We start from the raw sequence: 55,351 nt of genomic DNA, 5'->3' as shown, positions 1-55,351 counted from the left end.
AAGTGCTCAGAACGCACACCTCCCTGGAGGAGCTTGGGAGAAGTGTCATAGAGAGGCTCGAGGAGAAGCATCCCCACAAACGGGCCGAGATCTGGATAAAAACCCATCTCATACTCCCCCGGACAACCCCTGCCAGCGGAAGAACCACCTACGAGCCCTACGACGTTGAAGTTGGGGTTATAAAAAGCGAAAACGGTTCCCTTGAGAAGGTTCTCAGGGTGAGGGTAATAGGCAACACGGCCTGTCCCCACGCAATGGCCAACAACAACGGAAAGACCCACATCCAGAGGGCCGTCGGAGAGCTCGAGATTAGAGCACCGTTTGATGAGGACATAACCCTGGAGGACATGGTGGATACCGTTGAGAGCTCCTTCAGCAGTCCAACTTACACACTCCTCAAGACTCCGGATGAGAACGCAGTGGTTCGGAAGATGTTTGAAAACCCGAAGTTCGTCGAGGACGTTGCGAGGGAGATATTCTCCAGGGCCAAGGAGCGCTTTAGAGGGAAAATCCACGTGAGGGTCATCAGCAACGAGAGCATCCACAAGCACGACGTCATCGCAGAGACCTGGAGCTAGCTGAATTTCTTCTTATGGTTTTGGCGTGTGACTTGGTTACTCCAACGCATCTCCAGCGCTACTTAGCGATGTAACATTCCCGGCGATGGATATTCTGTCCATCAACCGGCTCTCCGATTCTTTTTCGAGCTTTTATTATCCAATCCGAAGTAAGACTTAAATATGGCAAGTTTCAAATCCCAACTTGCTCAAGTGGTGGTACTAATCAGCCCGGATAGGAGGCAGAGGTTAAAACCTGCCGAGAGAATTTTTTATACCAGGCAACCATTTTTAAATTTTTGGGTCATATCCGCCGTGAGGGAAGATTAAAGGGCACTTCAAGGGCATCAACGTGGAGCTATCCGGTCTTTTGGACTTCTTCTCCCCTGGCCAGGAGGGAATAACGACAACTAAATCCGCGAGCACGGTGTTTACGACACGGATAAGTTTATTAACCTTTCAGAGCCCTGGAAGATGTATGAAGCTCGTCCACGATCCGATTCACGGCTACATAGAGCTCGATGAATTCGCAATAAAACTCGTGGACACTCCGGAGTTTCAGAGGCTAAGGAGGATAACCCAGCTCGGCTTTGCCTTCCTCGCTTATCCCTCAGCCCGACACACCCGCTTCGAGCACTCGCTTGGGACCTTCCACCTGGCCGGGGAGATAAGGCGCCATAACCCGGAGATCGAAGAGGAAGCCGTCTACGCGGCCCTGCTTCACGACATCGGCCACTACCCCTTCTCGCACACCCTCGAAGGCCTGTTTCCGAGACACGAGGAAAACACTGTCTGGCTGATAAAGCACGGAGAGATTAGGGAAGCCATCGAGGAGAACTACTCGGTCTCAAAACTCATCAAGTTCCTCAAGCATCCCGTCGTCAGCGGCGACATCGACTCGGACAGGATGGACTACCTCGTAAGGGACGCATACTACACGGGAGCGGCATACGGCGTCATTGACCTCGAGAGGCTCGTTAGGAACCTGATCTTTAGGGAGGGCATGCTCGTCGTTGGAGAGAAGGGGATCATGGCGGCTCAGAACCTCCTGCTGGCGAGGGCGATGATGTACCCGACGGTTTACTTCCACCACACAGCAAAGATAGCCGAGGCCATGCTCCGAAAGGCCGTGGAGCTCGAGGGCATAAGCCTTGAGGAGATACGCCTCATGGACGAGGTAGACCTCACTTCGAGGCTGAGGAACAGCGAAAGGCCCGAGGTTAGGGAACTCGTCAGAGCTATAGACAACAGAAAGCTTTACAAGAGGGTTTTCTGCTCAAACAGTGAGCTTTCTCCTGAAACGGTGGAACATATCAGGCGGGCTCTGGAAGACGAGTTCGCCCATCTTGCCCTCGTTGATTACCCACCAAAGCCAAAATACGAGGAGAGGAACGCCTTTGTGCTGGTGGGCGGGGAGCTGAACAGGCTCAGCGAGGTTTCGCCCCTCGTTAAGTCGCTGGTTGAGCTCAAAAACGTGTACTGGAGATGGTGTGTTTACGCGAGGAAGGACGTTAAGGAGAACGTTGAACACGCGCTGAAAAAGCTTTTGTAGGTTTTCTCTGAGGTCCCAACCCCGCCCATCGCTTTTTCATTTTTCTTGCCAAATGTATGCCTTGTCCAGAGCCTTTAAGTGGTGTTGCCCTTCTCAACCGCCCCGAGGTTTCACCGGGAAAAGCTTTATAACCGCACCTTTTAAGTTAAGCCGACAGGCTCATCAGGGGATGGTGGTGTAAATGGGAAAAAGGGAAGAGATGATTGCGAAGATCAAGGAGTTGATGATGCAACCCGAAAAGATCAGGAACATGGGTATCGCCGCTCACATTGACCACGGTAAGACGACGCTGAGCGACAACCTGCTCGCTGGAGCTGGCATGATCAGCGAAGAACTCGCCGGAAAGCAGCTCGTGCTTGATTTCGACGAGCAGGAGCAGGCGAGGGGTATTACCATCAACGCGGCCAACGTCTCGATGGTTCACAATTACGAGGGCAACGACTACCTCATCAACCTGATCGACACCCCTGGCCACGTAGACTTCGGTGGTGACGTTACGAGGGCCATGCGTGCAATAGACGGTGCGATTATCGTTGTTGATGCAGTTGAAGGAGTGATGCCTCAGACAGAGACGGTTCTCAGGCAGGCGTTGAGGGAGTACGTGAAGCCCGTCCTCTTCATCAACAAGGTTGACCGTCTCATTAAGGAGCTCAAGCTCAACCCGCAGCAGATGCAGGAGCGCTTTGTCAAGATAATTACCGACGTCAACAGGCTCATCAAGAAGTATGCTCCAGAAGAGTTCAAGAACGAGTGGCTCGTCAACGTTAACGACGGTAGTGTAGCCTTTGGTTCAGCCTACTACAACTGGGCCCTCAGCGTCCCCTACATGAAGAAGACCGGCGTTTCCTTCAAAGAAGTCATCGACCTCACCAACGCAGGTGACATTAAGACCCTCAAAAAGAAGGCCCCGCTCCACGTGGTTGTTCTCGACATGGTCGTCAGGCACCTCCCGAACCCGCTCCAGGCCCAGAAGTACAGGATTCCGCACCTCTGGAAGGGAAACATAAACAGTGACGTTGGCCAGGCCATGCTCAGGTGCGATCCAAAGGGCCCGATGAGCATGGTGGTTACCAAGATCATCCTCGACAAGCACGCTGGAGAAGTTGCAACCGGCAGAGTATGGAGCGGTACCGTGAAGACCGGCCAGGAGGTTTACCTCATCAACAGCAAGAGGAAGGCCAGAATCCAGCAGGTCGGTATCTACATGGGCCCGGAGAGGATCAACATGGAAGCCATTCCCGCTGGAAACATTGTCGCAGTAACAGGTCTCCGCGATGCCGTAGCTGGCGAGACCGTCTCGACCGAGCAGATCGAGCCCTTTGAGGCCCTCCGCTACGTCAGCGAGCCCGTTGTTACCGTTGCCATCGAGGCCAAAAACGTTAAGGACCTTCCAAGGCTGGTTGAAGCCCTCAGACAGCTCGCCAAGGAGGATCCAACGCTCCACGTCAAGATCGACGAGGAGACCGGCCAGCACCTCCTCAGCGGTATGGGCGAGCTCCACCTCGAGGTCAAGCTCTACCGCGTTAAGAACGAGTGGAAGCTCGACGTAGAAGTCTCCCCGCCGATAGTCGTCTACCGCGAGAGCGTCACCAAGCAGAGCCCGATCGTCGAAGGAAAGTCCCCGAACAAGCACAACAGGTTCTACATCACCGTCGAGCCAATGCCGGATGAGATCTACCAGGCAATCAAGGAGGGTATCATCCCAGAGGGAAGGCCGAAGGACCCGAAGGAGGTCGCCAAGAAGCTGGCCGAGCTCGGCATGGACTACGAAATGGCCAAAGGCATTGTTGACGTTTACAACGGCAACATGTTCTTCGACAACACCAAGGGTATCCAGTACCTCAACGAGGTCATGGATCTGCTTGTTGACGGTTTCCACATGGCCATGGACGAGGGGCCGCTCGCCAAGGAGCCCGTCATGAAGGTCATCGTCCGCCTGCACGATGCCAAGATCCACGAGGACAACGTCCACCGCGGCCCGGCTCAGATCTACCCGGCTATAAGGGGCGCCATCCACTGCGCCATGATGAAGGCCGGACCTGTCCTCTACGAGCCGTACCAGAAAGTCATCATCAACATACCCTACGAGTACATGGGCGCCGTCAGCAGGGAGCTCAACCAGAGGCGCGGCCAGCTCATCGACATGAAGCAGGAAGGGGAGGTCATGATCATCATCGGCGAGGCCCCTGTTGCGGAGATGTTCGGGTTCGCCGGTGCCCTCAGGGGTGCCACAAGCGGTAAGGCCCTCTGGAGCACGGAGCACGCCGGCTTCAAGCGCGTTCCCGGCGAGCTCGCGGTAAACATAATCAGGCAGATACGCCAGAGGAAGGGCCTCGACCCGAACCCACCGGCTGAGAAGGACGTCTGCCCGCAGCAGTGATTTCCTTCTCTTTTCTTCAAAATTTAAACAACAGGAAAACTCCAGCGGATTTGTCTTTGTCACGTCTTCGGTTTTAGCCACGCCCCCAGTCCGGCCTGCTTCGTCTTCTGATACCTCAAATCCTCTTTGCGGTAACCAAAGGCCCTCAGAATCCTCTCCACCGCTGGAAGAACCTGGTTCTCGATGTAGTATTCCGCATCATAGCGGTGTTTTGCAGGGTCGAACTCGTCGAAGGGTATCGCCCTGTCCCCAACCCTTCCCGGGCCTTTGAGCACTATGTAGCTTATGACCGTTCCAGGCCGGATTTTTATCCCCCTCGCGGCGAGACGTTTTGCAACGGCCACGTGCGGCCCCGTGGCCCTGTAGTCCCTCAGGTTGCGGGTTATCTGTTCGTAGATGACGAGCTTTTCCGGTGGAACCTCGTACCTACTCAGCTTTTCCGTCACTTCCTTGACAATCCTTACTGCCTCTTCGACGTCACCGTGCTTGAGTATCGCCTCAAGAACCCTGGCCTGCGTCTCCTTCGCAATCTCGCTCCAGTCGCGCCTTACTATTTCCAGCCCGCGCGTCGTTATCTTGTCCTCCTCGTCTATAACCGCGTACTTCTTCTTCGTCACGAAGAAGCCGCGCCTGTAGAAGCCCTCGTACTCCAGCTCGAGCAGGCCGGGCAGTCTGGGGTTGATGTAGTTCAGGAATTCTTTAGTCTTCTTTTTGACCGTTTCGGCGTCCGCTCCGGGAATCGTGGCAAAGAAACCGTCGGTGTTGTGAACGAGTATTCCGTTGGCAAAGAACCTGTGGGTCCCTTCAACTTCAATGTCATAGACGTAACCGTCATAGGTTATCTCTTCGAGCCTTGACGGAGTTTTGAGCGCGACTTCCTGCAACCCGGGGGATGCGAGGGTTATTAGCTTTATGTCGGGATCTTTGGGGATATCGGCGGGTCTTATCTCCGAGTATTTTCCGTCCAGATAACCTATTAGCGAGTGATCCTCCGTAACGTTCAGGTACCAGCTGTTGGTCACCCAGACGCGGTAAATTCTCTTGTCCGTTTTATGTCTCATGACGTACGGAACTTTCTTCCAAACGAGTCTGCCCCTGTCGTCGAGTGTCAGTGCTTCAACACCGCTGAGAACGCAGTATTCTTTCTCACCAACCCGGTAATCAACTTGCTCAAAGAGTCTCTCGATTGGAACGAACTCGATCCTGCCGTTCCTTCTGATGATTACCTCGGTGTCCCCGGTGACACTATCCGCGTAAAGCACTTTAAAGCCAAATTTCTCCTCTATTTCCCTCATTGTCGTTTCAATATACTGCCTGCCCCAGGCGGTAACGCTCTCGGCGCACTCCCTGCAGTACCAGCGGGCATTTGCGTAGCCGTAGTAGCCGTAATAACTGTTGTGGGCGTACAGCATTCCAAATCCTGCCAGGAAGTTCTCGTTCTCTTCAACGCTCAGGTCGTAGACGTAGCCCTCGTAATCATCAACTGCAACTTCCTCAACTCCCTCAAGCACTATATCTCCCTCAAGGAGCCAGACGACCTTCTTGACCTTTTCCGCATCAGGCTCGCCCTTTTCAACCTTCTCCCGGAGCTTTTCTGGGCTCATGTTCCTCTGGAACCGTTTTCCAAAGACCTCTTCCAGTATTTCCTTTGAAGTTACGTAGGGGTTCTTTTTCTTGCCGTTGTCTAAAAACGGAAGCTCTTCATTGACGAGAACCCTGTAAACCCCGCCCTCGAACCGTATCCTGAGGGCGGAAACTCCAAGGGAGTTGAGTAAGATGACCAGACCGTTTACCAGTTCCTCGCTCTTAGTGGAAAGTCTAACCCCTTTGCCCGGGTGAAGGTCGCCGTCCCCTATAAAGCAGCCCTCGAGGAAGGCCCAGCGCACGCTCTCGGGGGAGGTGAATATAACCTCAGGAACCCGTTTGTTCTCGGCCAGAGTACCGCAAAGGCTCTCAAAGAGCACGTAGGCCATTTTCCTCGGGATCTCAACGTAATTCTTCCCGCGTATCACCTTTCCGAAGAACTTCGAGGCGAGCGTTTCCATGTCGTCAAGGACGTTTTGGTCGTTGTTGTAAAGCTTAACTGAATAGTTCCACCCGTTTTTCTGGTTTCTCTGCTTTCCTGCATAGCCCCCGCTGACGTAATAGCCGAGGAGCTTTGCAAAGTCCTCGTTGACTTCAATGGAAGTCTCCATCCTGAAGCCTTTGAGGGTCCCAACTTTCCATTCCTTAAGCTCCTTCTCTGGCATGAGTCGTATTATATCCCTCAGGTCATTGAAGTGCACAAGGTATTCCCTCTTGTTGCCGTTGTACTTCACTTTCCCGGTTAGGGTCTCGTAAAGCCTTCTGTAGTCCCTCAGGGCTTCCTCGTTAACTATTTCATAGCCGATTTTCCCGAGCCTGACGTAGCCGAGCGTTTGGAGGTGTTCAAGGTATCTCCGGGCCGTTATGGGCCTTTTCTCTTCCCCAAAAATCCAGCGAAGGGTTTTCAGCATGCCTTTAAAGAAGTTCTTACGTCCTTTAACCGGGATCGTCAGGACGATGTCAGCGGTTTCCTCCTCAGGAAGGCCGAGGAGAATCTCCACGAGGTTTATCCTCTCCTGCCTTTCTGGGAGGTTAATTCTTCCTGGAACCGCTATGAAATCGCCAGGTTTTATTTCCTCCCCCTTAGTCTCAACGAGTTCTCCGTCTCTGAAAGTGAAGAGACTGTGTCCCGCGGTGACTTTGATCTTCCTCCCCGAGGACAGCTTTATCTCGTACACTTTTCCACTATAGCGGTGCCGCAGGAGGGCCTTGACGGGCATGGTCTCGGATCTCTTGGTTTTCCTGTTGAAGGAAATCGCACCTATTCCAGAAACTTCAAGGACTTCCGTTTCATCCCTTTTCATGGGTTTCAGTTCTTTCATCGCACTATCCACAAAGTCGCCGATTCTGACCAATTTCAGCCTTCCATTAATGAGTAGCGGGATCCACTCATCCGGCAGAATACTGTTGGCCAGAATCTTGATGGCGCGTTGCCTGTAGTCGAGGAGCTTCCTCTCTATCGGGTCCACCGTGGCCTTCATTTTCTTCTTTACCTTCTGCCTCTCCTCCAAAAGGTCCCCGAGGAGGCTCGGGATAAAGCCCGGGAAGTCCTTGCAGAAGCGGTGTCCCACCTGAGGTGCCACGTCGTACTCCCTACAGCCCTCCCTGTTGAGGGTATCAGGGGAGACGTTGTGGGTGATGATTATCGAGGGGTAGAGGGATTTGTAATCGAGGTAGACTATGTTCTCCCACAGCCCCTTTTCGGGCTCTTTGACATATCCACCCGCGTAGCTCTCCGCTCTCCTTGCTAACTCCCTCTCGTCCGGCTTGTTTGGTGCGAGCTCGTTCCTCTCGTAGGCCTTCCTCAGGAGAAACCACTCAACTAAGTTTCCTGTGCTCGAGCGCGATACATCCCAGAGGCTCTGGCCCACGAGGCGCGAGAGCTGGGCCTCCATTGGGAAGAACTCTTTTCCGAGTTCGTAAGTTGCCTTTGCGTCCTCCATGGAATAGCGGGCCACCCTTTCCAAGCCTTCCCCGCTCTCCCAGGCCTGAGCTATCTCTTCCGCATAGACCTTCTCCTTTGGTTGCCCGAAAATCGCCTCGTAGACTGTCTCGAGGGTGTAGGTGGGGAGGTTAATAGTCCTCCTTATAACTGGGTAGAGGTCGAAGTGTATTCTCCCCTTCACCTCAACTGCAAAGCGGTCGCCCATGCGCTGGATTTTCGGCTCGCTCCCGTCCCTTCCGAGGATGAACTTGACACCGAGCGTTTCTGAGCGCTTCTTGAGGTAAGCAAAGTCGAAGTTGTCGCCGTTGTAGGTTATGAGCACATCGGGATCCTTCTCCTGGATTACCTTGAGAAAGCGCTTTATCATCTCTTTCTCAGTAGAAACGCTCTCCACGTAGGGGAGGTCGATATTCTTCCAGGTGATAACGCGCGCCCCCTCTTCATCGGCGTAGCTTATCATCAGGATAGGCCCCTCGCCAAACTCCTCCCCCTCATGGTAGAGCGTCTCGATGTCGAAGGCGAGCATCCTGAGCTCCTCGTTCCCCTCCATAGGGATTAAGCCCTTGTCTATGAGGTAGCGCTTCGCGAAGGGTATGTCGTACTCGTAGATGTCAACAACCGCTGGATGCTCCCTGATTTTGTCCCTGATCGCGGGAACGTCCTGGGGGTGGGTGAAGTAGAGCTTCCAGACCTCCACCGGCCTGCCGAGGAACTTCTTCTTCACCCTCTCCGCCCGGGTAACTCTAACGGTGGTGCCGTGCCTCTCGGCGGTGATCTTCTTGATGTCCTCAATGGCGGAATCGTCCTTCAGGAGGGCGTAGATGTAGGGCTCAAAGTCCCTGTCGTAGTTTATCTTAAACTCGCCCTTCTCCTTCTTGAAGACCCTTATGACGGGCTTTCCGTCTTCGGTGATGTAGTCAGCATCGAGGATCATGAGACACACCGGGAAAGTTTAGGACTGCATCCTAATAAACCTCACGAGGATGCCAGATTCACATCAAGAAGTTGGCGAAGAGCGGGAGGATTTTGGCCGTTTCCCAAGCTCGCCCTTCAGCTTAAGGTACTCCTCCTTCGTGAGAGGGAAATCCTTGGCGGCTTGCAGAAAGGAGTTAACGAGCTTGACCTGCTGTTTGAACACCTCGTCCGGGTTCTCCTTCAGCTTTCTCACGTAGAGCTTTATAAAGGCCAGTCTCTCCTCCATGTCACGTTTAGAACGGAACTTCAACTCCGAGCCTCTTTGCGTACTCATCCAGAGCCCTCCGGTTCAGGTAGTCCTTAAACATCTCGTACAGGAAAACGGCGTCTTCTATGTCCTTATCGCTCCCGAGGTAAAGTTTGTAGGCGATTTGGAGCTCTATGGGAGAAATATAGATGACATCGTCATTCAGCCGGATGGGGATTCTCTTCCGTAGGGCCTCTTCGTGAAAACTATCCTTTGGAAACTTGATTTCCGCGTTGGGTATTATCTCACCCCTTCTGACCATCCGGATCCCCATTTCCTCTTCAAGCATTTCGTAGAGGCCTTCACAGTCTTCAGGGTTTAAAAACTCAAAGCCCGCGTTCAGGGCTTCCCTGCACATGGTCATGAATCTCCCTTTGGATACTCGCTCCATTACAAAGTCTACATCCTCAGTACCCCTCGAGCGGCCGAAGAGTATGGTTACGTAACCGCTTACTATCACGTAGTTTGCATGCCTCTCCATGAGGTTTACAACGTCAAGAACGAATCTGTCCAAGTCGCTGAGCTCCCGTGAAATTCGTATCCCCTCTTTTCCAACTTCAATTCCCATTGGCACCACTATACACCCTTCTCACGCGGATATTTATCGTTTTTGCAGCAGTTCCAGATGCATCACATTTTTAAACCTCCCATCAAAGTCCTGCCCATGGAGCTGTTTTACCGCGTGAGCTTTCAGGAAGTGGTGGCGGACGCGCTGATACTCGTCAGGGAGCACGAGATGTCTTCCAAGCACGCGCTTGAGAGGGTCTTCAGGCGGGTCACTGGAAAAGACCGCGAGAAGGCGAGGGGTCTGGCGCATGCGTACGTCTTCGAGATAGAGAAGTGGCGGGCGAAGATAGATTTTATAATCAACTCGGTTCTGAAGGGCTCGACCGTTGAAGACCTCGATCCCTACCTGGCGAACCTCCTTCGCATAGGAACCTTTGAGATACACTTCCGGAAGGTTCCACCCGCGATAGCCACCGATTCGATAATCCGCGTGGTCAAAGAAAAGTTCGATTTCTCGCGTGCCAAATTCGTCAACGCGCTGATGCACTCGATAGAAAAGTTCGATGTGGAGAAAGCCCTGGAGAGGCTCAAGGAGAAGGACAGGATAGAGTGGCTGAGCGTCCGCTTCTCCCATCCGCGCTGGTACGTGGAGTACGCAATAGAGCTTTTCGGCTACGAAGAGGCTGTGAGGCTTCTCCTCAGCAACAACAAACCCCAGCGCTACTACGTCAGGGCCAACACGCTGAAGACGGACGTTGACTCGCTGAGGGCGTATCTTGAGGAAAACGGCGTTAGAACTGCCTTAACTCCTGTTCCCGACGTTTTGAAGGTTCTTGAATACGAAACCCCGGTTACCAGGCTCGACTGGTACAAACAGGGGAAGTTCGTGATTCAGGATTTGGCAAGCGCCTACGTTGCCCACGTTTTGGCTCCAGAACCAGGGGAAAGGGTTCTCGATTTAGCTGCCGCCCCGGGTTCAAAGACGTTCCACGCGGCGGCGCTGATGGAGAACAGGGGCGAGATAGTGGCTGTGGATTATTCCTACGACAGGCTGATGAGGATGAAGGAGAAGATGAAGCTTTTGGGAATTGAAAACGTCAGACTGGTCCATGCCGACGGCCAGAGCTTCAGGGATAAAGAGGGGTTCGACAAAATAATCCTCGACGCGCCCTGCTCAAGCTCCGGAACCTACCGCCAGTTCCCCGAGGTTAAGTGGCACTTCAGCGAGGAGAAGATCGGGAGAATAATCAGCGTTCAGAGGAACATGCTGAGGAATGCCTATGAGAACCTCCGCGACGGCGGCGAGATGACATACTCCACCTGCTCAATCAGGATCGACGAAAACGAGGAGAACGTGCTCTTTGCCATCGATAGAGTTGGGCTTGAGCTTGTTCCCTACGACTTCAGCTGGGGCGACAGGGGATTCCTCGAGGTTGGGGACAAGGTCTTCCGCGCTTGGACCCACAGGCACGACTGCAACAGCTTTTTCATAGCGAAGATGGGAAGGCACTGAACTCGTGGCGTGCTATGGAGAGGAGCCGCTGTTGTCCCTGGTTCCAGTCCTTCTGCCCGTGCTGGCCCTGACCTATGCTCCACTTTCAATGATCCTGGACGGTCACTCCTTCGCGTCGATGGGGTTCGTGAGCGGAAATTAGTGTTAATTGGCCTCGTGCCCCTACTGGGCCTTTTAGTCGGTCTCGTCCTTTACTTTAGCCTTTTTACTCTGGAAGGCAAGGGAGGTGTGAAATTTGTCCGAGGGATGGAATATTGTCTGTGAAAACCTCACTGTCAGGTATGGAGCCGGGGAAAACCGGGCCACTGCACTTATGGATTTTAACGGCTCCTTTATTCCGGGAAAAATAACGGTAGTGTTCGGCCCGAGCGGTTCCGGAAAGACGACCCTGCTGAAGGCCGTTGGGACGCTCCTCCAGCCGACTGAAGGCAGGGTGAACTACAACGGAAAAGACCCCTACAAAATGCTCAGGAAAGAGCTACTGGACCTCAGGCGGGAGATCGGAATTTCCTTCCAGCACCCTCTCTTCGTCTCCCAGCTCACCCTGTGGGAGAACATCGAGCTCGTCCTGAATTCCTCGGGTAAGCTGGACGAAAGGCATAGGGAACTGGCCTATTCACTGGCTGAACAGCTCGGTATCAAGAAACTCCTGTCAAAGAAGCCATCTGAAGTAAGCGGCGGCGAACTGAAGAGGGCCTCTATAGTCATGTCCCTCTCAAAGGATCCTTCCGTTGTCATCCTGGACGAACCTACGGCTTATCTAGACGAGGAATCATCGAAAAAAATCTTAGAAGTCCTGGAGGGCCTTAGGGAGAAAGGAAAAACTATCGTCGTCTCAACTCACGACCCCGAGCTAATCCGCGTTGCGGACGTTACCTACAGGCTCAGGTACGGACGGGTTGTGGAAGCCCGGGGAGACTCTGGAATTTAAGTTCCCATCCCAGACTTTATTTTTTAAACCAGCGGCTTCCTCCTCACCGGCCCCATCGGGTATTCTTCCTCGAATATCTCCGCGGTAAAGCGGTAGACCTTTGTGTCCTCATCGAGCCAGCAGTCGGGCGGCAGGCCCGCTTTCCAGCAGGTCTGTGCTAAAAACTCCTCCTCGTCCCAGCCCCATTCAATGGGCACCTGCGGGAGCAGTAAACCCGAGTAGATGCCCTTCTCGATGAGTAACCCGTCCCTGCCGACCTTTATCTTCTCCGGCCTCTCCTCGGGCGGGCCTTCAATGGGTTCCGGCGGTGTGAGGACGCTCACCTCAACGACGATGTCGTCCAGCTCGCTCTCCCTCACCGGGGGAAAGCGCGGGTCGTCAACTGCCGCGTAGATGGCCGCTTTTATCGTAGCCTCAACCAGGGGGTAAATTGGTAAGGGAAAACCTATGCAACCACGAAGGGCCATCTGGGGCGGGACGTCTTGCCTGTTAAGCGTGACAAAGACGCCCATCTTCTCCCACAGCTCTGCTGGTGTGTCCCTGGGAGGCTTTATCGTTGTGCCGTGCCTTACGTACTCTTCCACTGCCCTCCTCGCGAGCTTTACCAAAAACTCACCCCATTCATCCTTTATCCTGTACACGCGCACCACCTGGCTGAAGTTTGTCCGGCCGGCTTATTAGGTTAACTTACCGCAAGGTTTAAAATGCGCCGAAAGTAGTTAAGTCGGGTGTCGAAATTGGTCATCGTTGAGTTCGTCGTAGTTCCTCTTGGTGAAAAGAGCCTCAGCCGCTACGTAGCGGAGATAGTAAAGCTTTTAGGCACCAGGGGGATTAAATATCAGCTGACACCCATGTCAACTATAATTGAGGTTCCAACGGTCGAGGAGGCGTTCGAGATAATAAAAGAGGCGCACGAGCTGATGTTCAAGCTGGGGGCACAGAGGGTATCAACAACTGTACGGATTGACGACAGGAGGGACAGGTCCGTCAGGATGGAGGACAAAGTTAGGTCTGTAATGGAGAAGGTTCACGGGGGATAGTGATGAAGGTTCTTGTGCTGGCCATCGATAGGGATGATGACTTCGGCAAGAAGGCCGGTGTTAAGGGTCCGGTTATTGGCAAGGGTAAATGTATAGATGCCGCCCTGAAGCTGAGCCTTGCCGATCCCGAGGATAGCGATGCCAACGTCGTTTATGCCGCCGTCAAGCTCTACGATGAGCTCAAGAAGAGCGGTGAATTTGAAGACGTCGAGGTTGCCCTGATAACCGGCCATCCGGACGTTGGTATTAAGAGTGATCTGGAGCTTGCCAGGCAGCTTGAGGAGGTTCTGGGGAAATTTCCAGCGGAAGGTCTCATACCGGTGACCGACGGGGCCGAGGATGAGCAGGTGTTCCCGATTTTGTCTTCCCGGCTGCCCATCGTGAGCTCCAGAAGGGTCGTTGTAAAGCAGAACGAGACGATCGAGACTACCTATTACGTTATCTACCGCTATCTTAAGGAGATCCTGAGCGATCCCGAGGCAGCCAGGGTTTTCTTTGGAATTCCCGGCCTGATATTCCTCCTCTACGGTGTGGGGAAGCTCCTCTCTGTCAGCTATCCCCAGAGCATGGACATAATCTCAAACGTCGTCGCTGGCGTCATTCTCCTCTTCATAGGCGGCTATGCCTTTACCAAGGGATTCAGGATTCAGGTCTTCAGGGCCCTTGTCAATGAGTTCGTCCAGGTGATATTCGGAGTTTCAGGCCTGCTCATAATCATTGCGGGCATGATAAACGCCTACGTTAACATCGACGCCTATGCCCAGCAGCTGCTCGGCGAAGTGCCTCCTCCGGGTCTAATCAAGCTAATACTCTACGTTCACTCCATAAACACCACTATCATCATTGGTATAGCCGTGATCCTCGCGGGCCGCATTGTGCAGGCATACCTGAGAAAAACCTCCCACATATGGTACAGTGTAGCGGGAATTCTTATCCTTCCGGCGTTCTGGATAATAGTAGACATTACGGGCCGCTACGCCCTATCCATAATAAACTTCCACTCCCTCGCAACTATCCTCGAGATCTCGGCGGCGGTTGTGGACGTTATCTTCAGCGTGATAGCCTCAACGTTTATCAGGAGGTATTTCATACACTGGGCGAGTGGTGGTGAGATTGAAACTGGAGCAGGCGATCAAGAGTTACGAGTTGCTCAGGAAACAACGTGAAGCCGAGCTTGAGAGGTTGAGGAGTGAATACTTCAACCAGGCGAGTGAGATAATCGAAGAGATCCTGCGCGTCCTGGGTGAGCTTGAGAAAAAAGAGCCGCCAAAGGATGTTGACCCCCACCTGCTCAGGGTGGCCCTGAGGGAGAGGGACGCCTACGTGTCAACTCTCAGGAGAATCCTCGGCGGCATTACATCCATGGAAGAGCTTGAACTGAAGTTAGGGGAGATCTCCAAACTCCACGTTGGGCACGGAAGATACCTCATAGTTCTCTTCGAGAAGGATATCTACCGCGTTAACGGCCTCTTAAAGGAGCTCGGGGAAATCTATGGGGAGTACTCCCTGAAAATCCGGGAGAAAAGGCTTCCGGATCTTGACGTTGCCAGGCTTATCTCGGAAATGGAGAAGGTCGGGAAGGAGATCTCCAGTATGGAGCAAAGACTCGGCGAGCTCTCTCTGCTGAAGAAAGAGCTTGAAAGTGGAAAATCCTCCGAATCTCCTGAACTGGATGGGTTAGTTAAGGAAAAGAACGCCCTTGAGGTGAAGCTGAGAACCCTCCAGACGGAGGCGCGCTCAAAGGCTTCAAAGCTCCAGAAACCCCTGAAGAGGATGCGCATTCCGGAGGCTGCCCCGTTCATAGAGGATACCTCCTATATCCTCCAGAGGCCGGAGGAGTTCATGGAACTGGTCAGGAAGGTTTACCCTTCCCTCGATAGGGAAGCCAAGAAAGCCGCGGACTGGTTGCTCCAGAACCTCCCAGACAAGGTTCAGGAGATGGCGGAAATAGAAAAACAGATCGCTCTCATCGGCTCCCGGCTTGAATCGGCCAGGAAATCCGTGGCTGCCAGGGAGGAATCACTCAAGGCAACCGAAGAGGAGATCAAAAAGATTGAGTATGAGCTCCGGAAACTCCGCAACCGTCTTTCCTCGATCGAGGATGAACTGGAAAGGGAACTCCGGGTTCTTGAGGAGGTTTTTGGTGAAAAGATCGAGCGGTAGGTAAGTGGGTGGTGGGCATGTTCAAGGTTGACAGGCTGCGCTTCGGAACGGCCGGGATTCCTCTCTCAACGCCAAAGCGCTCAACGATTGATGGTATAACACACGTGAGGAACCTCGGTTTGGACGCCATGGAGCTCGAGTTCGTCAGGGGAGTTAACCTAAGCCCCGAGCTCGCAAAGAAGGTGAAGTACGTTGCCAAAAAGAACGACGTCCTTCTTACCGCTCACGCTCCCTACTACATCAACCTCAGCGCGGCAGAGAAGGCAAAGGTCGAGACGAGCAAGAGCAGGATAATCCAGAGCGCCGAGCTGCTCCATGAAGCGGGCGGCTGGAGCGTTGTCTTCCACGCTGGTTACTACCTCAAGCAGCCGAAGGAGAGCGTTTACCAGAGAATCTTAGAGGCCCTCAGGGACATCGAAAAAGAGCTTATGGACAAAGGGGTCAAAGTGTGGATAAGGCCCGAGCTGACGGGAAAGCCGACACAGTTCGGCGATTTAGAGGAGATAGTCAAGCTGAGCGAGGAGCTTGAGATGGTTCTCCCGACGATAGACTTCGCCCACGCCCACGCGAGGAACAAAGGCAAGTGTAATTCAACTGAGGAATGGCACGGGATGCTGGTCATCATAGAGGACAGGCTCGGAAGGGAGGCCTTGGACAGCATGCACATTCACGTTTCTGGCATAGAATACACCGACAAGGGCGAAAAAAGGCACCTCAACCTGCAGGAGAGCGACATGAAATGGGAAGACCTGCTGGGGGTTCTCAAGGAGTTCAGGGTCAAGGGAGTAGTCATAAGCGAGAGCCCAAACATAGAAGGCGATGCACTCCTGATGAAGAAAAAATACGAGGAGATAGAGGTTCAATAGGCCTCCGCCAGGGTGAGCTTTGAATACCACCTCCGCTCCTCAACCTCGATCCTCAGGCCTTCCAGCGGCTCCAGATTCTTGACCTCGTAGCCTTTACTTTTGCCCCACTTCTTGATCTGCCTTATTACGATCCTCGTCCCCATTCTGGCCAGGGGGTAAAACGGTATCAGGAACGGGTTGTTCTTCATCACCGCCGGCAGTCCCAGGGTTACCTCCCGCATCATGTGCTTCCAGGCGTAGTAAAGGTGGAGGAACTGGCCGTAGGTAATCATGTCGTCGATTTTGTAGAACTCCTGATCCTTTAGGAGGCCCATGGGCACGAAAGCCAGGGGTGTGACCGTGAAGTGCGCCCTGTTGCCGAGCTTTTCCCCAAGTTCCTTCTCCATCGTGACTATGAGGCGGGCCGTCATTATCTCGTGTTCATCGCTATCCCCCGGGAGGCCGAGGATCGTGGTGTAAGCCGGGAACCAGTAGTTCTTGTTGAAGATATAAGTCCCATTGAGCAGAACCCAGGGCCACTCCTCGGGCGAGAAGGGCTTCATCTTGTTGTTCATGTACCTGCCTATCAGCTCGGGCGAGGCCGTCTCGAAGCCCACCTGTATGCCCACCCAGTGGTTCGGCCCGGCATCTACTATCTCAGAGATCCGCTCTATCATGCCCGGGGCCGCCAGGGCCCCTGCCACCGAGCCATGGGTCGGGTTCACGTTCTTAGTGTACTTCCTCGCGACCTCAAAGAGCTCCACAACGGCCTCTGCGTTTGGATAGAAGTTCTTCCTGTCCTCCACTTTGTAAAGGAATACGTCCTCGCTGTGTAACCAGGCGTGGTCTATTCCAGCGTTCACGTTGAGCCTTATCTCCTCTTCAATCTTCTCGATGGGTATATGCCGGGCCACCCTCAGGTTGGGCTCGCAGAAGCGGCACCCCCTGCCGCAGCCCCTCATTACCTCGACAAGCCCCTTGTAGGACGGGGCGACTATCGTCGGTATCTGCTCCACTTTCGGCCAGCTCCTTACTAGGATTGTCTCGTCGGCACTTCCGCTCTCTATGTCCCTGAAGATTTCGCCCGCTACGTGATCAACCTCACCCATCACAACGTGGTCTATTCTGAGTTTCTCCCGCTCTTCCCTTCTGAATTCGAGTTGCCATGCGCCGGGCCCGCCAACGACGAGCCTGAACTTCAGCCCCTTCGACTCCCGAATCCGGTTTATTCTCTCTACCAGCTCCCTGAACTTGACGCTCGTGTAGTTCCTCCACTGGGAACCGTTCGTGAACATCATGCTGACCGGCCCGAGGCCGAGGGGGTCCATCTCGTAAAGGGCAACTATCGTGGTTTTCTCGTCAATGAACCGCTCCACCGCCCGCGGGTGGGCGACCACTACTTCATCCCTGCTGAACCCGTCCCTCAGCAGGGCTGATTCAACCTTCCTTAGTCCGTAGGGGGCCTGGCTTAGAATGCCGTCCTCATCCGGTAGCTGGGCGTCGAAGAAGCGAAAGACCCACTTCGGCAGTTTATCGTAGGGAGCACAGCCCAGAAAATCGAGCAACGGCACGTCCCGGTACGTGCTCGTCAGGGTTTCGTCCGTCGTCAGGACGATGCGCGCCATGTTTATCACCATGTGTATGAAGAAAATCTTGCATATATATGCTTTTCGGACTTCCTAGAAGTTGCTCGATAAAACTAAAAACATCTCAGGTTAACACTAAAAACTGTAGTAAAAATAAAAAAGAATTCGAACGAATCTACGCACGCTCAATCATCCCGTGCTTCTCCAAAATTTCGAGAACCTTCTCCACGGGCAGCGCATATCTTACGTGTCCGTTGCCTTCAACTGTTTTCGCCTGCAGGAGGGCGTTGATTATCGCCTCTTCCGTTGCCTCGGCGGTAGCTCTGAAGAGCCCGCTGAGGGAGTTATCCGGTAGGAAGCTCACGAGTTCGGGCTCCTTCCCCATTGGAACCGTCTGGGCTGTAGAGAAAGCCAGAACAATGTCACCGCTTCCGTGATAGGCATAGCCTCCGGTTCTCGCTAAGCCAACGACAGCCCTCTTTGCGAGCCTCTTCAACTGCCTCGCCGTAAGGGGCGCATCCGTAGCAACTACCATGGAGATGCTACCCTTTCCGGAGGTGCCTCTCCCAGGAGAGTCCTTCAAGTGGAGACCAACCGGGACGCCGGCGAGGGTCAAGTCTTCTCTCCCCCCGAAGTTCGCCAGGATGAGGGAAGCGACCGTGTATTCTTCCCCGTCGATCTCAACGATCCTTGATGATGAGCCTATGCCTCCCTTGAACTCAAAGGCACTCATTCCGGTTCCTGCTCCAACGGAGCCTTCTTCGAAGTCGAGTTTGGCGCTCTTAACGGCCTCGAAGTAGTGCTCCTCACGGACGGCCATCTTACGAATGTCGTTGAGGTAGGAGTCGTTGCACTCCATGACAACGGGCGAGACACTCTTTAAATCCGGGTTAAGCTCGATCATGTGTTTGACCATAGCGTTTGCAACCGTGTAAACGCTCAGCGTGTTGGTTAGAGCGATGGGCGTTTCGATATAGCCGATCTCATTGACCTGAACGAAGCCTATCGGCTTGGAAAAGCCGTTCATGACGAAGGTGGAGGCAAAAAGCCTCTCCCGATAGGGGTTTTTCACGGGCGGTAAAAGGACTGTGACGCCGGTCCTAATGTTTTCGCCCTCGATGAGGGTTGTGTGGCCGACCATAACGCCCAGGTCTGCTATAGAGTTTCTCTCCCCGTGCTCATGGAGGCCGATTCTTATTCCCAGCTCTGGGGCCTTCATGGTTATCCCCGGCCTTCGTTGAAAAAGGAACCTTTTAAGGCTAGCTTTAAAAACCAGGCCGGAAAATAGGATGGGCGATGAGGATTAGCAAGCAAGCTGATGGCTCACGGATGATGACGTGAACACCCTCCGAGCCCATCAATACATTCTTCTACTGGGGAGATGGTTAAAGAGCTCTGCAACGAGGTGCTGGGGGAGTGAAAATGGGCCAGAAAGGTAAGAAAATCTTCGGAATCAGCTGGAACGTCTTCGTTCTCGGCCTGGTAAGCTTCCTCAACGACATGAGCAGCGAGATGATAAATCCTGTGATCCCGAAGTACCTGACCGATGTTCTGAGAACCGGTGAGCTCCTGGGCGGAACCCTGATGGGTGCCATAGAGAGCCTTAGCTCACTGTTCAAGGTAGCCTTTGGTTACATCAGCGACAGGTTCAGGAATAGAAAGGTCTTCATATTTGCCGGCTATGCCCTCTCGACCTTCGCAAAGGGTGCCCTGGCGTTTACAAGGTACTGGTGGGACTTCCTAAGCTTGAGGGTTCTCGACCGCGTGGGGAAGGGGATCAGAACGGCCCCCAGGGATGCCCTCATAGCGGAGTCTTCCGAGGAGGGGAAGACCGGGAAGTCCTTCGGCTTCCACAGGATGATGGACACCTTAGGAGCAGTGGCCGGTCCCCTGGCCGGCATAGGACTGCTCTACCTCATGCGCGGGATTGAAATCGAGAGGGCCTACCGCTACCTCTTCCTGGCCACTACCATTCCGGGTCTTCTCTCTCTCTTCCTCATCCTCTTCCTCCTCAAAGAGGGGGGACAGGAGGTCAGAAAAAAGATATCAGGAGTCTCGGCGCTGAAAAGCCGGAACCTGCGCCTGTTCCTCCTGGTGATAGCTGTGGGCGCCCTCGGGAGGTACAGCTACGCCTTCACCCTCTGGAAGGCCGGGGAGCTTGGCTACTCCCTCGAAGGTGAGATGGCCTTCTACGCGCTCTTCAACCTCATGTACGCCCTCTCTGCTTACCCGATTGGGGTCTACTCGGACAGGGTGGGCAAGAAGAGGCTCATCACAGTCGGCTTTCTGATTTCTGCGTTAGCATCGCTGGCTTTTGCCTACGCCCGGGGACCTGGAACCCTTGTCTTAGCGTTCCTCCTCTATGGTGTCTCCATAGCTATTGAGGACACTGCTCCAAGGGCGTACATGGCTGACCTCGCAAAGGACTTCGAGAAGGGCACTGTTATAGGGGCTTACCACACGGTCTTCGGGATCTTCGTCTTCCCGGCCTCCGTGATAGCAGGCTGGCTCTGGCAGAGCTACTCCCTGACTTACTCCTTCCTCTACGCGGCGGTGATGAACCTTCTCGCTTTTGTCATGATGTTCTGGATCAGGGACAAAAACTGACGCTTGTTCAAAAAATTCTTCCCTCTTCTCCAATTTTTTTGTCGAAAAGACTAAAAAGGCCCCCGGCTATTTCCGCGGGGTGGGGGTTTTGAAAATTCTCATACTCGGAACAGGGGGCACGATAGCGAGCGCGAAGACAGAAGACGGCTACAAAGCGGCACTCAGCGTCGAGGAGGTCCTGGATTTGGCTGGTATTGAAAGACACGACGGCTTTGAGATAGAGAGCAGGGACATCCTCAACCTGGACAGCACGCTCCTCCAGCCCGAGGACTGGGAAACGATAGGTAAGGCCGTCTTCGGGGCCTTCGGTGAGTACGACGGGATAATAATCACCCACGGGACAGACACTCTCGCTTATACTTCCTCGGCTTTGAGCTTCATGATAAGGAACCCCCCGGTTCCGGTGGTTCTTACCGGCTCCATGCTCCCGATAACTGAACAGGGAAGCGATGCGCCGGGGAACATAAAAACGGCCCTCACCTTTGCGAAGAAGGGGTTCCCGGGAGTCTACGTTGCCTTTATGGGCAAAATTATGCTTGGGACAAGGGTTTCGAAGGTTCATTCCACCGGCCCAAACGCCTTCCAGAGCATAAACTACCCCGATGTGGCCTACGTTAAGGGGGAGGAGCTTGTAATCAGGCACCGGCCGAGGCTATCCAGGGGAGAACCCGGGTTCGATCCGAAGATTGACTCCGACGTCGCCTACCTTCGCCTCACTCCGGGCCTATCTCCGGAAGTTTTTCTCGCGGTAGCGAATAAAGCCCACGGAATAATTCTGGAGGGCTACGGAGCCGGAGGAATCCCCTATAGGGGGAGGGACCTGCTCTCCGCGGTATCGGAGGTGGCCCGCGAGAAGCCGGTCGTCATGACGACCCAGGCACTCCACGGCGGCGTTGACCTGATGAAGTACGAGGTCGGAAGGCGGGCTTTAGAGGCCGGGGTTATTCCCGCTGGAGACATGACGAAGGAGGCAACGCTCGTGAAGCTCATGTGGGCCCTCGGACACACAAAGAACGTTGATGAGGTCAGGGAGATAATCCTCACGAACGTCTCGGACGAAATAGGAAAAAAATCCTGAAGATCAGGCCCCTATCTTTTTCAGCTCTTCGTCCCCGATGATGAGGGGTCTCCCGGCTTCGATCACGTAGCTCAGCTCCCAGATGACCTCCCCCTTGTTCATGCCAGCGGCGTAGCGTCTGGCTTTTTCCTCGGCCTCCTCAAGGCTTGAAGCCTCTATAATCCTCCTCACGTACCATTTCATCTCCCCGTACCTGAGCTTGAACTCGGCCATGTACATTTCCATCACCCTCTAAACCTTCGATCCTGGTCTTAAAACCGTTCTGCTCCTTTGTTAAACACAAGTGCTTAATTGGGGAAAGGTTATTAGGCAAAGAATGGAAACTCAAACGGTGATTGGGATGGGCGTCGAGGAGCACAAGGAGAATGCCCCCAAAAAGTTCAGGTTTGCAGTCGTAACCATCAGCGATACCGCCAGCAGAGGGGAAAAGGAAGACACAAGCGGAAAGTTTCTGGTTGAAGAGCTCGAGAGGGCCGGCCATGAGAGGGTGCTCTACGAAATCGTCCCGGATGAGAAAATGGAGATAATCGGGGCTATTGTAGATGCCTTTCGCGCTGGAGCTGATGTAGTGGTAACTTCAGGAGGCACGGGGATAACCAGCAGGGACATAACTATGGAGAGCGTCAGGCCGCTCTTCGATAAGGAGCTCTCCTTTGGGGAGATCTTCCGGCTGGTCAGCTACGGGGAAATAGGCACGGCGGCCGTGATGACGAGGGCAACGGCCGGGATAATAAAGAGCTCCGGGAGAGTAATGGCGGTGTTCTGTCTTCCAGGAAGCCTCGGAGCGGCCAAGACGGGGATAAAGATCATCCTCAACGAGGCCGGCCACGTTCTGAAGCACGGGAGGGAGTGAGATGGAGGAATTCAAGCGCCTCACACCGTACAGAGAGGCTCTCGGGATGATGCTTGAGGACATAAAGGAAATACCTGATGCTGAAGAAGTCCCCCTGGATGAGGCCCTGGGAAGGGTTGTTGCTGAGGATGTTGCCTCTCCGATCGACAGTCCCCCATTCGACAGGGCCGCGGTCGATGGGTACGCGGTGAGGGCGGAGGACACGTTCCAGGCCAGGGAATACAGCCCGGTGGAGCTCAGGGTTATAGATGAGGTGCCTGCCGGGGGAGAGAGCAAAGCCAGAGTTGAGCCAGGAACAGCGGTGAAGCTCCTGACCGGGGTGAAGATCCCGGAGGGTGCAAACGCGGTCTTAATGCAGGAGATGGCCGAAAGGGAGGGGGATATCATAAAGGTTCTCAGGCCCGTCGCCCCGGGCCAGAACGTGGCAATGAAAGGGGAGGATGTCCGGAAGGGCCAGGTCGTTCTGAAGAAGGGGCAGATCCTGAGGCCTCAGGACCTGGCAATCCTGAAGAGCCTTGGCTTTAAGTCGGTGAAAGTGAGGAGAAAGCCCCGCGTTGGGATAATCGTCACTGGAAGCGAGCTCATTGAGGACTTCAACGAAGAAGCCCTGAACCGCGGAAAAATCCTTGAGAGCAACTCGATAATGCTTCGGGGGCTTGTAAAGCAATATTTTGGCGAACCAGTGTTCTATGGCGTTATTCCTGACGAGGAAAAGCTCATAGGCGAGGCAATAAGGAGGGCCCGGGAGGAAAACGACCTCGTTCTCGTGACAGGGGGTTCCGCTTTCGGGGACATGGACTTCGCCCACCGCTTCGTTAAGCTACTCTTCCACGGAACGACCATAAAGCCGGGAAGGCCCATAGGCTACGGCGAGAGGGTCTTTGTAATGAGCGGCTATCCTGCGGCAGTCTTCGCCCAGTTCCACCTCTACGTAAAGCATGCCCTGGCAAAGCTTGTAGGTGCCAGAAACTACGAGGTCAGGGTGAGGGCGAGGCTTACCGAGAGAACGCCCAGCCAGCTTGGGAGGGTGGAGTTCGTTAAAGTCTGGTACGAGGATGGAAAGGCTCAACCAGTAAAGAAAAGGGGTAGCGGCATAATAAGCTCGCTCGTCGAGAGCAACGGCTACATCCTCATCCCGGAGGACAGTGAGGGCTATCTTGGAGGGGAAGAGGTCGAGGTGGTTCTTTACTGACAGGAGAACCTCTTCCCGGGCTTTTCATGTTTGGCACTTTCTCATTTTGCGCTGTGCAACCGGGGTCAGAACACGTGAAGGGCAGTTGCCTTGAAACTCGCCCATACCTCTTTTCCCTCGCAGATGCCCATTTCGACCAGGGAAGAGCGGGTGAGGTAGGCCATTAACCTGAGCTCACCGGCCCTGAGGTAGATCCTCGCTATGGGGCCCAGCTCCTCGACAAACTCAACCGTTGCCTTCAGCTCGTTCCTCGCAGAGCTCTGGATTGGCTTGAGGGAGATTATTATATCCTCCGGACGGAGACCCACGCGGATTCTCCCTCTCACCGCCGTTGGGAGCTCTATTCTAATTCCTTTGACCACTAAAACCTTCCCATCGGCAACGCCTTCGATTATGTTCTCAAAGCCGAGAAACCTGGCAACTTCCTCACTGGCGGGCTTTGAAAAGACCTCCCCTACCGAACCGACCTGGACGAGCCTTCCGTTGAGCATTACACCAACCCGGTCGCCAAGGCTTACTGCCTCTTCAAAGGAATGCGTGACCTGTATAGCCGTAAAATTCAGCTCCTTCTTCCAGCGTTTCATTTCTCTGATGAGGTTTCCCTTTGTCTGGACGTCGAGGTTGGCGAAGGGCTCGTCCAGAAGGATGAGGGGAGGCTCAACTGCCAGAGCTCTGGCTATGGCGACCCTCTGCTTTTCTCCACCGCTCAGGGTTCGGGGGTTTCTGTGGAGTAAGTGATCAATTCCCAGAACCCCGGCCAGCTCCCTCACTTTCCTTTCCCTCTCATCCCTGGGAACCCCTCTGAGCTTTAGTCCAAAGGCGATGTTATCGAAGACGCTCATGTTGGGAAAGAGTGCATAATCCTGCGGGACATAGGAGAGGCCCCTCCTCTCGGGCGGCAGTTTTGTTACGTCTTTCTCATTGAGTATAACCCTACCCGAGTCGGGTTCCAGTATACCGGCTATGACCTCCAGAAGTACCGTCTTTCCTGCCCCGCTGGGGCCGAGGAGCACGAAGTACTCCCCACGCTTAACCGAGAAAGTTATATCCCTCAGATGGAACTCCTTGTAGTCCTTTGAAATATTTTGAACTTCAAGCATCTTCTCACCCAGCAAGGACATCGAGAAACATTTTCAAACCGGATTCATCCAGAGATTCTTCTACAACTTCAGGGTTTTCTCTGATCAGTTCCTCGATGAAGTTTCTATATAATCCTGACAGAGAGTCCCCTGTGTAATTTTTAGCGATTGCCAATAGATGCACAATGTCTTTTGGCGTGAGCTTTTTTCTCAGATCTTCACTGAGCTTGTGTATTGAGCCCCCAAGCTTTGAGATGGTGCTCTCTTTCTTGGCGAGAAAGGCCACTAGAAGCTCAAGTTCTTTTTTTGTTTCAATGTTTTTATCATCAATGAGGACCTCCCCAATTCCAAATGGGACGACTTTTATCCCCTTTACCACAAGATAGCCATCTTCTACCTCTGGCTCGAACATCCCTAAAGTGCTCTTGGCCCAGTTTAGGATATCCTTCTCGGTATCAATGTCTCTAGCCACTCCAATGATTGTGGGCTGTTCATCGAATCTATTTAGGGCCTTGAAAATTACCTTAAGGGCCTTTTTGATTTTGTCTTTGCCACCTGCGTGCAATACAATTAAGAGAGTTTCTCCTTTAGTTAAGCAGATTGGTCTTGATAGATCACTATCTCTCGGAAAGGGCAGGGTTTTGCAAGCCTCTCCATTCTCTCTGAATCCATAGAAGTGCTCTACCAGAGGGAGAAAGAAATTAACGTCCGTCTTGCCTTCCAACAGCAAAATCCTCAGTTCCATATTTCATCCCCTCAAGTCTAATCCAAGGGTTTCCCGAAGTTCCTGCGACTCTTCAAAGGTTTCAATTGAAGCCTCAACTTTCCCTCCTTCCCGTTTCATGTAAATAATCCTTCCATCAATGTTTTCCTTAAGGCCCTCTTCCAAGAGAATGTCTATCAACTCGAGACTGTGGGTCGTTAGAAATACCTGAACGTTGTTCTCCTTTGCTCCCTTAAGTAGAGTTTTGGCAACAACCCTCAGGGACTTAGGATGGTGAAAAGCCTCTGCTGAATCTATGAGGAGATAACCATTTTTCAAGGAAGAAACTGTAAGTGCCATAGCTGCTAACGTCTTGAAGCCATCCCCCATGGTATAGTAAGGCACAGCCTTTTTTGCCCACTGAACATCTACATACATAACCGATGTATTGTTTTCGGGCAAGGGGCTAAGGTTTTGAAACTCAGGATAACCTTCCTTAATTAGTGAGAACGCGCTTTTGAGTCTTTTCTCTTTAAATGCCCAAGAATGCACTTTTTCGATAAATCCATGTGATGTTATGTCAAACGGAGTCAAGAATCTTAGGGGCATCTCAATGGGATAAACGTTATCACTGGTTGAAAATATTGTTAGCAACTCACCATCTTCTGGGAATTCCGCATTAATTAGAACGAGGTATGTCTTTTTTAAAGGGCCAGCCTTCACAGTTATGGGGATTACAGCAAACTTTCCTAATCCAATCCGTCTCAGAGTATCTTCATCAAGTTTGAATTCCCCATCCAGGAGATCCATTATGTTCCCATGTTTTCTAATCTCAAATGAAAAGAGCGTGTTGCCCGCAACAAAGTTAATATCTGCTACAAGCTGGTCATGGTAAAACAGAGAAGTTATAGAATTCTTCCCAAACCATCCTCTCCAGGTCAATATCTTGGTCAGTACCTCCTGTAGTAGATCATTCTCCCCGTTTACTCCCGCAATGCTGACGGCAAGGGCTTCAATCACGCTTGATTTTCCTGCATTGTTCCTACCCACAACCACATTAATCTGACCTAAGTTGGTGAGCTTTAATTTGGGTATCCCTCTAAAATTCCCAATTGTAAGGGAGGTTATCATAAGCATCACCTTTCGTCATTGGGCGTTGACCCACTTAAAGATTTTTATCCTCCACCATTCCTCCTCCCCACCAGCCAGCGAAGGATTACGAAGACCATAAGGCTCAGCCCCACCATTATCACCGCTAGTGGCCTTGAAGCTCCGAGGCCGTAGTTGTTGAAGTACTCCAGGATAAGAACCTGGGCGGTTTTTGGATAATAGGCAACCACAAGGATAGCACCAACCTCGCTTATCGCCCTCGCCCACGTCATTATAAGGCCGCTCGCTATCGAAGGGAGCGCTATTGGGAGGGTAACCGAGAAGAATGCCCTTAAGGGTGATGCCCCGAGTGTCCTGGCAACGGCCTCAAGCTTTTCATCGACTGCCAGGAAACCGTCCCTGGCGGCGTTCACAGTAAAAGGCGCCGAGACGAATAGCATGGCCGCTATTATCCCGGTGTAGCTGTCTAGAACGGCCTTTGAGAACGTGACCAGGAGCATTATCCCAACCACGGAGTGTGGTATGACGACCGGCACATCAACGAGGGCCTGGACTATGCTTTTTCCCCGAAAGTCAGCCCTGGCCAGAACGTATCCGAGGGGGACGCCGAGAAGTAGCGCTATAAGCGTCGTTGCTGTGGCCGTTAGGAGAGAGTTCTTAATCGCAGAAACTACGAGGGGATCCCGGATAGTTCTGGAGAGCATTTCCAAATCGGCGGACTGTTCAATGAAAATTAGCGCTATCGGAAGGGTTATGTAGACAACCAGGAAGCTCCCCAGCGCTGCAAACAGGTAAAAGGTGTAGCCCCTCCTCATTTTTCCACCCTGACGATGTCTCTTATCTCATCGGGAACGTTTCCGAAGGCGACGGGTTGATCAAGAAAGTCCTGGTGGTTCTCCTTGAAAACCTTCTTCCCGTTTTCCCCAAGCAGGAACTTGAGGAACTCGATGGCGAGCTCCCGATTCGGGGCGTCCTTGAGCACGGTGAGGCCATAAACGATGGGACTGGCCTCTATCGTTTCCCCGGTGGAGCCCAGGGTTATGCTGACCTGCCTGTAGTGGTCAGCCTTGCTGAAGTCCCTGAGGTTTATCTCGTCCGGCAGGGCTACGTAGCTCAGGTTGTGCTGCTCTGCAACGCTCTTGTAGATGAAGACGTAGTCTAGGCTCCCGCTTTCGACGAGGCTGGCTATATCAGTCTCCTTCGGCCGTATGACGACCTTACTGGATTTTGGCTCGATTTCCCTGGGCGCATGGATGTGGTTACCGCTGGCGTATACGTTGGTGTTCTTCTCGATTAAGGCCTCAAAGATCGGCTTTCCGTAGTAGAGGTCGGCCAGCTTTATTGCCATTAGGGAACGGTAGCCGCAGGGATCCTGGTTTGGGTCTGAAAAGCCGAAGGTGACCCCTGGCCTTTCAAGGATTTCATACCATTTTTCCGGGTAAGCCTCCATCTCGTCGGCGTACCTGCTTTTTTCGGTGAAGGCTATAACTATCTCGTTGGTGGCGAAGAGCACGTAGAAGTCCGTGTAGTTCGGGACGAGCATCTGGGGAATGAGGGTGTAGTCGGCAACGGCAACTATGTCGGCCTTCCTTCCGAGGTCTGTCACCTTCCTGACGGCCTCAACGCTCCCGCTGGCCTCGCTTTGAAAGATAACTTCAACGTTGAGGCTCTTTTTGGCATAGCCCTCGAAGTCCTTCTCCAGCTGCTGGAAAGGAATACTTAGCGAACCCGCGTGGAAAATTATCAAGGTCTCCTTGTCCCCCGCAGGGCCCGGGTTTATGCAACCGGCTGAGAGAACGGCCAGCAGAAGGACGATCGTTAGCAATAGCCCTGCCTTTCTCATTGAACCACCATAAAAAGGGAACAAAAACGGGCAATTTAAACATTTTGGGCAAACAAAAACGTTTCTCACTCTATCGGCACTCCGTCCTTGGTTCTGGGGGCGAGCCACTTCATGAGCCTCTGCGGGTCTTTTGTCCTGATTATTATGGTTATCGGGCCTAACGGGGACTCCTCGTTGAAGTTGACCACCCCGGCGTAAGCGGCCTGCTTGTTAACCCTGATTATTATTTCCTCCCCGAAGTGGCCTTCTTCGAGAAAACTCCTCGCGGTGTCGAGTATTGCCTGCCCCCTAAAGAGCTCGTAGAGCCGGCTTAGGGCTTTTCTGCTCCCCGTCTTCCCGGTCAGGATTACGTAGTCCCCCTTGTCAAAGGCCTCGAACTCCAGGTCAGGAATTAGGTTAAGCATGGCTTTCTTCACCTTTTCAATGTCCTCGGTCGGGTAAACGTAAGCCTCAACTTCAACTTCCTCGAACAGCTCCATCCCCACCACCGAACTTAGCTTGGAAAAAACCTTATAAACCCAACCGCCTCGGCAATTAGGGTGGCCTAACAGTGTTAGAGAACTTCATCGCGAACCTCTCTAACTGGATACTCAGCCTTTCAAGTGGTAACACAATGTGGGTGGCCTTCTACGCTGGCCTGTTCGTTGCCCTGATGACTTCCCTCGGCGCTTTGGTTGCAATCTTTGCCAGAAGCCTCCCGGAGGAGGGCGTTGACTTCTCGCTGAGCTTCGCCGCCGGAGTTATGATAGTCGCTTCATTCACCTCGCTCATCCTTCCGGCGATAGAGGAGGCCGGTTCCTTCTTTCCCGCCGGGGTTGGAATAGCGATCGGCGTTCTCTTGATATACGCCATCGACCGCTTTCTCCCCCACGAGCACTTCGTCAGGGGCTACGAGGGGCCGAAGTCGATGAAGGAGCGCCTCAGAAAGGTCTGGCTTTTAGTGATAGCCGTCATAATCCACAACCTGCCGGAGGGACTGGCCGTTGGGACTTCCCTCGTCTACAGCCTGGAGGTCGGCCTCGTCACGACGATAGCGATTGGCATACAGGACTTCCCGGAGGGAACGGTCGTTTCTCTCCCTTTGGCGGCCATCCAGAAGAAGCGCCTCCAGCCGATAGCCATGGGCGTCCTGAGCGGTTTCGCTGAGATGGTGATGGTTCTCGTCGGGGCATACTTCTTCACGCTCTTCTGCTGGCTCCTGCCCTACGGCCTTGGAATGGCGGGTGGGGCCATGCTCTACGTTACAGTAAAGGAGATGATACCGGAGATATACGGAAGGGAGAAGAGCGAAACCCTCGTAACGCTCGGCTTCTTTGCCGGCTTCTACGTCATGCTCCTCCTGGATTCGATGTTAGGATGAGCTCGACGGTTTCCCTCACTTTTTTCTCATAATCCTTCTGCGGGCCGTCGTTGACTATCATGTAGTCGGCCATGGCTATAACGCCACCAATTCCGAACTTGAGCTCCTTCCAGTCCCTCTCCTCGAAGTCCTCCCAGGTTTTGGGGTCGTCTTCTCTTCCCCTGCCCCTCAGCCTCTCGAAGCGCTGTCTCGGCGGCGTGTGCACGGCGATAATGATTATCTTCTCCCCCGGAAAGGCGCTCCTGAAGGTTCCGACCTCGTCGAGGGACCTTACTCCGTCTATGACGACGACGTTGCTCCCCTTCAGCAGTTCCCTGACTTTCTCCACTGCCAACTTTGCGATGGCGTTCTGGCCGAGCTCCTGTCTCAGGCGAATGCTCACCCTGGCCACGTTCTCTTTGGTTAGCTCAAGGCCCCTCTTTACGGTCTCTTCCCTCACGATGTCGCCCATAGAAACGCTGGGAAAGCCCCTTCTCTCGAACTCCTCTACGATTTTGCTCTTTCCAGAACCTGGCATTCCGGTCACGAGGATAATCATGTGCCCACGCCCGAGTAAAATGGGGGGATTTAAAAAGTTAGCCCCTACTTAAGGAACTCGTCGAGGGTTCCCCCCTTTTTGCGTCCATCCTTTTTCTCGGCTTCCTTGGCTTCTCCGGGCATCTCGACGCCGAGGTGCTTGAACAGGCCCTCCACGATCTTGATTCCTATGCCTTCAACCTCGAGCAGGTCCTTCACTTTAGCGCGCATTATGTCCTCCCTCGTCCTGAAGCCTGCGTTATATAAAGCCCTGGCCCTCTTCCTTCCGATGTTGGGGAGAGTAACAAGTTCAAGGAGCTCTTCGCGGACGCCGTGCCTCAGGCGGAGGTGAAGGCTGCTCAGATAATTCAGGACGTCCTCCTTCGGCTCGAAGAGTCTGTAAAGCTCCACCAGGGAGTACATGAGCCAGTCGGCTAACTCCAAAATCCTGTACAGGTCGCCGGGGTCTATGTTGTAGGTCTCGTATATCCTGACCTCTGGAACCTCGTTTATCCAGTCGAGAAGGACTTTGGCGGTCTTCACTTGGCCCAGGAAGCCCTGGAAGCGCGGGTCCTCGTAGTCGGGGATGCTAATGTAGAGATTCCCCTCAAGTTCATAGGCGAGGTCGAGGTAATCCTCCATCTCACGTCTGCTGGCGTTTAATGTGGCCATGTCGGGGGTAGATGCTATGAGCTGGAAGATTCCAAACGGATTTGGGTTCTTTTCGAGCGCTGGGAACGCGTCTTTGAACTTTTTAGCTGTCAGCGGGTCTATGTAGAGCTGGGAAGTCCTTTTTCCCAGGGGGAGGGGGATGAAGTTGTTTTCGAGGTCAATGTCGATGAACTCGTTCTCGATGAGGAAGTAGACTATGTCTTTGGCCTTGTATTCGAGCGAAGCAGTGTCCTTCCGCTGGTGGGCGTAGAACGTCCTTTCGAGGAACCCTATGAGCTCGCGGAAGTTTGAAACGCCGAAGTTGGTTATTAAAGCGAGAACCTGGCCCCTGAAGGCCTGCTCGTTGGCGAGCATGGAGAAAAGCTTCTCAGGCTTCCCTTGGATGTACTTCCCGAGGAGCCCCTTCGGGTCTTCGGTTCTGGCCACTATGATTGCCTCGCCGACCTTGTCGTACTTCGGCCTTCCGGCCCTTCCCATCATCTGCTGGATCTCGAGGACTGGAATGTCAGTCCACCCGAAGTCCGTGTACCTCTTGGTATCGCGGATTATAACGCGAAAGGCAGGAAGGTTCAGTCCCGCCGAGAGCGTCGGCGTCGCAGTTATCACCTTGATGATGCCTTCCCTGAAGGCGTCCTCTATCAGGGTTCTCTCCGCCCTGCCCAACCCCGCATGGTGGAAGGCGACACCGCCTTTCAGTGCCATCTTTAGCTTTTCCGTTGTCGGGTTGTCCTCTATTTGGGAGATAAGCTGTTCGAGTTCCCTCAACTCAGGTTTGGTGAGCAGCCTGGAGATTTTCGATGAGAGTGAAACGGCTTCTTTCTCGGCTGATTGCCTCGTGCTGACAAAAACCAAAGCCTGCTTGCCCCTCTTTACAGCATCGACTGCCAGGCTCTCCCAGTTCTCTGGATAGCGGTCTATTTTCCCGTCCTCCCAGAAGAGCGTCCCGAGGTGGAAAACCCCTTTCCTCAGCTCAACCGGCCGCCAGTCGCTCACTATGAGTTCAGCATCGAGCCACTCGGCGAGTTCTTCAGCGTTTCCTATTGTCGCGCTCAAGGCGAGGATCTGGGCCCTGCCGAGCATGTGGCTGAGTATCATCTCCAGGGTTGCCCCCCTGTCGTAGGAACCTATGAGGTGGACTTCATCCGCAACGACGAGCTTGACCTCCTTAATCCACCTCGGGGAGTGCCTCAGGAGGGAGTCAAACTTCTCAGCCGTGGCAACGATTATGTCGTATTTTCCAAGCCACTCGTCCGTTGAGTCGTAATCCCCGGTGGTAACTGCCACCCTTACCCCCAGGCTCTCCCACTCCCTGAACTCGCGGTATTTCTCCTCGGCAAGGGCCTTGAGCGGGACAAGGTAGACTGCCTTACCCCCCTCTTTCAGAAGCTTGTTCACCATGATGATCTCGCTCACCAGCGTTTTTCCGCTCGCCGTGGGGATGGCCAGGACGAGGTTTTTGCCCTCTAAAACGCCACTCTTCAGCGCTTCTGCCTGGGGAGGGTAGAGTCCCTCTATGCCCCTATCGCGGATGATTTTCTTTATGCGCTCGTCGACCGGAAGCTCATCGACCTTCATGCCCCTCACGTCCCACCCATTAAAGGCAGTGGTTTTATATGCCTATCCCCATATTCCTCGGGGATGGGGATGAGGGTCGAGGTTCCTTATGTTATCTTCGAAACGCGGAGGGGAAAATACGGGCTTGATGCATACTTCTTTGGGAGGCTCGAGAAGGTGGAACACAGCGCCGCGCTGATAAGGAGAGGCGAGGAGATAAGGCCGGTTTCGGAGGTCAGGGGAAATCCCGGGGTAACCCCGGAAAAAGTCGGGGATGCCCTTAAGGAGCTTGCCTTCTCCCTTTACGAGCTGAGCGGGAGGAGCTTCCAGGAAAGGGGTAAACACATGAGGCGCTGGAATATCTTCAGGCTCCTTGGTATCCCGACGGGCTACCTCAGGCACCTGGAGAAGGACGAGGAGATGGCCAGGCAGAACAGGGAGGCCCTCCTGGCGCTCTCCATAATCGAGCACGTTCTCGGGATAAGGAAACCCTCCGATCTGGAAAACGTTGAGTTAAAGCCTGTTGGGTGGGGCATTTTTGAGCTGGAAGTCGAAGACGAGCCTAAGGATAGTGTTTATCGAGAGCTATACCGTGTGGACGGGGGTTTTAGAAGGGCACTCCGGGAGCTCATCGATGGCAATAAATAAAAGGAATCACGCCCTGGCGTGGAGCCAGCAGGCGACGTAATGGTCCTTCTCGACCTCGACGAGCGGCGGCTCTTCCTTTTTGCAGACGTCCTTGGCGAAGGGGCACCTCGGGTGGAAGCGACAGCCTGCGGGTGGGTTTATCGGACTGGGGGGTTCGCCCTCTATCTTCATGCGCTTCTTCTTCAGCTCCCTCGAGAGCTCCGGATCCGGGACAGGGATCGCGGAGAGGAGCATCTGGGTGTAAGGATGAAGCGGGTTCTCGAAGATCCTGTCGGCCGGCCCCACTTCAACGAGCTTTCCGAGGTACATTACGCCCATCCTGTGGCTCATGTACTTAACGACCCCGAGGTCGTGGGAGATGAAGAGGTAGGTGAAGCCGTACTTTTCTTGGAGGTCTTTCAGCATGTTGAGTATGTTGGCCTGAACCGAAACGTCCAGGGAGGAAGTGGGCTCGTCGAGGACTATGAACTCCGGTTTGATTGCAAGGAGCCTTGCCAGGGCTATACGCTGTCTCTGGCCCCCGGAGAACTCGTGGGGATAGCGGTAGAGGTGCATCTCGTTCAGTCCCACGCTCTCGAGGATGTCTATTACGAACTCTTCGGGGTCATCAACCGGGATGCCGTGGAAGCGGACTGGCTCCATGATGATCTCGAAGACGGTCTGCCTCGGGTTGAGGGAGGAGTAGGGGTCCTGGAACATTATCTGGGCCCTCCTGCGGAAGGCCCTCATCTCGTTGCCCTTTAGCTCCATCACGTCCTTCCCGTCGAAGATTATCTTTCCGTCGGTAGGTTCTATGAGCCTGAGTATCGTTCTTCCAACTGTGGTCTTTCCGCAACCACTCTCGCCGACCAGGCCGAAGGTCTCTCCCCTGTTTATCTCGAAGCTCACTCCATCGATGGCTTTAACGTAGCCTACGGTGCGGAAAAGCCCCCTGACAGGGAAGTGCTTCTTCAGGTTCTCAACCTTGAGGAGCGGTTCTGCCATTTTCATCACCTCAGTACAGGTGACAGGCCACGGAGTGGCCCGGCTCTACCTCCTTAAGTTCGGGGACTTCCTTTCTGCAGACCTCCGTTGCGAAGGGGCACCTCGGGTGGAAGCGACAGCCGCTGGGCGGCGTTATAAGGTTCGGCACTGTTCCGGGGATGGCTTCCAGTCTGTCTATTTTACCGAGCGGGTTGGGGACAGCCTTCAGAAGGCCTTTTGTGTAGGGGTGCAGGGGGTTCTTGAAGATCTGGTCGACTGAGCCTATTTCGACGATTTTGCCCGCGTACATGACCGCGACGCGGTCGGCCATCTCCGCCACTACACCCATGTTGTGGGTGATGAGTATCACCGTCGTGTTGTACTCCTCCTTGAGCTTGTTCATGAGGTCGAGGATCTGCGCCTGGACTGTAACGTCTAAGGCTGTTGTAGGCTCGTCGGCTATCAGGATCCTGGGGTCGTTCGAGACGCCTGCCCCTATAACAACGCGCTGTTTCATTCCCCCGCTCATCTCGTGCGGGTAATTGTTAACCCTGTTCTCCGGGTCAGGGATCAGGACGCGCTTGAGTATATCAACGGCCTTCCTAAGGCCCTCCTTCCAGTCCTTCACGGTCCTGTGAACCACCATTGCCTCCGCGATCTGGTAGCCAACGGTGTAGAGAGGATCCAGGGAGGCGTGGGGATCCTGGAAGATGTAGGCTATCTCCTTTCCCCTGATCTCCCTTATCTCCTCCTCGTTGAGCTTTAGGAGGTCAACCGTGGAGCCGTCCTCCCTGTGGTAGAGGACCCTTCCCTCGACTATCCTACCCGGGCTCTCGATGAGCTGGGTTAATGCCCTTGAAGTTACACTCTTTCCGCAGCCGGTTTCTCCGACGAGTGCGAAGGTCTCACCGCGGTATACGTCGAAGGAAACCTTTTCTATGGCCTTCACTATCCCGGCGTAGGTGTAGAAGTGGACCGTGAGGTCGCGGACTTCAAGGATCGGTTCAGGCATTCTCCTCACCCCCCTCGGCTTTCTCTGTCTTCTTCACTTTGAACTCGATGCTCCTCCTCATCTTGGGGTCGAGGATGTCCCTCAAGGCGTCTCCGAGCAGGTTCCAGCCGAGTGCGACTAACAGGATCATGAGGCCCGGGTAGGTCACCAGCCACCACTTCTCCGGGAAGTGCCGGGAGCCGTCGTAGACTATCCTTCCCCAGTCCGCTATCGGCGGTGTTGCGCCGAGGCCGAGGAAGCTCAGGCCAGCTTCCATGAGGATGACGCCGCCGAAGTCGAGGGTGATGTAGACAAGGATCGGGCCGAGTATGTTCGGGAGGATGTGCCTGAACATTATCGTCCTCGAGCTTAGCCCTATGGCCCTGGCCGCTTCAACGTACAGGTTCTCCCTCTCCGTCAGCGTCGAGCCCCTGGTGATCCTCGCGTAGGCAGGCCACCAGACTATCACCATGGCCAGGATGACGGCGAGTAGCTTGCCCAGGTTTCCCGCTTCCTGGCGCTCCAGCGCGAATATCCAGAGGAACACCTTCTCAAAAGTCGCGTGGTTTGAGATGAAGGACTGCAGCCTGTCGGGCAGAACTGCCGAGAAGGCTATGGCCAGTATGAGCGCCGGGAACGCGAGGAACATGTCGGTTATGCGCATTATGAGCTCGTCGACCTTTCCGCCGTAGTAGCCGGCTATGAGTCCGAGTATTATGCCGAGGGGTACTCCGAGGACGATGACGATTATCGAGATTACGAAGGACGTCCTTGCCCCGTAGAGCAGGAGGCTCAGCAGATCCCTTCCGTAGTCGTCCGCTCCCAGGGGGTAGCTTATGGTCTTGTCAGTAAAGGGCAGATAAGCCTGAGAGCCCGGGGGAGCCAGGTACGTCGTCATGTTCTCAAGGGCCGGGAAGTAGCGGTAACTCCAGGGGGCTATACTCGGGCCGAACAGCCCGAGGAACACGAACAGGAGGATGAAGGCAAGGCCTATGAGGCCGGGTGGGGATCTGTTGAAGGCGTAGAGCATGAGCTTCCATTCTTCCAGCTTGGAGCGGTTTTTCTTCTTCCAGTCCTTCTTGAACAGGCTGACGAATGACCCCAAGGCCTCAACAAGCCCGTCCGCGATTCTATCGAGGATTCCCCTTCTGTACTCTTCCTGACTCATTTTATCACCACCTCAGTACCTCACCCTCGGGTCTATGACAGCGTACAGTATGTCGACGATCAGGTTCGTGGTGACGAAAATTAGCGCAAAGATGAACGTTATTGCCACCACCGCCGGGAAGTCCAGGTTGCTTATGGCGTCGAGCACGTAGGAACCCATTCCAGGCAACCCAAAGACCCTCTCCGTGATCGGAGCCCCTCCGAGCAGTCCGCCGAACTGGAGGCCGAGGACCGTAACTATGGGAACCAGCGCGTTCTTGAGTGCGTGCCTGTATATCCTGAGCTTTGGAACCCCCTTCGCCTTGAGGAAGGCGACGTAGTCGCTGCTTAAGGCCTCGAGGAAGGAGTTCCTGACGAACCTGGCCAGGACGCCTGAGCCGGTAAAGCCGAGCACAAAGCCCGGAAGCCACAGCCTGTTTATGTGCTGGCCGAAGGTTTTGAAGTCCCCGGTGAGGAGAGCGTCTATCATCGGCACGTGGGTTATCGTGTGCGCGGGCGGTGCCGGGAAGCCGGCAAGGGTTATGACACGCCATTTTACGAAGAAGACGTACATCAGAAGGTAACCCAGCCAGAATATGGGCATGGAGACGCCCGTGAGTGCGAAAATCCTGACAACGGTATCGACCCACGTGTTTCTCTTGAGAGCGGCCAGTATGCCCAGGGGAAGGCCGATTATCAGGATGAAGAAGAACGCCACCAGCGTCAGCTCAAAAGTCACCGGGAACCTCTTTCCAACGTCATCGAAGACGTAGTTGGATGTCCTGGGGTCAACTATCTTGTTCTGCGCGAGGCCGCTTATGAGGAACCAGTACTGCTCATACCAGGGGTCGTTCATGTGGTACTGCTCCTTTATCTTCTGGATGGCCTGGGGAGTTGCCTTTTCACCCCCGGCCCAGGCCCTCGCGGGGTCGGCCGGGATGACGTAGGCTATCAGGAATACTATAAGAGTGACGCCGATTATCGTGGGGATGAAGGTCAGCAGCCTTCTTACCAGGAACTTCCTGAGGTTCGCCAATTTTACTCACCCCTCCTTTTTACTCTGCCCTTTTGTTGCCCAAAAGCAGAGGAAAAAAAGAAAGATCTCAACCAGAAACGGTAACTTCGAGGCTCTTGAACTCGGTGGCACCGTAGAGGAACGGCCCAACCCAGTTGTCGGAGTCGAGGTAGTCTGGCACCCATCCGACGACATAAACATCGTAGTCCCCGTGCTCGGTCTTGCTCAGGTAGGTCGGCCAGTTGTAGTTGTTGACGGTGACCTGGAAGCCGAGCATGCTCCAGACGTTCTGGAGGAGGGTCATTATCCTCTCACGGGCGCTGTTTCCTTCGTTGTAGATGAGCGTGATCTTGTACTTGCTCGGGTCAACACCGGCCTCCTGGAGGAGCTGTTTGGCCTTGTTGACGTTGTAGGTGTACTTGGTTATTCCCTCTTCCATGTAGCCCGGCCAGGGCTTGGGTATCGGGCCGTAGTTGGGCTCGAGGAGGTTCTTGTAGACGAGCTGGGATATCTGGTCGTAGGGGACGGCGTAGGCCAGGGCTTCCCTGACCTTCGGGTTGTTGAAGGGCTCCTTGTAGGTGTTGAAGACCAGGAAGGTCAGTATCGGTTGGAGTATGTCGGTCTTAACGACCGAGTGGAAGCCGCTGAGCTCGAGTCCCGTGACACTGTCCATCTTCTCTGGGGGTATGTCGACGGCGTCAACCGTTCCGGTCTGGAAGAGGCTAATCCTCGACTGGTCGTCCTTGTTAATTATGTAGATAACGTACTTGTGGCCTGGATTACTGGTGGCGTTCCAGTAGTAGGGGTTGTACTCGAGGACTATGTAGCTGTCCTGCTGGTAGTCTTTGACGTAGAACGGGCCGGTTCCAACGGGTTTCTGGTGCATGAGCTGGTGGGTCGGGTCGCTCTCGCCCTCCTGGATGTAGTTCCACCAGGCGCTCGGGTCGTGGCCGTTGTTGCTCGCCTGGATGGCTTCCTGATATTTGTTACCGAGGAGGTACTCCATCGGGACTATGCTGAGGAACGGGTCGGCGAGGATGCTCAGGACTGGCGCGTACGGGTTCGGGAGGACAAGCTTGAAGACACCGGCGGTGTCCCCGTTGTAGCCGAAGAACTGCTTGAGCTCGTCAAGGGAGTGGATCTCCTTAACCTGGCCGTTGTACTCGGCCTTGAGCGGGTGGTCCTTGAGGTAGTTGTTGAACTCATCCTCTGTGAGCGCAGCTGAGCTGTTGACGTCCATGAAGCTGTCGACCATCCAGCTGACGCTGTGCCCAAGCCTCTCTACGCGGAGGAAGGTGAAGGCAACGTCGGTTGCATCTATGGGGTAGGTCTTGCCGTTCCACGGGTCGTAGGCCTTAACGCCGCCGCGGATCAGGAAGTACCACTCGGTTCCGTTCTCGTTGTGGGCCCAGGCAACGGCAAGGTCCGGGCTGACGGTCTCGGTGTTCTCTTTCCAGTAGGTGACGAGGGTGTCGCCGATCTCGTGCCAGATCTCCCATCCGAAGGTCTCGTAGGTCATAGCTGGATCAAAGCTCTCCGGCCAGCCGATCGTGGCTATGACGTAGGTCTCGGGGTTGTTCTTGTAGTCCTTGATTCCGATCTGGACGGAGGGAGCGTTAGAATCCTCGCTGAGGAGGTCGTAGCGCTCCGGGAGGGTCGGGTGGTAGTAGCGTCCCTTGACCCAGTCCCAGTAGACACGGAGCTGCTTGTTCTGGCCGAGGATGACCTCCGGTAGGAGCTTGTTTCCGAGCATGTAGAGGGCCTTGAAGAGCTCCGTTCTTATGATGGGATCGGTCTGGCGCCTGGCAGCGATGACGAGGGCATCGACGTGCTCATCGCGGAAGAAGGCCGGGTTAATGGCACCGAATCCCTGGCCCTGCTCCATGAGGGTCTGGATGTCTGGGGTGTTGGCCTCGTCAACCTCGTACTCAACCTTTATGACCTTGGCCCCGCTCGGGATTTGAACGGTTGGGTTCTCCCCCTTTGGGCCAACGACTACGACGCTCTTGTCAGTCTCTATTACGTAAACCTTGCCCATTTCCAGAATATTCGGGGAAAGCGTTGGGGATGAGGTAGTTGTGGTTGTAGTTGGGGTTGTCTGGCTCGTGGTTGTAGTTGGGGATGAGGTGGTTGTGGTTGTTCCCCCACCGCCGCCAATGCAGCCGCTGGCCACTACTGAAAAGGCCATCAAAACACAAGAAAAACTGACATTGCGGTCTTTTTATTCGCCATTGTGCACCACCTCTAAAGCATTTGGCACCTGATAGTGTGTTCAATGTCAGTAATAAATCTTTCGATGAGCACATTTGGATATAAAAGCCCCTTTCAAAACGATGGAGCGCATGAATTCGATTCATCCATAAAGTCGTATCGCCGTTAAGCCTGCCAGTAATGATACAGGCTTTTCCCAGTTCCTGGTGATCCCACTGGAGGATTCGGGGGCTCTGTCAGGCCACCGATATTTTGCCCTCATCCAGGAGTTGCGAAAAGCTTAAATTAAAGCCCGCGTAAATATGAACGTAAAACTGCGGGGTGATTCCCATGGTTAGGGCCTACGTGTTGTTGACTGTGGAGATTGGAAAGGTTGAAAGCGTTATAACGGCCTTGAGGCAGATACCAGGAGTACTCAGGGCTGATGCAGTTACCGGACCCTACGATGCAATAGTTTACATAGAGGCCAACGACCTCGGCGAGCTGACGAAAAAGATACTCCATGACATCCACAACATAGATGGTGTCATTGACACCACAACGGCAATAGTGGTTGAAATGGAAGAGAAGTGATCAGCGCTTCCTTCTCTTGGGCTCCTTTCTATCTTCCGAGCGCTTTCTTAGTTCGCGTATCTTTTGGGCGACCATTTTAAGTGTTTTAGCTTTTCCGTGTGGTGATTCAACCACGAAGAAGCCCCTCGTCCTTAGCTCTTCCTCAAGTCCCGAAAGCCGGGGGTTGAGCTTGGTGTGGTCTTTTTCTATAATTTTCACCCCAAGGGCCAGCAAAGCATCCTCAAGTTCAGAGAATGAGGGTGAATCCACTGCCATAGTCTTTGGGACCAGCCTTCCGTACTTCCTCGAAAGTCTGCCGTCCAGTTCACTGGGCCATACCACGAACCTTGGCATTCTTCCACCCAAAGCTTTTAAATCTGCGGACTTTAAAAACCCTTGTGGTGGGAGCATGCGGAAGGAAAACAACATCAAAGTCCTACTCTCACTCCTTCAGCCGGGCGATCGCGTTCTAATCGAGTATAACCCTCTGGCCAGAATCGAAAATCTGGTCTGGAGAAAAGTCATCCCCGAGCTTATTTCAGATGGTCCCCTGATGGTTGTGGACATGTATGGAATAGGGGGAGTCCTGTTCAGAAACTACCTCAGGAATGCGAGCCCTTCTGAGTATCGCCCCCTGATAAAGGCGAAAGGAAAAATTTACGTCTTCAAGCTCGGGCCTGGAAACCCAGGCTATGGGAACGTAGTGGGAGAAGACAAAATCCCCGAGAACAGTGACGAGTTCCTGAAGGTTCAGTACTGGGCTATAAGAAAGGCCCTAAACTTCCCCGAAAAGCCCAGGTTTATGGTGACCTTCGGCCTCTCAGAGTTCCTGCTCTTCCGTGGCAAAGAAGGTGCCAAAGACTTCCTCCATGCAACTGTCGCCATTCCTGTTGAAGACTGGGCCATAATAACCTTCTTGAATATCTCATCCGTCGAGAGAGAGGTGGTGGCCGTTCTGGAAGAACTCTCAACACACGTTCTTCTGCTCGATGGTGAGACCTTGAAAGTCCTGAAAGGAGGTAGGGGAAGTGAGGGAAGGAGAAAAGGTTCTTCTCGTAGATCCGAGGGGGAAGAGGTACCTGGTCACGGTATCAAACAGGGAATTTCACACTGATCTGGGAATACTTAATCTGGGGGAGCTCCTTGAGAAGGACTACGGCGACACCATAGAGAGCCACAGGGGGGAGAGGTTCAGGATACTGAAGCCCGACATCAATGATATAGTGGCAAAGATGAGGCGCGGGCCCCAGATCATCCACCCGAAGGACGCTGGAATAATAATGGCTTATGCTGGCATCTCCCCCGGCGACACGGTCATAGAGGCCGGTGCCGGAAGCGGCGCGCTCACGATTTTCCTGGCTAACATAGTCGGGCCGAGCGGAAGGGTAATCAGTTACGAAATCAGGGAGGATCATGCGGAGATAGCCCGAAAAAACATCGAGCTGGCCGGCTTTTCTGATAGAGTCACGATAAAGCTCAAGGACATCTACGAGGGCATAGACGAGGAGAGGGCCGACCACATCGTGCTGGATTTACCGCAGCCTGAAAACGTTCTACCCCATGCGGTTAAGGTTCTCCGTCCGGGGGGATACTTCGTAGCCTACACCCCATGCGCCAACCAGGTTTACCGCTTCTTCCAGGCGTTTCAGGCTTACCGGGAGCACTTCATGAAACCCAGGGTTGTCGAAGTTCTCGTCAGGGAGCAGGAGGTAAAGAGTGATTGTATGAGGCCGAAAACCACAATGCTGGCCCACACAGGTTACATAACCTTCCTCAGGAAGCTGTGAACTCTTCTCTCATCTCTTCTTCGTAAGTGAAGTATGCCATGCTCCCAAAGACCAGCATCCCAGCAACCGCCTGGAGTGCTGGATTGCCCGGAATTCTCCTCAGGATGGCGATATTGCCATAAAGGACTGGCCAGAACAGGGAGAGTGCCGTCATGACAACCGAGGCGACGTAAACCTTCCTCATCGTGTCTTCCCCCTTAACTCTCATCCCGAACGTTTTTTAATCCTTTCCTCCAGCCTCCGAGGATGCTTCTGGCTATTCAACCTTTGGTTGACAACAGGTTTATAAGCACTCTTTGTTGTGAACCTTTAGATGTCCAGCTTTGGGCTCATGTACGGAGGTGTTCATCATGCCTTACAGGATACTTGAGAAGAAGGAACTCGCCATGAACGAGGTCTGGTATAAGGTACACGCCCCCCACGTGGCAAAGAAGGTCCAGCCGGGCCAGTTCGTCATAGTCAGGGCCTTCCCGAACGGCGAGAGGATTCCCCTGACCCCTGTCACCTGGGATCGGGAAGAGGGGTGGATAGAGCTTGTCACCTTTGTCCGCGGCAAGACCACCATGAGGATGGCCAACGAGCTTAAGCCGGGGGATGAGCTTCTCAACGTCGCCGGCCCCCTCGGAAACCCCGCCCCGATGAAAAAGTTCGGCAAAATCCTTGCCATCGGGTTGATCGTGGGAATAGTTGAGGTTTTCCCGATAGCAAAGGCCTGGCAGGAAATAGGGAATGACGTTACGACGCTCCACGTCGCGCCGAACCCTATGGTTCTCCTCAGGGAGGAGTTTGAGGAGGCCGTTTCGAGGCACATAGTTGAAGGCTTCGACCTCCAGCCGGGCTGGGGAATGAACGAGATAGCCCAGGAACTCGTTAGGAGGGCAGTTTCAAGGGTTAAGGAGCTCCTCGAGAGCGAGCACTGGGATTTGGTCTTCATAGTCGGCCCGGCGGGTGGCCAGAAGGCCGTTTTTGAGGTTGTAAAGAAGTACGGCATACCGATGGAGGCTGACCTTCACCCGATTATGGTCGACGCCACCGGAATGTGTGGAGCGTGCCGTGTCACAGTCGGCGGCGAGGTAAAGTTCGCCTGCATTGACGGGCCCGGGTTCGACGCCTATAAGGTCGACTGGGACGAGCTGGTGGCCAGGACGGGCTTCTATGCACCGATGGAGAGGCTTGCCCTTGAAACGTATCTCAAGCAGCTCCAGGGCAAAGGAGGTGAGCAGTGATGGCCGTTAAAAGAAAGCTCATCAAGGAGCGCGTCCCAACGCCTGAGAGACCGGCGGAGGAGAGGGTTAAGGACTTTGCCGAGGTTAACCTTGGTTATACCTTTGAGCTCGCCGTTAGGGAGGCTGAAAGGTGCCTCCAGTGCCCCTACGACTATGCGCCCTGCATCAAGGGCTGTCCCGTCCACATCAACATTCCTGGCTTCATTGGAAAACTCCTTGAGCACCGCGATGACCCGGACAGGGCCGTTAAGGAGGCTTTAAACGTTATCTGGGCCTGCAACTCGCTTCCAGCCACAACCGGCCGCGTCTGCCCGCAGGAGGATCAGTGTGAGATGAACTGTGTCATGGGCAAAGTTGGGGACAAAATCAACATCGGCAAGCTCGAGCGCTTTGTTGCCGACTACGCCCGCGAGAAGGGCATAGACGAGGAGCTTCTCTTCGAGATGGTGCCAAAGATCGAGAAGAAGGGCCAGAGGGTCGCAATCATAGGTGCCGGTCCGGCCGGGCTCACCGCCGCCGGAGAACTGGCGAAGCTTGGCTATGATGTAACAATCTACGAGGCCCTCCACGAACCCGGAGGAGTCCTGATGTACGGCATTCCCGAGTTCAGACTGCCCAAGAGCGTCGTCGGGAGCGAGATTGAAAAGCTAAGGAAGCTCGGCGTTAGAATACTCACCGACCACGTCGTAGGAAAAACGGTAACCATTGAAGAGCTCCTCCAGGAGTACGACGCAGTTTTCATCGGCTCCGGCGCCGGAACGCCGAGGCTCATCGATGCGCCTGGCATAAACCTCAACGGCATCTACACCGCCAACGAGTTCCTCACCAGGGTCAACCTCATGAAGGCCTATAGGTTCCCTGAGTATGATACCCCCGTCTACGTTGGCAGGAAGGTCATCGTTATTGGGGCGGGCAACACTGCCATGGACGCCGCGAGGAGCGCGAGGCGCTTTGGAGCTGAAGTAACCATAGCCTACCGCCGTGGTGAAGAAGACGTCAGCGCGAGGGTTGAAGAGGTCGAGCACGCCAAGGAGGAGGGCATAAAGTTCGAGTTTTTCCTCAACCCGGTGGAGTTCATCGGCGACGAGAACGGCAAGGTAAAGGCAGTTAAGTTCGAAAAGATGAAGGCCCTGGAAGAGAGGGACGCAGGGGGAAAGAAGAAGATAGCTGGCACGGGCGAGTACGTTACCCTCGAGGCAGATACTGTGATAATAGCCATCGGAAAGCACCCGAACAGGCTCATAATTAACACTCCAGGCCTTAAAGTCGAGCGCGGGAAGATAGTCGTAGACGAGAACCTCATGACGAGCATTCCCGGGGTTTTCGCAGGTGGAGACGCGATAAGGGGCGAGGCGACGGTTATCTTAGCGATGGGCGACGGAAGAAAAGCGGCAAAGGCCATCCACGAGTACCTCACGAAGAAGAGGGAGGAAAACGCCTGAGCTTTACTTAAAGCACGCCTCTGATACCTACAGGAACCACGTGGTGGGCGTTCCTTCTTTCTTTATCCTTCTCAAGGAACGACGGGTCAGCGAGTGCCTTTATGGGGGAGGTCAGTTTTTCTCTATCTTAAACCTCGGCTCTTCTATCCACTCGGACTTACACCTGGGGCACTTGGTGGGTATCTTTATCTCGGGCTTGAACACGAAGCCACAGCTCCTGCACTCCGCGGGCTTTATCAGGAGAACCTTTCCTTCCCTCTTAACTATCCTCTGAATTGCCTTCAGGTCCTCGAGGACTGCCTTAGTTGCCCCCTTTTCCCTGAGATCGAGTAGCCTTGCAAGCTCGCTGGGGGAATAGTCCCTCTCCTCCAAAAGACTTATTATGCGCTGTCTCCGAGTCGCCATCGGAGAGAGCTCAAGAGAAAGGATAAAAACCTTAGGGTGAGACCATGATAATTGAAAAGGCCAGCAAGGCCCTGGAGAAGCATGAACTGTGCAACCACTGCCTTGGAAGGCTCTTTGCAAAGCTCGGAAAGGGAACCAACGAGGAAAGGGGAAGAGCTATAAGGTTCGTTCTCAACATGGAGCGTTCCAGAGAAGGATTGTTTCTCATCGGCGAGCCGGAGGAATGCGGGCTCTGCGGCAACGTCTTTGAGAGAATCCCCGAGCTCGTTGAAAAAATGAAGAAAGCCTCCGAAGGGATAGAGTTTGATACCTTTCTTGTAGGCTCCCGTTTCCCGGAGGAGGTAAGGAGAAAAGAGAAGGTCCTTTGGGAGGAGTTCGGAATAGAAACAGGGGAACCCATAAACCGCGAATTCAACCGCGAACTGGGAAAGGCCTTTGGTGTTGAGACGGGCAAAGATACCTCAAGAAACCCCGATGTTCTCTTCATAGTTGAGCCATACCTGGGAGAAATCGAAGTGCAAATAAACCCCATCTACATCTACGGCCGCTATAGAAAGCTCGTCCGGGGTATTCCCCAGACGCCCCTTCCGGAATTCAAGGAAAGCATTGCCTCGATAATCTGCCGCGTGGTAGCAAGGGCTTTCGATGGGGAGTGCATCTTCAAAGGGGCCGGAAGGGAGGACGTTGACGTCAGAACCCTCGGCAACGGCAGGCCTTTCGTAGTTGAAGTCAAAAGGCCAAAGAGGAGAAAGGTCGACCTCAACAAAATAGCGGAGGAAATAAACGCCAGCGGCAAAGTGGAGGTTTTGGACCTTGGCTTCGTCTCGGCAAACGAGGCCGAGGAGGTTCTCACTAAGAACCACAGGAAGGAATACCTTGCCCTGGTTTTCGTGAAGGACGGGGTGACTCCTGAGGAGGCTGTGGAAGTCGCCAGAAAGCTCAGGAACCTGGAGATTCACCAGAGAACGCCATGGCGTGTTAGGAAGGTTAGAACTGACAAAGTAAGGGTAAAAAAAGTTTACGAAGCTCAATCGAGGTGGATTGACGATACACACTTCGAACTTTACCTCGTAACCGATGGTGGCCTTTACATCAAGGAGCTGATCTCAGGGGATAAAGGCAGAACGAAGCCCAGCGTGAGCGATCTGCTCGGAAAATCGGCCTGGTGTGAGAGACTTGACGTGCTCAATATCCTGGACGATTAATTTTCTCTTGGCGGCCCCGGTGAAAAATTTATAAACGCTACACCCGAGGGACTTAGTGATCCCGGGCAGGGTTAGCTGGTAAACTGGGCGAAAAGAGATTGCCCGGGATTCTCGACCAGTTTCGAGCTCTAAATGTGTGTTAAAACCCTGCGAGGTGGTTGATATGGTTCAGAAGGCACACAGCTTTAGGAAGAAGACGAGGGAGAAACTCAGTAAGCACCCCCGGAGGAAGGGTCTCCCCCCGCTCACCAGGTTCCTCCAGGAGTTTGAGGTCGGGCAGAAGGTTCACATCGTCATAGAGCCGAGCTACCACAAGGGTATGCCCGACCCGAGATTCCACGGTAGGACCGGGACCGTCGTCGGAAAGCGTGGAGACGCCTATGCTGTCCAGATAACCGACGGCGAGAAGGTCAAGACCTTCTTTATTCACCCGGTCCACCTCAGGCCCCAGAAGGGATGAGGAATGATAGGCAGGAAAAAACTGGAGGAGCACTATATAACGCTCGCGGAAGCCAGGGAAATACTGGAAAAGAGACACGCCGAGGGAATGGAAAAGGGATCCGAGGAGTCCATGCCCTACGAGTCCAGAATCGGTCTCGAACATGCAAGGCGCTTTGCAAAGCTCAATCCGGAGCGGGCCAGGGAGCTTAAGGAGAAGCTGATGGGCCTCTTTGACTGGATAGACGAGAGGCTTGCGTCAAAGATAGTCGATCTGCTACCAGAAGACTACTTCGACGTACGCGTGATATTCGCCAAGGAAGAGTACATGCCCACCCCGGAGGAGGCCGAGAAGATAGTAAAACTCGTGGATGAGTACAGGCCGGTTGAATAGCCCTTTTCTCTTTTTCCCTAACAAACTATAAAAACCCTGGGAATCACTACTTCTTGGGGGAGAGAGAATGGACACCTACAGGAGGCATTCCTACAGTGAGAGTATCCACAAAAAAGAGTATGCGAAGGAGTATGAAGAGTACGCCTACGTGCTCGATTACCTTCCTGAAGGGTACACTGACTTAAGCACGGGGAGGAGAAGCGGAAAACCTGTCGCTCAAGTTATGGGGGAAAATGCTTTCACACTGCTTGAGGTAACTCCTAAGGACGACCTCATGCTCTACGAAAGGGTCTTCATCGGAAAGGGAGAGCGGGACAAGATACTCATGATAAACAAAAAGATATCCTACGACGATCTTACCCCCACTGCCAGGGCTGAGCTCCCCTATGTTGTTAAGGAGATAGTGAAGAAGAACGAGGACAGGTTTGTCAAGTTCTTCAACATTGCCCCCCCGATAACCAACAGGCTCCACAGCCTTGAACTCCTGCCTGGAATAGGAAAGAAGCTCATGTGGGAGATTATAGAGGAGAGACAAAAAGAGCCCTTCAAGAGCTTTGAAGACCTGAAGCATAGGGTAAAAGGCCTCCACGACCCATGCGAGATGATATCAAAGAGGATTGTGGACGAGCTTCAGGGGAAGGATAAGTACTATCTTTTCGTCGGCCCGAGGAGGTTATTCAGAGAATGAGGGAGCGCATCTTTTCTCTAATTTCCAAATACAACCTGAGGCCAAACCGTGACCTGGGGCAGAATTTTTTGATAGTTCCGGATATAATCGAGAGAAACGTGGCCAGGGCGGAGCTCTCGGAGAGTGACACCGTCCTGGAAATCGGGCCCGGTTTGGGGGTTCTTACCGACGAACTCAGCAGGCGCGCCGGCAAGGTCTTTGCAATTGAGAAAGACCACAGGATAGTTGAGATACTCCACAGGGAATACTCCTGGAACAACGTTGAGATCATTGAAGGGGACGCAATGGAGGTTGAGTGGCCAGAATTTAACAAGATGGTCTCGAATTTGCCCTACCAGATATCCTCGCCGGTTACGTTCAAACTCCTGAACTACGAGTTTGAGAAAGCAGTACTGATTTATCAGCTTGAGTTCGCCGAAAGGATGGTCGCCAGGCCCGGAACCAGAAACTATTCCCGACTTTCCCTCATGGTCAGCGCAAAGGCCAGGGCGGAGCTGGTAGAGAAAATCGGCAGGGGTGCCTTCTGGCCAAAACCGGAGGTGGACTCTGCAGTCGTGGTTCTCGAGCCAAAGCCCAGGTCGGAGCGGGTGGAACTCGATGAAAACCTGACCAAGGCCCTTTTTCAGCACAGAAGGAAGAAAGTGTACGCCGCGCTGAAGGACTCACGACACATAATCGGCCTGGACAAAGAGACATTCCTCAGGAACAGGGAGATAATTCAAAAAGTTCCCCACGCCGAGAAGAGAGTTTACGAGCTTTCGCCGCTTGATGTACTGGATATTCAGAACTACCTCCTTGAAAACGGCCTTCTCCATGAAAAAGACAGTCAAAAACAGGGAAAAGTTTAAATTGCCGAAAACAAAGGGATTCCGGTGATGCTCATGATTGAGGTTGGGGAATACAGGGTAAAGGAGGGCCTTTATTACACCAAGGACCACGAGTGGGCTCAGGTTCTTGAAGACGGGACTGTCCTCGTCGGTATAAGCGACTACGCCCAGAAGGAACTCGGTGATCTGGCTTACGTGGAGCTTCCGGAGGTCGGGAAAGAGGTAAGCAAAGGCGACGTCCTCTGCGAACTCGAGAGCGTTAAAGCTGTTTCCGAGGTCTACGCTCCCCTCAGCGGTGAAGTCATTGAGGTCAACGGGGAGCTTGAGGATTCCCCGGAGCTTCTCAACGAAGACCCCTACGAGAACTGGATTGCCAAGATTAAACCCAGCAACCTCGAGGAAGAACTAAAGGAGCTTATGGACGCTGAATCCTACGCCAGGTACCTCGAAAGCCTCTGAGGAAAGGTAGCCCTTTTTCCTATTCTTCTCCGCGGTTTCCCCAAAGGTTCTGAAAATGTTGTTAGGGCAAAGTTTATTAGCTCGCGAATCTTGTTATACATCAAACACCATGTGTGGAGTGTGGTGATATGAAGAGGCTTGGGATGATAGCCCTGGTTCTCCTCCTTTTCGGCGCCGCAGTCCCAGCTGTTGGTGCATCCAGCCTCAGCAAAGGTGGTGGAACCTACTACCACCCGTACCCGACGAACGTCCAACAGGGTGACCTGGTTTTCGGCTACAGTCCAGACCTCTCAATAATGCCAGGACACTGGACGCATGTCGGCATAATTGCTTTGTATGATTCCTCAGTTGGTGACTGGATAGTTATAGAGGCGAAGCCTAGTGACGGTGTGTCTATGACGACTCTCAGGGAGTTCCTGAGTAGGTACCCGGAGGTAGCCATAAAGAGGGTTTCAACGGACGCTACGACGAAGTACTACGCTGTCTACTTCGCTTACAGCCAGTTGGGCAAGCCGTACAACTACAATTATCTTGCAAAGCCGCAGGTTTTCGACAGCGCTTACTACTGCAGTGAGCTTGTTTGGGCCGCGTACATGTGGGCGAGCAACGGGCGCATCAACCTCGACACAAACCCAGGGTGGAGCTGGACTTACGGCTACGCGGTCGCCCCCCAGGAAGTTTACGACAGCCCTTGGACGTATCTCATCTACTACCACAAGGCATGACCCGTTTCTTTTCCTTCTCCTCTCTGTTTTGTGGGTTCTGAGGGAAGCAACCAGCATGGAGACCTTTGTCCCCCGAAAGCCTCGCCGCTTGTGGCGGGGAAGGGGTCAGCACCCATGTTGGTTCAGCGAAATCAGTTTAAATCCCCTGTCTCGATAATATCAAGGATGACGGTGATGTGGAAAATCATCCATCTCGACGAAGTTAACTCCACCAACGACTACGCAAAGAGTATCGCCGAAGAGTCCCCTGAGGGAACCGTTGTAATAGCGAAGCGCCAGACCGCTGGAAAGGGCCGAAAGGGCCGTTCCTGGGCCTCCCCCCAGGGAGGGCTCTGGATGAGCGTCATCCTGAAGCCAGAGAGGACAGACCCGAGGCTCGTGTTCGTCGGAGCTCTGGCAGTGGTTGATACCCTTGCCGATTTCGGGATAAGGGGCTGGATTAAGTGGCCCAACGACGTCTGGGTTGAGGGAAAGAAGATAGCGGGGGTTCTGACGGAAGGGAAGGCAGAGAAGTTCGTGGTGATGGGGATTGGCCTCAACGTGAACAACGAGATACCCGCTGACCTCAGAGAAACGGCCACCTCTATGAGAGCCATCCTTGGAAAACGTCTTGAGTTCAATGAGGTCACTAACCGGGTGCTTGCTCATTTGGGAAGGTGGTATAAGCTCTTCCAGGAGGAGCCCCTGAATGTCATCGAAGCGGTAAAAGAGAGAACCCTCCTCATAAACAGGGAAGTCACTGTAATCCACAGCGATGGCGAAATCTCAGGGACCGCGGTGGATATTCTCGAAGATGGTTCTCTTCTTATCGATACGGGCGAAGTAAGGGTGAGAGTGGTTTACGGGGACGTCTCCGTCAGGCCTGGTCGATACGGTTGAAAACCACCTATAGGCAAAGGTTAATATACCCCCACCCATTCAACCAGCTAAGAACGTTAACTGGAGGTCAGGAAATGAAGAAGTTGAGCGTTTTTCTTGTTTTTCTGGTCCTCTCTGGAATCCTTGCAGGCGAAGTACTGGCTGACAACGATTATAAGGAGGTTCAGGAGAACAGCTACCAGGTTCACTGGGACGGAAGCGCGGAGGTTACTTTTAGAACGATTCTCTATGGGCCGGAGGATATGCTGAACAAGACCAAGGAGACCATAACCCAGATGGGGCTCGAAAACGCCACAAAACTTTTTGTTAATCAGGAGGTGCAGTTCCTAAATAATCTGGGATTAAACTTAGAGAACGCCACAGGAGAGATAATCGGGTACAACACCACGGGTCCGCTCGAGACCGTTATAACCGGCAGAATCACAAACCTGGCAAGATATTACTCCTACGACGGGGTCTGGGAAATAACCCTGGACGCCCTGAGGATATTGGATTTGACCAACATAAACCTCACGGTCGTAAACGGCTCCATCTATCTGGAGAACTATTTCACCGTTACGCTCCCCTCGGGGGCCAAAGTCACGAACATCACAAAGGGGTTCGAAGTCGAATCCAATGGAAGCTACATCAAGCTCGAAACTAAGGAAGATGGCGAGAAAGTTACAATGCATTCGATCATCTACCTCAAAAACGGTGTCTCAGGAGACGATCTAAAGACACTATACGCCCAGCTCCAGCCGGTTATTATAACCTACACCGGCCAGAGCGGAAACGAGGTTTACTCAACCTGGAAGATGACAACCGAGAGTAACATCACCGTAAGGGGTAACGAAACGATCGTAGATACCCTTGAGAAATACGAAGAACCTGAGAGCTACGTAAATTCCATCAAAATGCAGTTTCTCATTGGTGGAGTCCAGATGGCCGAGCAGTCTATCTACCAAAATCTCCTGACGCAGTTCCAGATGAACGGGATAAAGGTCATTAACGGGAGCGTTAAACTTCTCAACCTGAACTCGACGGAACCCCTAATGATAAAGTACCATTGGGTTCTTCAGGAACTCATTAGAACAGCCAACGGAAGCTACATCTACACCTATGATCCCAGACTCGAATTGGGGAACCTAACTTTTCCCTACCGCCTTACGATTGCCGTCAACGAGACCAAGATTACCCGCGTAGTCCTTCCCAAAGGGTACAAGTTCACGTCCATACCCAAGGACATCAACGTAGAGACGAAAGCGGGGAGTGTAAAGATGGCTATAAGCAAGGTCAGCGACAGAGAGGTTGTTATCTCCAGCAATGTCTACCTTGCTTATGGAGTTCCCTCAAAGGACTACAGGGATCTCATGGCTCAAATACCCGAGAACGTTGAGTTCAAATATGAAGAGACCGGCGGAAGCGGAATCTGCGGACCAGCGGGGCTTCTCCTGATCGGTCTGGTTCCGCTGATTTTCCGGAGAAGAAAGTGAACTTTCCTTTATATTTCTGCAATTCGTGAACCACATGTAAATCCCAATCCGATGGCTATAGCACTGCCCAAAACTTTTTTAAACCCCCTGCTTATTTTTATGCCCTGGTGGTGCCTATCGTCCACCGTGGGAAAGATTTCAACCCCTGAATTCAAGGTCTTCCACAATTCTGGGCTAGTCCCGGCCCCGGCGCCACCGTCAAAGTTTTTAAGCCGCCCTTCTGAGGGTATCCCATAGACAAAAAGGTGATGGCCATGCTTCCCAAGAACTACGACCCCAACGAGATCGAGCCGAAATGGCAGAAGTTCTGGCTGGATGAGAAAATCTACAAGTACGAGTTGGATGAAAAAAGGCCCGCTTACGCTATAGACACGCCACCCCCGTTCACGAGCGGAACGCTCCACCTCGGCCACGTTTTAAGCCACACTTGGATAGATATAATCGCGCGCTACAAGAGAATGACCGGCTACAACGTGCTCTTCCGGCAGGGCTTCGACAACCATGGCTTACCCACAGAACTCAAGGTCGAGAAGGAGTTCAAAATAAGCAAGGATCAGCCCGAGCTCTTTCTCCAGAAGTGCATCGAGTGGACGTGGCAGGCTATTGAAGCGATGCGCAACCAGTTCATAAGGATAGGCTATTCAGCCGACTGGGACCTTGAGTACCACACGATGGACAACTGGTATAAAGCCGCCGTGCAGAAGTCCCTCCTCGAGTTCTACAGGAAGGGGCTCCTCTACCAGGCCGAGCACCCGGTCTACTGGTGTCCGCGCTGCAGAACGAGCCTGGCAAAGGCTGAGGTTGGTTACGTCGAGGAGGAGGGTTTCCTTTACTACATCAAGCTCCCGCTGGCCGATGGAAGTGGTTACGTGCCGATAGCGACAACGAGGCCAGAGCTCATGCCCGCCTGTGTTGCCGTCTTCGTCCACCCGGATGACGAGCGCTATAAAAACGTCGTGGGAAAGAAAGTAAAGCTCCCGATATTCGAGAGGGAAGTGCCTGTTCTGGCCGATGAGGACGTTGATCCTACCTTCGGAACGGGAGCGGTCTACAACTGCACCTACGGCGACGAGCAGGACATCGTCTGGCAGAAGCGCTACAACTTACCCGTGATCATTGCCATCAACGAGGACGGGACCCTGAACGAGAACGCCGGGCCCTACAGGGGCCTTAAAACGGACGAAGCAAGGAAGAAGATCGCCGAAGACCTCGAGAGGATGGGCCTCCTCTACGACAGGAAGAAGGTTCACCACCGCGTGCTCCGCCACACCGAGAGGAGCTCCTGCATGGCGCCGATCGAGCTGCTGCCGAAGAAGCAGTGGTTCATAAAGGTCAGGGACTTCACCGATGAAATAGTCAGGGTTGCGGGGCGGATAAACTGGTATCCCGGGGACATGTTCCTCCGCCTGAAGGACTGGGCCGAAAGCATGGACTGGGACTGGGTCATAAGCAGGCAGAGGGTTTTCGGGACGCCGATTCCCTTCTGGGTCTGTAGGAACGGGCACGTGGTCCCCGCCAGGGAGGAGGACTTACCCGTTGACCCACGCTTTGACAGGCCTCCCGTGGAGAGGTGCCCCGTCTGCGGCGCCGAGCTTGAGCCTGTAACGGACGTCCTCGACTGCTGGGTCGATTCGAGCATAACCCCCCTGATAATAAGCAGGTGGCACGAGGCAATAAAGGGGGATAAGGAAGCCAAACGCTGGTTCGAGCACAACTTCCCGACCGCCCTGAGACCGCAGGGAACGGACATCATAAGGACGTGGGCCTTCTACACGATATTCAGGACGTGGGTGCTTACGGGGGAAAAGCCTTGGAGGGATATCATCATCAACGGCATGGTGGCCGGACCAGACGGCAGGAAGATGAGCAAGAGCTACGGCAACGTGGTGGCTCCAGATGAAGTGATCCCGAAGTACGGCGCCGACGCTTTGAGGCTCTGGACGGCTTTAGCCCCGCCCGGGGAAGACCACCCGTTCAAGTGGGAGACCGTTGATTACAACTACAGGTTCCTGCAGAAGGTCTGGAACATCTACCGCTTCGCCGAGGGCCATCTGGAGGACTTCGACCCGGCTAATGCTCCCTCCGAGCTCGAACCCCTCGACCGCTGGATACTCAGCAGGCTCCACAGGCTCATAAAGTTCGCCACCGAGGAGATGGAGAAATACCGCTTCAACCTGCTAACCAGGGAGCTCATGACCTTCATCTGGCACGAGGTTGCGGATGACTACATCGAGATGATAAAGCACCGCCTCTACGGTAACAACGAGGAGAGCAAGCTCAGAGCCAAAGCGGCCCTCTACGAGCTCCTATACAACATCATGCTCCTCCTTGCCCCCCTCACGCCCCACATCACCGAGGAGCTCTATCAGAACCTCTTCCGCGGTAGAATTGGGGCCAGGAGCGTGCACCTCCTCGAGTGGCCGAAGTACGATGAAGGAAAGATAGACGAAAACGCCGAAAAGCTCGGCGAGCTGGCCAGGGAGATAGTGGGCGCCATGAGGCGCTACAAGAACAGCCACGGCCTCGCTTTGAACGCCAGGCTCAAACACGTTGCCATCTATGCAACGGAGAGCTACGAGAGGCTTAAGGCGATTGAGGGGGACATAAAGGGCACCATGAACATCGAGAGGCTGGACATCATCAAAGGCGAGCCCGAGCTTGAGGAGAGGATCATCGAGATCAAGCCGAACTTCGGAACGGTGGGGCCGCGCTACGGCAGGCTCGTGCCGAAGATTACCGCCTACCTCAGGGAGAATGCGGAAGAAGTCGCAAAGGCCCTTAAGGCGGGCGAAAAGGTCGAGTTCGAGGTTGAGGGGCAGAAGGTAGAGCTCAGCAGGGACGATGTGGTGCTCAGGAAGGCAGTGTTCAGCGGAGGCGAGGAGGTGGAGACTGCCGTCGTTGGAGATGCAGTTGTTCTCTTCTTCTGAGCCTTTCACTTTTTGTTGACGGACTTACGGTACCGTAAGTAACTTACGCCCCGGGAGCTAACCCTTCAGCGCAGTGAGAACGACCGGGTCAGTTATCCTGTAGGTGCCCTCCTTCTCCGAGATCCAGCTCATCCTCTTCAGGTTTTCCAGGAGGGCGTAGAGGCGCGGATCGGGGACCCTGGTTCCCCTGACGGCGAGGTAGTCGCGCAGGAGGCTCCACCGGTTGTAACCGAGGGCTATCGCCCTCAGGATATCAACGTACCTCGGGCTCCTCCTTTTCAGCTCTTCAAGCTCGCCCATGACAAGACCCCTTGCGACTTCGAGGGTTCTCTCCATTGCCCTCCGGAAGTTCCCTTCTCTTAGGTATTCGACGCCAAAGATCGTAAGCCAGCCCGGAATCCCATCTAAAAGCTCTACAGCCTCTTTTATCTCTTCCTCCGGCACGTTGAGGCCTGCTTCCCTGAAACCCTGCCTCAGGAACTCGATGGAGGTCTCTCTATCAAAGGGCTCTACTACGACCTCACCTGCGACCCTGCCGTAGAGTGGGCTGGAGTAGCCA

General features: G+C 53.8%; 55 protein-coding genes (2 of these 55 cut by a window edge). 31 read left to right on the top strand and 24 right to left on the bottom strand.

The window, feature by feature from the left end; translation table 11 throughout:
• The 3 genes from ACZ47M_RS06680 to ACZ47M_RS06670 all read left to right on the top strand — a co-directional run.
• A protein-coding gene (locus tag ACZ47M_RS06680) for a GTP cyclohydrolase IV (protein ID WP_315342583.1) crosses the window boundary here: on the top strand, positions 1–578 show its 3' portion. 226 nt of this gene lie to the left of the window's left edge; the window shows 578 of its 804 coding nt (coding positions 227–804); its start codon lies off the left edge, out of view; the stop codon is at positions 576–578.
• A 457-nt stretch (positions 579–1,035) separates the two neighbouring features.
• Complete coding sequence (locus ACZ47M_RS06675; protein ID WP_315342584.1) at positions 1,036–2,109, top strand: HD domain-containing protein; 1,074 nt, start codon at positions 1,036–1,038, stop codon at positions 2,107–2,109.
• Between the two features lie 181 nt (positions 2,110–2,290).
• Complete coding sequence (locus ACZ47M_RS06670) at positions 2,291–4,489, top strand: elongation factor EF-2 (protein ID WP_315342585.1); 2,199 nt, start codon at positions 2,291–2,293, stop codon at positions 4,487–4,489.
• Positions 4,490–4,548: 59 nt separating this feature from the next.
• Here the strand turns inward: ACZ47M_RS06670 and ACZ47M_RS06665 are convergent, their stop codons facing one another.
• From ACZ47M_RS06665 to ACZ47M_RS06655, 3 genes are all read right to left on the bottom strand, one after another.
• The gene (locus ACZ47M_RS06665; protein WP_315342667.1) at positions 4,549–8,952 is read right to left on the bottom strand and encodes a DNA polymerase domain-containing protein; all 4,404 of its coding nucleotides are present in this window, start codon (positions 8,950–8,952) and stop codon (positions 4,549–4,551) included.
• Positions 8,953–9,015: 63 nt separating this feature from the next.
• A complete protein-coding gene (locus ACZ47M_RS06660) occupies positions 9,016–9,243 on the bottom strand; it encodes a hypothetical protein (protein WP_315342587.1) in 228 nt (75 codons plus the stop codon).
• Complete coding sequence (locus ACZ47M_RS06655; RefSeq protein WP_315342669.1) at positions 9,227–9,808, bottom strand: hypothetical protein; 582 nt, start codon at positions 9,806–9,808, stop codon at positions 9,227–9,229. The genes ACZ47M_RS06660 and ACZ47M_RS06655 overlap by 17 nt, the downstream gene beginning before the upstream one ends.
• A gap of 96 nt (positions 9,809–9,904) precedes the next feature.
• Between ACZ47M_RS06655 and ACZ47M_RS06650 the strand changes: the two genes are divergently transcribed.
• From ACZ47M_RS06650 to ACZ47M_RS06640, 3 genes are all read left to right on the top strand, one after another.
• Entirely contained in the window at positions 9,905–11,260 is a 1,356-nt protein-coding gene (locus ACZ47M_RS06650) for an RsmB/NOP family class I SAM-dependent RNA methyltransferase (protein ID WP_315342589.1), read from the top strand.
• 4 nt (positions 11,261–11,264) lie between these two features.
• Positions 11,265–11,402 (top strand): hypothetical protein, encoded by a 138-nt coding sequence (locus ACZ47M_RS06645; protein WP_315342591.1) that lies wholly within the window; start codon positions 11,265–11,267, stop codon positions 11,400–11,402.
• A 93-nt stretch (positions 11,403–11,495) separates the two neighbouring features.
• Complete coding sequence (locus ACZ47M_RS06640; RefSeq protein ID WP_315342593.1) at positions 11,496–12,191, top strand: ATP-binding cassette domain-containing protein; 696 nt, start codon at positions 11,496–11,498, stop codon at positions 12,189–12,191.
• A gap of 23 nt (positions 12,192–12,214) precedes the next feature.
• Here the strand turns inward: ACZ47M_RS06640 and ACZ47M_RS06635 are convergent, their stop codons facing one another.
• A complete protein-coding gene (locus tag ACZ47M_RS06635; protein WP_315342671.1) occupies positions 12,215–12,832 on the bottom strand; it encodes a TIGR00296 family protein in 618 nt (205 codons plus the stop codon).
• A gap of 96 nt (positions 12,833–12,928) precedes the next feature.
• On the opposite strand from ACZ47M_RS06635, the gene ACZ47M_RS06630 reads away from it, so the two are divergent.
• The 4 genes from ACZ47M_RS06630 to ACZ47M_RS06615 are packed head-to-tail and all read left to right on the top strand — an operon-like array spanning position 12,929 to position 16,260.
• On the top strand, positions 12,929–13,231 hold the full coding sequence (locus ACZ47M_RS06630; RefSeq protein ID WP_315342673.1) for an MTH1187 family thiamine-binding protein: 303 nt from the start codon (positions 12,929–12,931) through the stop codon (positions 13,229–13,231).
• A gap of 2 nt (positions 13,232–13,233) precedes the next feature.
• Positions 13,234–14,397, top strand: coding sequence for a DUF373 family protein (locus tag ACZ47M_RS06625; RefSeq protein ID WP_315342595.1), 1,164 nt, complete (start codon positions 13,234–13,236; stop codon positions 14,395–14,397).
• Positions 14,339–15,394, top strand: a complete 1,056-nt coding sequence (locus tag ACZ47M_RS06620) for a DNA repair protein Rad50 (RefSeq protein WP_464883386.1) — start codon at positions 14,339–14,341, stop codon at positions 15,392–15,394. The genes ACZ47M_RS06625 and ACZ47M_RS06620 overlap by 59 nt, the downstream gene beginning before the upstream one ends.
• A 17-nt stretch (positions 15,395–15,411) precedes the next feature.
• On the top strand, positions 15,412–16,260 hold the full coding sequence (locus ACZ47M_RS06615) for a deoxyribonuclease IV (protein WP_315342675.1): 849 nt from the start codon (positions 15,412–15,414) through the stop codon (positions 16,258–16,260).
• On the opposite strand, the gene ACZ47M_RS06610 is transcribed toward ACZ47M_RS06615, so the two are convergent.
• Complete coding sequence (locus ACZ47M_RS06610; RefSeq protein WP_315342677.1) at positions 16,254–17,864, bottom strand: B12-binding domain-containing radical SAM protein; 1,611 nt, start codon at positions 17,862–17,864, stop codon at positions 16,254–16,256. The two genes, ACZ47M_RS06615 and ACZ47M_RS06610, sit on opposite strands and share 7 nt — an antisense overlap.
• Before the next feature lie 136 nt (positions 17,865–18,000).
• Entirely contained in the window at positions 18,001–19,044 is a 1,044-nt protein-coding gene (locus tag ACZ47M_RS06605) for a DmpA family aminopeptidase (protein WP_315342599.1), read from the bottom strand.
• A gap of 203 nt (positions 19,045–19,247) precedes the next feature.
• On the opposite strand from ACZ47M_RS06605, the gene ACZ47M_RS06600 reads away from it, so the two are divergent.
• Complete coding sequence (locus tag ACZ47M_RS06600; RefSeq protein ID WP_315342600.1) at positions 19,248–20,432, top strand: MFS transporter; 1,185 nt, start codon at positions 19,248–19,250, stop codon at positions 20,430–20,432.
• An 88-nt stretch (positions 20,433–20,520) separates the two neighbouring features.
• Positions 20,521–21,510 (top strand): asparaginase, encoded by a 990-nt coding sequence (locus ACZ47M_RS06595; protein ID WP_315342601.1) that lies wholly within the window; start codon positions 20,521–20,523, stop codon positions 21,508–21,510.
• 3 nt (positions 21,511–21,513) lie between these two features.
• On the opposite strand, the gene ACZ47M_RS06590 is transcribed toward ACZ47M_RS06595, so the two are convergent.
• The gene (locus ACZ47M_RS06590) at positions 21,514–21,729 is read right to left on the bottom strand and encodes a hypothetical protein (RefSeq protein WP_010478654.1); all 216 of its coding nucleotides are present in this window, start codon (positions 21,727–21,729) and stop codon (positions 21,514–21,516) included.
• A gap of 121 nt (positions 21,730–21,850) precedes the next feature.
• Here ACZ47M_RS06590 and ACZ47M_RS06585 point away from each other — a divergent pair, with 121 nt between their 5' ends.
• Together ACZ47M_RS06585 and ACZ47M_RS06580 are read left to right on the top strand one after the other, a co-directional pair.
• Positions 21,851–22,363 (top strand): MogA/MoaB family molybdenum cofactor biosynthesis protein, encoded by a 513-nt coding sequence (locus ACZ47M_RS06585; protein WP_464883412.1) that lies wholly within the window; start codon positions 21,851–21,853, stop codon positions 22,361–22,363.
• 1 nt (position 22,364) lies between these two features.
• Positions 22,365–23,555, top strand: a complete 1,191-nt coding sequence (locus tag ACZ47M_RS06580; RefSeq protein ID WP_315343583.1) for a molybdopterin molybdotransferase MoeA — start codon at positions 22,365–22,367, stop codon at positions 23,553–23,555.
• Positions 23,556–23,620: 65 nt separating this feature from the next.
• Here ACZ47M_RS06580 and wtpC read toward each other — a convergent pair whose 3' ends face one another.
• From wtpC to ACZ47M_RS06550, 6 genes are all read right to left on the bottom strand, one after another.
• The gene (wtpC, locus tag ACZ47M_RS06575) at positions 23,621–24,655 is read right to left on the bottom strand and encodes a tungstate ABC transporter ATP-binding protein WtpC (RefSeq protein WP_315343584.1); all 1,035 of its coding nucleotides are present in this window, start codon (positions 24,653–24,655) and stop codon (positions 23,621–23,623) included.
• 4 nt (positions 24,656–24,659) lie between these two features.
• Positions 24,660–25,379: a DUF3226 domain-containing protein gene (locus ACZ47M_RS06570; protein ID WP_315343586.1), complete on the bottom strand. Its 720-nt coding sequence runs from the start codon at positions 25,377–25,379 to the stop codon at positions 24,660–24,662.
• 3 nt (positions 25,380–25,382) lie between these two features.
• A complete protein-coding gene (locus ACZ47M_RS06565; protein WP_315343596.1) occupies positions 25,383–26,474 on the bottom strand; it encodes an AAA family ATPase in 1,092 nt (363 codons plus the stop codon).
• A 38-nt stretch (positions 26,475–26,512) separates the two neighbouring features.
• The gene (wtpB, locus tag ACZ47M_RS06560; RefSeq protein ID WP_315343589.1) at positions 26,513–27,262 is read right to left on the bottom strand and encodes a tungstate ABC transporter permease WtpB; all 750 of its coding nucleotides are present in this window, start codon (positions 27,260–27,262) and stop codon (positions 26,513–26,515) included.
• Complete coding sequence (gene wtpA / locus ACZ47M_RS06555) at positions 27,259–28,290, bottom strand: tungstate ABC transporter substrate-binding protein WtpA (protein ID WP_315343591.1); 1,032 nt, start codon at positions 28,288–28,290, stop codon at positions 27,259–27,261. The genes wtpB and wtpA overlap by 4 nt, the downstream gene beginning before the upstream one ends.
• Before the next feature lie 65 nt (positions 28,291–28,355).
• Positions 28,356–28,769, bottom strand: a complete 414-nt coding sequence (locus ACZ47M_RS06550; protein ID WP_315343599.1) for an RNA-binding domain-containing protein — start codon at positions 28,767–28,769, stop codon at positions 28,356–28,358.
• Positions 28,770–28,840: 71 nt separating this feature from the next.
• Here ACZ47M_RS06550 and ACZ47M_RS06545 point away from each other — a divergent pair, with 71 nt between their 5' ends.
• The gene (locus tag ACZ47M_RS06545; RefSeq protein ID WP_315343594.1) at positions 28,841–29,650 is read left to right on the top strand and encodes a ZIP family metal transporter; all 810 of its coding nucleotides are present in this window, start codon (positions 28,841–28,843) and stop codon (positions 29,648–29,650) included.
• Here ACZ47M_RS06545 and ACZ47M_RS06540 read toward each other — a convergent pair.
• Together ACZ47M_RS06540 and ACZ47M_RS06535 are read right to left on the bottom strand one after the other, a co-directional pair.
• The gene (locus ACZ47M_RS06540) at positions 29,619–30,188 is read right to left on the bottom strand and encodes a dephospho-CoA kinase (protein ID WP_315343595.1); all 570 of its coding nucleotides are present in this window, start codon (positions 30,186–30,188) and stop codon (positions 29,619–29,621) included. The genes ACZ47M_RS06545 and ACZ47M_RS06540 overlap by 32 nt on opposite strands.
• Before the next feature lie 44 nt (positions 30,189–30,232).
• Positions 30,233–32,413 (bottom strand): ATP-dependent DNA helicase, encoded by a 2,181-nt coding sequence (locus ACZ47M_RS06535; RefSeq protein WP_315343602.1) that lies wholly within the window; start codon positions 32,411–32,413, stop codon positions 30,233–30,235.
• 63 nt (positions 32,414–32,476) lie between these two features.
• Between ACZ47M_RS06535 and ACZ47M_RS06530 the strand changes: the two genes are divergently transcribed.
• Positions 32,477–33,040, top strand: coding sequence for a hypothetical protein (locus tag ACZ47M_RS06530; protein ID WP_464883385.1), 564 nt, complete (start codon positions 32,477–32,479; stop codon positions 33,038–33,040).
• Between the two features lie 6 nt (positions 33,041–33,046).
• Here the strand turns inward: ACZ47M_RS06530 and ACZ47M_RS06525 are convergent, their stop codons facing one another.
• The 5 genes from ACZ47M_RS06525 to ACZ47M_RS06505 all read right to left on the bottom strand — a co-directional run bounded on the left by ACZ47M_RS06525 (position 33,047) and on the right by ACZ47M_RS06505 (position 39,343).
• Positions 33,047–34,024: an ABC transporter ATP-binding protein gene (locus ACZ47M_RS06525; RefSeq protein ID WP_315343506.1), complete on the bottom strand. Its 978-nt coding sequence runs from the start codon at positions 34,022–34,024 to the stop codon at positions 33,047–33,049.
• A 10-nt stretch (positions 34,025–34,034) separates the two neighbouring features.
• A complete protein-coding gene (locus tag ACZ47M_RS06520; protein WP_315343336.1) occupies positions 34,035–35,015 on the bottom strand; it encodes an ABC transporter ATP-binding protein in 981 nt (326 codons plus the stop codon).
• A complete protein-coding gene (locus ACZ47M_RS06515; protein WP_315343339.1) occupies positions 35,008–36,162 on the bottom strand; it encodes an ABC transporter permease in 1,155 nt (384 codons plus the stop codon). Before ACZ47M_RS06515 ends, ACZ47M_RS06520 begins: the two co-directional genes overlap by 8 nt.
• A gap of 12 nt (positions 36,163–36,174) precedes the next feature.
• Positions 36,175–37,176 carry an ABC transporter permease gene (locus tag ACZ47M_RS06510; protein WP_315343342.1) on the bottom strand — a complete coding sequence of 334 codons (1,002 nt, stop codon included), beginning with the start codon at positions 37,174–37,176 and terminating at the stop codon, positions 36,175–36,177.
• 67 nt (positions 37,177–37,243) lie between these two features.
• Positions 37,244–39,343 (bottom strand): ABC transporter substrate-binding protein, encoded by a 2,100-nt coding sequence (locus tag ACZ47M_RS06505; RefSeq protein ID WP_315343344.1) that lies wholly within the window; start codon positions 39,341–39,343, stop codon positions 37,244–37,246.
• Between the two features lie 353 nt (positions 39,344–39,696).
• On the opposite strand from ACZ47M_RS06505, the gene ACZ47M_RS06500 reads away from it, so the two are divergent.
• Positions 39,697–39,939 carry an Lrp/AsnC family transcriptional regulator gene (locus tag ACZ47M_RS06500; RefSeq protein ID WP_315343346.1) on the top strand — a complete coding sequence of 81 codons (243 nt, stop codon included), beginning with the start codon at positions 39,697–39,699 and terminating at the stop codon, positions 39,937–39,939.
• On the opposite strand, the gene ACZ47M_RS06495 is transcribed toward ACZ47M_RS06500, so the two are convergent.
• On the bottom strand, positions 39,940–40,272 hold the full coding sequence (locus tag ACZ47M_RS06495; RefSeq protein WP_315343348.1) for a signal recognition particle protein Srp19: 333 nt from the start codon (positions 40,270–40,272) through the stop codon (positions 39,940–39,942).
• A gap of 55 nt (positions 40,273–40,327) precedes the next feature.
• On the opposite strand from ACZ47M_RS06495, the gene ACZ47M_RS06490 reads away from it, so the two are divergent.
• Both ACZ47M_RS06490 and ACZ47M_RS06485 read left to right on the top strand, forming a co-directional pair.
• Positions 40,328–41,032: a hypothetical protein gene (locus ACZ47M_RS06490; RefSeq protein ID WP_315343351.1), complete on the top strand. Its 705-nt coding sequence runs from the start codon at positions 40,328–40,330 to the stop codon at positions 41,030–41,032.
• Positions 40,947–41,705, top strand: a complete 759-nt coding sequence (locus tag ACZ47M_RS06485; protein WP_315343353.1) for a tRNA (adenine-N1)-methyltransferase — start codon at positions 40,947–40,949, stop codon at positions 41,703–41,705. Before ACZ47M_RS06490 ends, ACZ47M_RS06485 begins: the two co-directional genes overlap by 86 nt.
• Here the strand turns inward: ACZ47M_RS06485 and ACZ47M_RS06480 are convergent.
• Complete coding sequence (locus ACZ47M_RS06480; RefSeq protein ID WP_315343356.1) at positions 41,692–41,913, bottom strand: hypothetical protein; 222 nt, start codon at positions 41,911–41,913, stop codon at positions 41,692–41,694. The two genes, ACZ47M_RS06485 and ACZ47M_RS06480, sit on opposite strands and share 14 nt — an antisense overlap.
• Before the next feature lie 142 nt (positions 41,914–42,055).
• Between ACZ47M_RS06480 and ACZ47M_RS06475 the strand changes: the two genes are divergently transcribed.
• A complete protein-coding gene (locus ACZ47M_RS06475; RefSeq protein ID WP_315343358.1) occupies positions 42,056–42,931 on the top strand; it encodes a sulfide/dihydroorotate dehydrogenase-like FAD/NAD-binding protein in 876 nt (291 codons plus the stop codon).
• Positions 42,931–44,373, top strand: coding sequence for an NADPH-dependent glutamate synthase (gene gltA / locus ACZ47M_RS06470; RefSeq protein ID WP_315343360.1), 1,443 nt, complete (start codon positions 42,931–42,933; stop codon positions 44,371–44,373). Before ACZ47M_RS06475 ends, gltA begins: the two co-directional genes overlap by 1 nt.
• 111 nt (positions 44,374–44,484) lie before the next feature.
• Here gltA and ACZ47M_RS06465 read toward each other — a convergent pair whose 3' ends face one another.
• Positions 44,485–44,778, bottom strand: coding sequence for a transcriptional regulator (locus ACZ47M_RS06465; protein WP_315343362.1), 294 nt, complete (start codon positions 44,776–44,778; stop codon positions 44,485–44,487).
• Positions 44,779–44,822: 44 nt separating this feature from the next.
• Between ACZ47M_RS06465 and ACZ47M_RS06460 the strand changes: the two genes are divergently transcribed.
• The 10 genes from ACZ47M_RS06460 (at position 44,823) to ACZ47M_RS06415 (ending at position 54,792) form a co-directional block, all read left to right on the top strand.
• The gene (locus ACZ47M_RS06460; RefSeq protein ID WP_315343365.1) at positions 44,823–45,983 is read left to right on the top strand and encodes a tRNA pseudouridine(54/55) synthase Pus10; all 1,161 of its coding nucleotides are present in this window, start codon (positions 44,823–44,825) and stop codon (positions 45,981–45,983) included.
• A 163-nt stretch (positions 45,984–46,146) separates the two neighbouring features.
• Positions 46,147–46,443, top strand: coding sequence for a 50S ribosomal protein L21e (locus tag ACZ47M_RS06455; protein ID WP_315343367.1), 297 nt, complete (start codon positions 46,147–46,149; stop codon positions 46,441–46,443).
• Between the two features lie 3 nt (positions 46,444–46,446).
• Positions 46,447–46,815 carry an RNA polymerase Rpb4 family protein gene (locus ACZ47M_RS06450; RefSeq protein WP_315343369.1) on the top strand — a complete coding sequence of 123 codons (369 nt, stop codon included), beginning with the start codon at positions 46,447–46,449 and terminating at the stop codon, positions 46,813–46,815.
• A 67-nt stretch (positions 46,816–46,882) separates the two neighbouring features.
• Positions 46,883–47,503 (top strand): DUF655 domain-containing protein, encoded by a 621-nt coding sequence (locus ACZ47M_RS06445; protein WP_315343371.1) that lies wholly within the window; start codon positions 46,883–46,885, stop codon positions 47,501–47,503.
• Positions 47,500–48,351: a 16S rRNA (adenine(1518)-N(6)/adenine(1519)-N(6))-dimethyltransferase RsmA gene (gene rsmA / locus ACZ47M_RS06440; protein ID WP_315343374.1), complete on the top strand. Its 852-nt coding sequence runs from the start codon at positions 47,500–47,502 to the stop codon at positions 48,349–48,351. The genes ACZ47M_RS06445 and rsmA overlap by 4 nt, the downstream gene beginning before the upstream one ends.
• Before the next feature lie 33 nt (positions 48,352–48,384).
• Positions 48,385–48,789 (top strand): glycine cleavage system protein GcvH, encoded by a 405-nt coding sequence (gene gcvH, locus ACZ47M_RS06435; RefSeq protein WP_315343508.1) that lies wholly within the window; start codon positions 48,385–48,387, stop codon positions 48,787–48,789.
• A 128-nt stretch (positions 48,790–48,917) separates the two neighbouring features.
• Positions 48,918–49,514: a YiiX/YebB-like N1pC/P60 family cysteine hydrolase gene (locus ACZ47M_RS06430; RefSeq protein WP_464883384.1), complete on the top strand. Its 597-nt coding sequence runs from the start codon at positions 48,918–48,920 to the stop codon at positions 49,512–49,514.
• A 165-nt stretch (positions 49,515–49,679) separates the two neighbouring features.
• Positions 49,680–50,393: a biotin--[acetyl-CoA-carboxylase] ligase gene (locus tag ACZ47M_RS06425; RefSeq protein WP_315343377.1), complete on the top strand. Its 714-nt coding sequence runs from the start codon at positions 49,680–49,682 to the stop codon at positions 50,391–50,393.
• Between the two features lie 74 nt (positions 50,394–50,467).
• Positions 50,468–51,865 (top strand): hypothetical protein, encoded by a 1,398-nt coding sequence (locus ACZ47M_RS06420; protein ID WP_315343380.1) that lies wholly within the window; start codon positions 50,468–50,470, stop codon positions 51,863–51,865.
• 254 nt (positions 51,866–52,119) lie between these two features.
• Complete coding sequence (locus ACZ47M_RS06415) at positions 52,120–54,792, top strand: valine--tRNA ligase (RefSeq protein WP_315343512.1); 2,673 nt, start codon at positions 52,120–52,122, stop codon at positions 54,790–54,792.
• Positions 54,793–54,849: 57 nt separating this feature from the next.
• Here ACZ47M_RS06415 and ACZ47M_RS06410 read toward each other — a convergent pair whose 3' ends face one another.
• On the bottom strand, positions 54,850–55,351 hold the 3' portion of the coding sequence (locus ACZ47M_RS06410) for an AAA family ATPase (RefSeq protein ID WP_315343383.1). It continues 551 nt past the right edge of the window; the window shows 502 of its 1,053 coding nt (coding positions 552–1,053); its start codon lies off the right edge, out of view; the stop codon is at positions 54,850–54,852.

The sequence above is a fragment of the Thermococcus waiotapuensis genome (assembly GCF_055384795.1).
The sequence above is the reverse complement of the archived record's forward strand: the minus strand, read 5'-3'. Positions and strand labels throughout refer to the sequence as shown.

What these genes read in the sequence shown, in the direction of transcription:
- ACZ47M_RS06675 (WP_315342584.1), top strand. Translation starts at nt 1,036, where the DNA reads ATGAAGCTCGTCCACGATCCGATTCACGGCTACATAGAGCTCGATGAA.
- ACZ47M_RS06670 (WP_315342585.1), top strand. Translation starts at nt 2,291, where the DNA reads ATGGGAAAAAGGGAAGAGATGATTGCGAAGATCAAGGAGTTGATGATG.
- ACZ47M_RS06665 (WP_315342667.1), bottom strand. Translation starts at nt 8,952, where the DNA reads ATGATCCTCGATGCTGACTACATCACCGAAGACGGAAAGCCCGTCATA.
- ACZ47M_RS06655 (WP_315342669.1), bottom strand. Translation starts at nt 9,808, where the DNA reads ATGGGAATTGAAGTTGGAAAAGAGGGGATACGAATTTCACGGGAGCTC.
- ACZ47M_RS06650 (WP_315342589.1), top strand. Translation starts at nt 9,905, where the DNA reads ATGGAGCTGTTTTACCGCGTGAGCTTTCAGGAAGTGGTGGCGGACGCG.
- ACZ47M_RS06625 (WP_315342595.1), top strand. Translation starts at nt 13,234, where the DNA reads ATGAAGGTTCTTGTGCTGGCCATCGATAGGGATGATGACTTCGGCAAG.
- ACZ47M_RS06615 (WP_315342675.1), top strand. Translation starts at nt 15,412, where the DNA reads ATGTTCAAGGTTGACAGGCTGCGCTTCGGAACGGCCGGGATTCCTCTC.
- ACZ47M_RS06610 (WP_315342677.1), bottom strand. Translation starts at nt 17,864, where the DNA reads ATGGCGCGCATCGTCCTGACGACGGACGAAACCCTGACGAGCACGTAC.
- ACZ47M_RS06605 (WP_315342599.1), bottom strand. Translation starts at nt 19,044, where the DNA reads ATGAAGGCCCCAGAGCTGGGAATAAGAATCGGCCTCCATGAGCACGGG.
- ACZ47M_RS06600 (WP_315342600.1), top strand. Translation starts at nt 19,248, where the DNA reads ATGGGCCAGAAAGGTAAGAAAATCTTCGGAATCAGCTGGAACGTCTTC.
- ACZ47M_RS06590 (WP_010478654.1), bottom strand. Translation starts at nt 21,729, where the DNA reads ATGTACATGGCCGAGTTCAAGCTCAGGTACGGGGAGATGAAATGGTAC.
- ACZ47M_RS06585 (WP_464883412.1), top strand. Translation starts at nt 21,851, where the DNA reads ATGGGCGTCGAGGAGCACAAGGAGAATGCCCCCAAAAAGTTCAGGTTT.
- ACZ47M_RS06580 (WP_315343583.1), top strand. Translation starts at nt 22,365, where the DNA reads ATGGAGGAATTCAAGCGCCTCACACCGTACAGAGAGGCTCTCGGGATG.
- wtpC (WP_315343584.1), bottom strand. Translation starts at nt 24,655, where the DNA reads ATGCTTGAAGTTCAAAATATTTCAAAGGACTACAAGGAGTTCCATCTG.
- ACZ47M_RS06570 (WP_315343586.1), bottom strand. Translation starts at nt 25,379, where the DNA reads ATGGAACTGAGGATTTTGCTGTTGGAAGGCAAGACGGACGTTAATTTC.
- ACZ47M_RS06565 (WP_315343596.1), bottom strand. Translation starts at nt 26,474, where the DNA reads ATGCTTATGATAACCTCCCTTACAATTGGGAATTTTAGAGGGATACCC.
- wtpB (WP_315343589.1), bottom strand. Translation starts at nt 27,262, where the DNA reads ATGAGGAGGGGCTACACCTTTTACCTGTTTGCAGCGCTGGGGAGCTTC.
- wtpA (WP_315343591.1), bottom strand. Translation starts at nt 28,290, where the DNA reads ATGAGAAAGGCAGGGCTATTGCTAACGATCGTCCTTCTGCTGGCCGTT.
- ACZ47M_RS06550 (WP_315343599.1), bottom strand. Translation starts at nt 28,769, where the DNA reads ATGGAGCTGTTCGAGGAAGTTGAAGTTGAGGCTTACGTTTACCCGACC.
- ACZ47M_RS06540 (WP_315343595.1), bottom strand. Translation starts at nt 30,188, where the DNA reads ATGATTATCCTCGTGACCGGAATGCCAGGTTCTGGAAAGAGCAAAATC.
- ACZ47M_RS06535 (WP_315343602.1), bottom strand. Translation starts at nt 32,413, where the DNA reads ATGAAGGTCGATGAGCTTCCGGTCGACGAGCGCATAAAGAAAATCATC.
- ACZ47M_RS06530 (WP_464883385.1), top strand. Translation starts at nt 32,477, where the DNA reads ATGGGGATGAGGGTCGAGGTTCCTTATGTTATCTTCGAAACGCGGAGG.
- ACZ47M_RS06525 (WP_315343506.1), bottom strand. Translation starts at nt 34,024, where the DNA reads ATGGCAGAACCGCTCCTCAAGGTTGAGAACCTGAAGAAGCACTTCCCT.
- ACZ47M_RS06520 (WP_315343336.1), bottom strand. Translation starts at nt 35,015, where the DNA reads ATGCCTGAACCGATCCTTGAAGTCCGCGACCTCACGGTCCACTTCTAC.
- ACZ47M_RS06515 (WP_315343339.1), bottom strand. Translation starts at nt 36,162, where the DNA reads ATGAGTCAGGAAGAGTACAGAAGGGGAATCCTCGATAGAATCGCGGAC.
- ACZ47M_RS06505 (WP_315343344.1), bottom strand. Translation starts at nt 39,343, where the DNA reads ATGGCCTTTTCAGTAGTGGCCAGCGGCTGCATTGGCGGCGGTGGGGGA.
- ACZ47M_RS06500 (WP_315343346.1), top strand. Translation starts at nt 39,697, where the DNA reads ATGGTTAGGGCCTACGTGTTGTTGACTGTGGAGATTGGAAAGGTTGAA.
- ACZ47M_RS06495 (WP_315343348.1), bottom strand. Translation starts at nt 40,272, where the DNA reads ATGCCAAGGTTCGTGGTATGGCCCAGTGAACTGGACGGCAGACTTTCG.
- ACZ47M_RS06490 (WP_315343351.1), top strand. Translation starts at nt 40,328, where the DNA reads ATGCGGAAGGAAAACAACATCAAAGTCCTACTCTCACTCCTTCAGCCG.
- ACZ47M_RS06480 (WP_315343356.1), bottom strand. Translation starts at nt 41,913, where the DNA reads ATGAGAGTTAAGGGGGAAGACACGATGAGGAAGGTTTACGTCGCCTCG.
- ACZ47M_RS06475 (WP_315343358.1), top strand. Translation starts at nt 42,056, where the DNA reads ATGCCTTACAGGATACTTGAGAAGAAGGAACTCGCCATGAACGAGGTC.
- gltA (WP_315343360.1), top strand. Translation starts at nt 42,931, where the DNA reads ATGGCCGTTAAAAGAAAGCTCATCAAGGAGCGCGTCCCAACGCCTGAG.
- ACZ47M_RS06465 (WP_315343362.1), bottom strand. Translation starts at nt 44,778, where the DNA reads ATGGCGACTCGGAGACAGCGCATAATAAGTCTTTTGGAGGAGAGGGAC.
- ACZ47M_RS06460 (WP_315343365.1), top strand. Translation starts at nt 44,823, where the DNA reads ATGATAATTGAAAAGGCCAGCAAGGCCCTGGAGAAGCATGAACTGTGC.
- ACZ47M_RS06455 (WP_315343367.1), top strand. Translation starts at nt 46,147, where the DNA reads ATGGTTCAGAAGGCACACAGCTTTAGGAAGAAGACGAGGGAGAAACTC.
- ACZ47M_RS06450 (WP_315343369.1), top strand. Translation starts at nt 46,447, where the DNA reads ATGATAGGCAGGAAAAAACTGGAGGAGCACTATATAACGCTCGCGGAA.
- ACZ47M_RS06445 (WP_315343371.1), top strand. Translation starts at nt 46,883, where the DNA reads ATGGACACCTACAGGAGGCATTCCTACAGTGAGAGTATCCACAAAAAA.
- rsmA (WP_315343374.1), top strand. Translation starts at nt 47,500, where the DNA reads ATGAGGGAGCGCATCTTTTCTCTAATTTCCAAATACAACCTGAGGCCA.
- gcvH (WP_315343508.1), top strand. Translation starts at nt 48,385, where the DNA reads ATGATTGAGGTTGGGGAATACAGGGTAAAGGAGGGCCTTTATTACACC.
- ACZ47M_RS06430 (WP_464883384.1), top strand. Translation starts at nt 48,918, where the DNA reads ATGAAGAGGCTTGGGATGATAGCCCTGGTTCTCCTCCTTTTCGGCGCC.
- ACZ47M_RS06425 (WP_315343377.1), top strand. Translation starts at nt 49,680, where the DNA reads ATGACGGTGATGTGGAAAATCATCCATCTCGACGAAGTTAACTCCACC.
- ACZ47M_RS06420 (WP_315343380.1), top strand. Translation starts at nt 50,468, where the DNA reads ATGAAGAAGTTGAGCGTTTTTCTTGTTTTTCTGGTCCTCTCTGGAATC.
- ACZ47M_RS06415 (WP_315343512.1), top strand. Translation starts at nt 52,120, where the DNA reads ATGCTTCCCAAGAACTACGACCCCAACGAGATCGAGCCGAAATGGCAG.